This is a genomic window from Cupriavidus sp. GA3-3, assembly GCF_000389805.1.
Taxonomy (GTDB): domain Bacteria; phylum Pseudomonadota; class Gammaproteobacteria; order Burkholderiales; family Burkholderiaceae; genus Cupriavidus; species Cupriavidus necator_D.
This window is the reverse complement of the sequence record NZ_KB944462.1, coordinates 1-43,205: the sequence shown is the minus strand read 5'-3', so window position 1 is coordinate 43,205 and position 43,205 is coordinate 1. Positions and strand designations below refer to the sequence as shown.

General features: G+C 67.5%; 41 protein-coding genes. 19 read left to right on the top strand and 22 right to left on the bottom strand.

Annotated features, from left to right (window positions below):
- Window positions 1–32 precede the first annotated feature (32 nt).
- The 3 genes from C265_RS05760 to C265_RS05750 all read right to left on the bottom strand — a co-directional run bounded on the left by C265_RS05760 (window position 33) and on the right by C265_RS05750 (window position 1,835).
- Window positions 33–728, bottom strand: a complete 696-nt coding sequence (locus C265_RS05760) for an intradiol ring-cleavage dioxygenase (protein WP_010813517.1) — start codon at window positions 726–728, stop codon at window positions 33–35.
- A 66-nt stretch (window positions 729–794) separates the two neighbouring features.
- Window positions 795–1,004 carry a hypothetical protein gene (locus tag C265_RS05755; protein ID WP_010813516.1) on the bottom strand — a complete coding sequence of 70 codons (210 nt, stop codon included), beginning with the start codon at window positions 1,002–1,004 and terminating at the stop codon, window positions 795–797.
- Window positions 1,005–1,367: 363 nt separating this feature from the next.
- Window positions 1,368–1,835 carry a nucleoside deaminase gene (locus C265_RS05750; protein ID WP_010813515.1) on the bottom strand — a complete coding sequence of 156 codons (468 nt, stop codon included), beginning with the start codon at window positions 1,833–1,835 and terminating at the stop codon, window positions 1,368–1,370.
- 257 nt (window positions 1,836–2,092) lie between these two features.
- On the opposite strand from C265_RS05750, the gene C265_RS05745 reads away from it, so the two are divergent.
- A complete protein-coding gene (locus C265_RS05745) occupies window positions 2,093–2,767 on the top strand; it encodes an ankyrin repeat domain-containing protein (RefSeq protein ID WP_010813514.1) in 675 nt (224 codons plus the stop codon).
- A gap of 132 nt (window positions 2,768–2,899) precedes the next feature.
- Window positions 2,900–3,373 (top strand): MarR family winged helix-turn-helix transcriptional regulator, encoded by a 474-nt coding sequence (locus C265_RS05740; protein WP_010813513.1) that lies wholly within the window; start codon window positions 2,900–2,902, stop codon window positions 3,371–3,373.
- A gap of 42 nt (window positions 3,374–3,415) precedes the next feature.
- On the opposite strand, the gene C265_RS05735 is transcribed toward C265_RS05740, so the two are convergent.
- The 10 genes from C265_RS05735 to C265_RS05690 form a co-directional block, all read right to left on the bottom strand.
- Complete coding sequence (locus C265_RS05735; protein ID WP_010813512.1) at window positions 3,416–3,931, bottom strand: aromatic-ring-hydroxylating dioxygenase subunit beta; 516 nt, start codon at window positions 3,929–3,931, stop codon at window positions 3,416–3,418.
- A 35-nt stretch (window positions 3,932–3,966) separates the two neighbouring features.
- Entirely contained in the window at window positions 3,967–5,256 is a 1,290-nt protein-coding gene (locus tag C265_RS05730) for an aromatic ring-hydroxylating dioxygenase subunit alpha (RefSeq protein ID WP_010813511.1), read from the bottom strand.
- Between the two features lie 12 nt (window positions 5,257–5,268).
- Window positions 5,269–6,549 (bottom strand): NAD(P)/FAD-dependent oxidoreductase, encoded by a 1,281-nt coding sequence (locus C265_RS05725; RefSeq protein WP_010813510.1) that lies wholly within the window; start codon window positions 6,547–6,549, stop codon window positions 5,269–5,271.
- A gap of 11 nt (window positions 6,550–6,560) precedes the next feature.
- Window positions 6,561–6,866, bottom strand: coding sequence for a non-heme iron oxygenase ferredoxin subunit (locus C265_RS05720; RefSeq protein WP_010813509.1), 306 nt, complete (start codon window positions 6,864–6,866; stop codon window positions 6,561–6,563).
- Between the two features lie 82 nt (window positions 6,867–6,948).
- Window positions 6,949–7,995 (bottom strand): branched-chain amino acid ABC transporter permease, encoded by a 1,047-nt coding sequence (locus C265_RS05715; RefSeq protein ID WP_011616808.1) that lies wholly within the window; start codon window positions 7,993–7,995, stop codon window positions 6,949–6,951.
- Window positions 7,995–8,879: a branched-chain amino acid ABC transporter permease gene (locus C265_RS05710; RefSeq protein WP_010813507.1), complete on the bottom strand. Its 885-nt coding sequence runs from the start codon at window positions 8,877–8,879 to the stop codon at window positions 7,995–7,997. Before C265_RS05710 ends, C265_RS05715 begins: the two co-directional genes overlap by 1 nt.
- Before the next feature lie 11 nt (window positions 8,880–8,890).
- Window positions 8,891–9,628, bottom strand: a complete 738-nt coding sequence (locus C265_RS05705) for an ABC transporter ATP-binding protein (RefSeq protein ID WP_010813506.1) — start codon at window positions 9,626–9,628, stop codon at window positions 8,891–8,893.
- Window positions 9,625–10,431, bottom strand: coding sequence for an ABC transporter ATP-binding protein (locus C265_RS05700; RefSeq protein ID WP_010813505.1), 807 nt, complete (start codon window positions 10,429–10,431; stop codon window positions 9,625–9,627). Before C265_RS05700 ends, C265_RS05705 begins: the two co-directional genes overlap by 4 nt.
- Window positions 10,432–10,438: 7 nt before the next feature.
- The gene (locus tag C265_RS05695) at window positions 10,439–11,656 is read right to left on the bottom strand and encodes an ABC transporter substrate-binding protein (protein WP_010813504.1); all 1,218 of its coding nucleotides are present in this window, start codon (window positions 11,654–11,656) and stop codon (window positions 10,439–10,441) included.
- A gap of 165 nt (window positions 11,657–11,821) precedes the next feature.
- A complete protein-coding gene (locus tag C265_RS05690; RefSeq protein ID WP_010813503.1) occupies window positions 11,822–13,426 on the bottom strand; it encodes an MFS transporter in 1,605 nt (534 codons plus the stop codon).
- Window positions 13,427–13,850: 424 nt separating this feature from the next.
- On the opposite strand from C265_RS05690, the gene C265_RS05685 reads away from it, so the two are divergent.
- Genes C265_RS05685 through C265_RS05650 form a run of 8 tightly spaced genes read left to right on the top strand, consistent with a single transcriptional unit; the run spans window position 13,851 to window position 22,565 of the window.
- Complete coding sequence (locus C265_RS05685; RefSeq protein ID WP_010813502.1) at window positions 13,851–14,813, top strand: amidohydrolase family protein; 963 nt, start codon at window positions 13,851–13,853, stop codon at window positions 14,811–14,813.
- A 21-nt stretch (window positions 14,814–14,834) separates the two neighbouring features.
- Entirely contained in the window at window positions 14,835–15,587 is a 753-nt protein-coding gene (locus tag C265_RS05680) for a maleate cis-trans isomerase (RefSeq protein ID WP_010813501.1), read from the top strand.
- A 9-nt stretch (window positions 15,588–15,596) separates the two neighbouring features.
- Window positions 15,597–16,424, top strand: coding sequence for an alpha/beta fold hydrolase (locus tag C265_RS05675; RefSeq protein ID WP_010813500.1), 828 nt, complete (start codon window positions 15,597–15,599; stop codon window positions 16,422–16,424).
- A 16-nt stretch (window positions 16,425–16,440) separates the two neighbouring features.
- Window positions 16,441–17,496 carry a M29 family peptidase gene (locus C265_RS05670; protein WP_010813499.1) on the top strand — a complete coding sequence of 352 codons (1,056 nt, stop codon included), beginning with the start codon at window positions 16,441–16,443 and terminating at the stop codon, window positions 17,494–17,496.
- 2 nt (window positions 17,497–17,498) lie between these two features.
- Window positions 17,499–18,125, top strand: a complete 627-nt coding sequence (locus C265_RS05665; RefSeq protein ID WP_010813498.1) for an N-carbamoylsarcosine amidohydrolase — start codon at window positions 17,499–17,501, stop codon at window positions 18,123–18,125.
- Window positions 18,126–18,158: 33 nt separating this feature from the next.
- Window positions 18,159–20,555 carry a xanthine dehydrogenase family protein molybdopterin-binding subunit gene (locus tag C265_RS05660; RefSeq protein ID WP_081645106.1) on the top strand — a complete coding sequence of 799 codons (2,397 nt, stop codon included), beginning with the start codon at window positions 18,159–18,161 and terminating at the stop codon, window positions 20,553–20,555.
- A gap of 3 nt (window positions 20,556–20,558) precedes the next feature.
- Entirely contained in the window at window positions 20,559–21,386 is an 828-nt protein-coding gene (locus C265_RS05655; protein WP_010813496.1) for a xanthine dehydrogenase family protein subunit M, read from the top strand.
- A gap of 9 nt (window positions 21,387–21,395) precedes the next feature.
- Window positions 21,396–22,565, top strand: a complete 1,170-nt coding sequence (locus C265_RS05650; RefSeq protein ID WP_010813495.1) for a 2Fe-2S iron-sulfur cluster-binding protein — start codon at window positions 21,396–21,398, stop codon at window positions 22,563–22,565.
- Window positions 22,566–22,600: 35 nt separating this feature from the next.
- Here the strand turns inward: C265_RS05650 and C265_RS05645 are convergent, their stop codons facing one another.
- On the bottom strand, window positions 22,601–23,197 hold the full coding sequence (locus C265_RS05645) for a helix-turn-helix domain-containing protein (protein WP_010813494.1): 597 nt from the start codon (window positions 23,195–23,197) through the stop codon (window positions 22,601–22,603).
- A 104-nt stretch (window positions 23,198–23,301) separates the two neighbouring features.
- Between C265_RS05645 and kbl the strand changes: the two genes are divergently transcribed.
- Both kbl and C265_RS05635 read left to right on the top strand, forming a co-directional pair.
- Window positions 23,302–24,501, top strand: coding sequence for a glycine C-acetyltransferase (gene kbl, locus C265_RS05640; RefSeq protein ID WP_010813493.1), 1,200 nt, complete (start codon window positions 23,302–23,304; stop codon window positions 24,499–24,501).
- Entirely contained in the window at window positions 24,501–25,457 is a 957-nt protein-coding gene (locus tag C265_RS05635) for an L-threonine 3-dehydrogenase (protein ID WP_010813492.1), read from the top strand. Before kbl ends, C265_RS05635 begins: the two co-directional genes overlap by 1 nt.
- A 40-nt stretch (window positions 25,458–25,497) precedes the next feature.
- Here C265_RS05635 and C265_RS05630 read toward each other — a convergent pair whose 3' ends face one another.
- Window positions 25,498–28,203, bottom strand: a complete 2,706-nt coding sequence (locus tag C265_RS05630; RefSeq protein WP_010813491.1) for a LuxR C-terminal-related transcriptional regulator — start codon at window positions 28,201–28,203, stop codon at window positions 25,498–25,500.
- Window positions 28,204–28,535: 332 nt separating this feature from the next.
- On the opposite strand from C265_RS05630, the gene C265_RS05625 reads away from it, so the two are divergent.
- On the top strand, window positions 28,536–29,540 hold the full coding sequence (locus C265_RS05625; protein ID WP_010813490.1) for a tripartite tricarboxylate transporter substrate binding protein: 1,005 nt from the start codon (window positions 28,536–28,538) through the stop codon (window positions 29,538–29,540).
- A gap of 65 nt (window positions 29,541–29,605) precedes the next feature.
- Here the strand turns inward: C265_RS05625 and C265_RS05620 are convergent, their stop codons facing one another.
- The 6 genes from C265_RS05620 to C265_RS05595 form a co-directional block, all read right to left on the bottom strand.
- Window positions 29,606–29,953 carry a hypothetical protein gene (locus C265_RS05620; protein ID WP_010813489.1) on the bottom strand — a complete coding sequence of 116 codons (348 nt, stop codon included), beginning with the start codon at window positions 29,951–29,953 and terminating at the stop codon, window positions 29,606–29,608.
- 175 nt (window positions 29,954–30,128) lie between these two features.
- Complete coding sequence (gene serA / locus C265_RS05615) at window positions 30,129–31,346, bottom strand: phosphoglycerate dehydrogenase (RefSeq protein ID WP_011616822.1); 1,218 nt, start codon at window positions 31,344–31,346, stop codon at window positions 30,129–30,131.
- A 110-nt stretch (window positions 31,347–31,456) separates the two neighbouring features.
- Entirely contained in the window at window positions 31,457–31,990 is a 534-nt protein-coding gene (locus C265_RS05610) for a hypothetical protein (RefSeq protein WP_010813487.1), read from the bottom strand.
- 125 nt (window positions 31,991–32,115) lie between these two features.
- Window positions 32,116–32,310: a lipoprotein gene (locus tag C265_RS05605; protein ID WP_010813486.1), complete on the bottom strand. Its 195-nt coding sequence runs from the start codon at window positions 32,308–32,310 to the stop codon at window positions 32,116–32,118.
- Window positions 32,311–32,419: 109 nt separating this feature from the next.
- The gene (locus C265_RS05600) at window positions 32,420–33,088 is read right to left on the bottom strand and encodes a hypothetical protein (RefSeq protein WP_010813485.1); all 669 of its coding nucleotides are present in this window, start codon (window positions 33,086–33,088) and stop codon (window positions 32,420–32,422) included.
- Window positions 33,089–33,122: 34 nt separating this feature from the next.
- Window positions 33,123–34,343: a hypothetical protein gene (locus C265_RS05595; protein ID WP_010813484.1), complete on the bottom strand. Its 1,221-nt coding sequence runs from the start codon at window positions 34,341–34,343 to the stop codon at window positions 33,123–33,125.
- 98 nt (window positions 34,344–34,441) lie between these two features.
- Between C265_RS05595 and C265_RS05590 the strand changes: the two genes are divergently transcribed.
- On the top strand, window positions 34,442–35,218 hold the full coding sequence (locus C265_RS05590; protein ID WP_010813483.1) for a DUF899 domain-containing protein: 777 nt from the start codon (window positions 34,442–34,444) through the stop codon (window positions 35,216–35,218).
- A gap of 8 nt (window positions 35,219–35,226) precedes the next feature.
- Window positions 35,227–36,063, top strand: a complete 837-nt coding sequence (locus C265_RS05585; RefSeq protein ID WP_010813482.1) for a DUF2182 domain-containing protein — start codon at window positions 35,227–35,229, stop codon at window positions 36,061–36,063.
- A gap of 172 nt (window positions 36,064–36,235) precedes the next feature.
- On the opposite strand, the gene C265_RS05580 is transcribed toward C265_RS05585, so the two are convergent.
- On the bottom strand, window positions 36,236–37,102 hold the full coding sequence (locus tag C265_RS05580) for a LysR substrate-binding domain-containing protein (RefSeq protein ID WP_010813481.1): 867 nt from the start codon (window positions 37,100–37,102) through the stop codon (window positions 36,236–36,238).
- 244 nt (window positions 37,103–37,346) lie between these two features.
- Between C265_RS05580 and psrA the strand changes: the two genes are divergently transcribed.
- The 4 genes from psrA to acs form a co-directional block, all read left to right on the top strand.
- Window positions 37,347–38,438 carry an iron-containing alcohol dehydrogenase PsrA gene (gene psrA, locus C265_RS05575; protein ID WP_010813480.1) on the top strand — a complete coding sequence of 364 codons (1,092 nt, stop codon included), beginning with the start codon at window positions 37,347–37,349 and terminating at the stop codon, window positions 38,436–38,438.
- 79 nt (window positions 38,439–38,517) lie between these two features.
- Window positions 38,518–39,822 carry an MFS transporter gene (locus C265_RS05570; protein WP_010813479.1) on the top strand — a complete coding sequence of 435 codons (1,305 nt, stop codon included), beginning with the start codon at window positions 38,518–38,520 and terminating at the stop codon, window positions 39,820–39,822.
- 85 nt (window positions 39,823–39,907) lie between these two features.
- The gene (gene phnY, locus C265_RS05565) at window positions 39,908–41,353 is read left to right on the top strand and encodes a phosphonoacetaldehyde dehydrogenase (RefSeq protein WP_010813478.1); all 1,446 of its coding nucleotides are present in this window, start codon (window positions 39,908–39,910) and stop codon (window positions 41,351–41,353) included.
- Between the two features lie 204 nt (window positions 41,354–41,557).
- Window positions 41,558–43,205: acetate--CoA ligase (acs, locus tag C265_RS05560; protein WP_037023718.1), on the top strand; the 1,648-nt coding region annotated here is incomplete at its 3' end.

The window sequence follows — 43,205 nt, the reverse complement described above, 5'->3', positions numbered from 1 at the left end:
CCCGCCGATGCCGCGGATCCGGGGCTGGGCGCTCAGGTGCGGGTGATGCCGACCGTGAACTCGGCCTCCAGCAGCCCCGCTGCATCGGCAGCCTGGCGCACGCGCATCTGGTTCGGGTGGGGTCCCGCGATCGGGTCCTGCGTGGTGGCGCGCGACGGCACGCCGTGCGCGCGGTAGGCCGGGTGGCTGCCCAGCACCTCGCGGTTCAGGGTATCGCTGAAGTACAGCTGGCTGGTCAGGGCTTCCGACCGCCCCAGCAGCACCTTGAAGTGGATATGGATGGCGCGTGGCGCGTACCAGCCGGGATAGATCGACGTGAACGTGGCCACGCCGTCCTGGCTGGTGGGCTGGACGCCACGCAGGAAACGCGCCTGGCGGTTGCCGCGGCCCTCGCCGCTGTAGCTGCCGTCGGCATCGCAGTGCCAGATGCTGACCAGCGCACCCGGCACCGGCGCGCAGCCGCGCCCGGCATCCACCACCCGGATGCACAGCCGCAAGGGTTGGCCAGGGCGGTCGTCGCGGATGTCGGTGCGCACCAGGGCGTCGTCGAGGTAGAAGGGGCCTTCGGTGGCGGCGGGCGTCAGCAGGCAGGCGGCGGGGGTGGCTGCTGCCGCCGCGGGCGCGATGCCGGCAGCGGCAAGCAGGCCGCCCAACTCATGCAGGAAGCGGCGGCGCGCCGCGTCGGTGGCTGCCGCGCTGTCGGCGCCAATTGCCGGGCGCACTGTCATGGTGGGCTCCGAGGTGATCCGGGTGCGCCTTGCGGCGCGTGGTGCTGCCGCGCCGGCGCCGAGACGTCAGCGTCCCATCGCCTTGAGCATCGAGTAGCCGTGGCTGGTAATGCGCGGCTCCTGCCGGCGGCCGTGCAGGATCTCAAGTTGTACGAGTTGCTTTTCGACCAGTGCCTTCAGGTCGATGGGGTCGATCTGGCGGGAATCGCTGGAATCGAGAGAATCGGGGCCGTCGCTCAGCAATAGCAGCGTGGCAAATTCATGCGGGCTCAGCACGTTCGTCTCCTTGGCTAGAGGGGGGCGTTTGCTGGGAGTCTGCGCGGCGCAGCAGCGCCAAACGCGGGAAGATTGTCAGAAGTCCTGGAGACGATGCGGCACATGCCGCCCATGCGTGCTGCGCCGCGGTGAAATGCTGCGGCGCGGCATCCTGTCTCCGGCGACTAATTGGTTTGACGAGGCCGGCAGCACGCGGTTCCGTGCAACCGCTCGCGGTTACATGTGACCGGGCGTCGCACGCCGTGATCGTCATCCGCCGCTCATTATCAGCCTGTCACGATGACAATGTGATGGCCATGCCGGTACTGTGGAATTGGGCGGCAGCCTACCGCCCATTGCACCGCTTGCGCCGCATCGCGGCGTCTATCGGTCCTGCTGCTCGCGCCACGCCTCGTACAGGTCGATGCCCTCGTCGCGCGCCGGTACATAGGCCAGCGTCATCTCCCGTTGCTCCAGCGGCCGGGCCAGCTCGATATAACCGCGCTCCGCGGACAGGTCGTAGGGTTCGCCGTCTTCATTGGAGTAGGCGTAGTAGACCGCCTTCACGCCGGCCAGATACATTGCCGACAGGCACATCGAGCAGGGGTAGCCGCTGGCGTACACCGTGCAGCCGCTCAGGTCCGGCTTGCCCAGTGCCCGGCTGGCGGCGCGCACGGCCTGCATTTCGGCGTGTGCACTCGGGTCGCAGGTGGCGTCTACCTGGTTGACCGCGCGGGCCAGCACCTCGCCGTCCCTGACGACCACGGCGCCAAAGGGCCAGGTATTGCGTTCGCGCACGTTCTCCATGGCGAGGCGGATGGAATCAAGCAGATAGGCTTCTGTCGTGGACACGCGTTGTCTCCCTTGAGGCCTGGCCCGTGCAGGCGGACGATGGTTCGGGCCTCGGGACTATAGGCCAGCGTGCGCGGGCATGGTGGCGTGGGTTGTTATAGGGCGTATTTGGGCCTTGCGCGTGCAGCACCGGTTATTGGCGATGGCACTGGCGTGCATTCGAATCCATAACTTCGCGCGGCGTGGCCGGCATGACAGAATGCACCGGACCGCATCGACACCCCTTACACCCGAGGCATCCGCACGGAGGAAAGAACATGCTGGCGGCGCGCCTGTCCATCTGCCTTGCCCTGGTCATTGCCATGCTGATATCCACCCCAGCCGCCGCCGCCGGCGGCACGCCCGAACAACAGTTGCGCGAGGCCGCGGCCAGCGGCAACGCCGCGCAGGTCACCGCACTGCTTGGCCAGGGCGCCAGCATCGATGACCGCGATGCGCAGGGACGCACGGCGCTGCTGCTGGCCACGCACCACAACCGCGTGCAGGCGGCCAGGGTCCTGGTCGATGCCGGCGCCGACGTGAACGCGAAAGATGCCATCCACGACAGCCCCTACCTGTACGCCGGCGCGCGCGGCTACAACGAGATCCTGCGCCTGACGCTGGCCCATGGCGCGGACCTGCGCAGCACCAACCGCTACGGCGGCACCGCGCTGATTCCCGCCGCCGAGCGCGGCCATGTCGAGACCGTGCGCACGCTGATCGCGGCCGGCGTGGCGGTGAACCATGTCAACAAGCTCAAGTGGACGGCCCTGCTGGAGGCCATCATCCTTGGCAACGGCGGGCAGGCCCATACCGAGATCGTGCGCCTGCTGGTCAAGGCGGGCGCCGACGTGAACCTGGCCGACGGCGACGGCGTGTCGCCGCTGCAGCATGCGCGCCAGCGCGGCTATACGCAGATCGAACAGATTCTCAGCGCCGCCGGCGCACGCTGAACCCTGCGCCGCAAGGCGGCTCGCTCTCGCCTGCCTCATATATACTGTCAGTGTGCATACAAAATGGTGAGAGCGATGTCTGCGAGAGCAAAACGCAACGCAACGAGTGGCAGTCATGAGGTGGCGGATGCCATGCCGGAAGCCGATCCGGCAAAGGAATTGCTCTGGGCCCGCCCGGGGTTCCTGGTGCGGCGCTTGCACCAGATCCACGTCGCGATGTTCTTCGAGGAGTGCAAGTCGCCCAATATCACGCCCGTGCAATATGCCATCCTGACGGTGCTGTCGGTGCTGCCGGGATTGGACCAGACTTCGCTCGGGCAAGAGGTCGGCCTGGACCGGACCACGACCGCCGACGTCGTGCGCCGGCTCGAGGAGCGCGGGCTGGTAGAGCGCCGCGACAACCCCGCCGACCGGCGCACCCGCCACGTCCACCTGACGCGGGAAGGCAAGAGCGTGGTCACGGCGCTGCGTGGCGACATGGCGCGTGCGCAGGAGCGCATGCTGGCGCCGCTGAAGCCCGCCCAGCGCGAAGTGTTCATGGACCTGCTGGCGACGCTGGTGGAAGCCAACAACCAGTACAGCCGCACCGTGCTGCGCAGCATGTGAGCCCGGCGGCGGGCGCAAGGCCCGCCGCGCCCCCAACGCGCGCTAGACCGGGTAGACCAGGTCGTTGGCGATGATGGTGGTGTCGTAGACAACCTGCCGCTCGCGCAGCAGCAGGCCGCCACCCTGGCGGCGGAAGCGGTCGTAGTAGGTCCCCGCCAGGTGGATCGTGGTGGGGCCCTCCACCAGTGTCTGCAGCAGCATGTAGTTGGCCTGTGCCACGATATCGCCGTCCGCGGTTTCGTCGCTGACCCGCGTGTTGGTCACCAGGTGCAGGTTGTAGCGCGGCGCGAACATCTGGGTATTGGCAATCGCAGCGGCGCGGTCGCGCATCATGCCCACCCCTTCGGCGTAGACCAGCCCCACCGGCAGGTTGCGCTCGGCATTCTCGCGCGCGGTGATCCGGTAGAGCGCATCCTCGGTGAAGAAGCGGGGCCATTGCTCCACCAGGCCGGCGTCGAGCACCGCGCAGTATTCCGCGTGGAAGGCCTCGATCTCCAGTCGCAGTTCAATGGCGCGCGCGGTGCCGAGGGCGCTCTCGCGATAGAGGGAATAGTTCATCGGTTTCATATTCTGGGAATCCCGTTAGCCGCCGTTCAGAACCCCATCACGCCGCGGTAGTACTGGTACATCGCACGGATGGCGGATTCGGAGATCAGGGAGTTGGAGGTGCCGACCTGGTCCGGGTCCAGCTTGAGCACATTGAGGTCGCTGCTGGAGCGGCGCACGCCTTCCTGCACGAACTTCATCGCCTCGTTGTCTTCCAGCCCCAGGAAGCCAGCGGGGCCCATCAGGTTGCCTTGGCGCAGGCGGTGCTGCGTCATCTCCTCGGTATCATCCTCGTAGCCGAACATGGTCCACAGCATCAGCATGCTGTCCGGCCCGTTGGGCACGATCTGGCGCACGCCGAGGGTGTTCATTTCGCGCTGCACGATCAGGTTCGGCCAGATCGTCTGCATCGTCACCGACCAAGGCGAATCGAACTCTTTCACATATTCCAGGAAGCGTTCGTCCTCCAGACGCATGCCTTCATGGTATGAGCGCATCTCCTTCTTGTTCTCGTCGCTGACGGCCGCGTACTTGTCTTCCTTCTTCGCCGACGCCATGGTGCCGTGCCGCCCGTGCACGGGATCGGCGATCATGGCGCTTTCGTTGCCCGCCACCAGCAGTCCGAACACCACCAGGAAGGAGTGCAGCAACGTGGCGTGGTACGGGTCCTTGAGGTTCTCGTGGTACATCTTCCAGTTGCACGGAAGTTCGTTCTTGTAGTACCCGAGCACCTTGAGCGGCTTGCCGTTGAAGACGATGTCGAAGTCCTTGAGGATCTCCGGCGTCAGGTAGTCTTCCAGGCTTTCCATGTCCGCCGCGTACGAGGCGAAGATCACGCCGTTGCGCGTGGCCACGTTCAGCTTGACCAGGCCGTGGTCCTCGTTGCGGAAGTCCCTGGGCATGCCACCCGCGCGATTGACGCCGCGCTTGAACGGAACGCCCTGCAGGTTGCCCTTGAGGTCGTAGGACCACTGGTGATAGGGGCAGACGAATTCCTTTGCATTGCCCTGGCTGTGGCGGCAGAACTCGGCGCCGCGGTGCGCGCAGCGATTTTCGAAGACGTTGACCGAGCCGTCTTCGGCGCGCGACACCACCACCGGCGTCGCGCCGACATAGGAGCGCTTGTAGTCGCCGGCGTTGGGGATCTCCGCTTCGAGCGCGACGTAGTTCCAGGAGCGTCCGCGAAAGATCTTCTGCAGCTCGAGGTCATGCACCTCCTTGCTGGTGTAGACCCAGTCCGGGATATAGTGCAGGCTGTCTTCGGGCCAACGGCAGTCGGCCAGGCCGGCGTCTTTCTTGCCCAGCGTGTGCTGGATCACAGCTTGTGTCTGGTACATGTGGGAGTCCTTTCAGAGTGTAGCGGGGCTGGCCGCTGCCGTAGGGAGGTCGCGCACCAGCTGTCGCAGCGGCATGGCGTCATCGCACAGCCGTGGCAGCAGGTCTTCGACGGCATGGCCGAAGAGCGCGCGCAGCGGCCGCAGGTCGCCGCCGGCATTGATGGCGATGGCGTGGCTGAGCCGGCCGTGCCGGGTGCCGAGTAGCATGAACCTGGGGCAGGGCGCGTCGCTGGCGGCGATGCCGCGCCAGGCATAGCGGGTATCGGGAGTGGCCGCGCCGAGCATCTGCACGTTGCAGCCGAACTGGTCGGTCCAGAACCACGGCATCGCCGCGGGTTCGGCCTGCACGCCCAGCATGGCGGCGGCGGCGATGCGCGCCTGCTCGTTGGCGCTTTGCCAGGACTCCAGCCGCATGTGGGCGCCGAGCCGGGGCTGGTACTGGCTGCAGCAGTCGCCCGCGGCATAGATGCCGGCCGCGCTGGTGCGGCCCTGCTGGTCGACCTGGATGCCGCCGTTGGCGGGGTCCAGCGCCAGGCCGGCGGCGGCGCCGAGCGCCACCTCGGGCGTCAGCCCGATCGCGACCACCACCAGCGGCGCCTGCAACGCCGCGCCGTCCGCAAGCCTGACCTGCACGCCATCGGCCTGCGGCACCAGGGCCGCGATGCCGCAGCCGAGCCGCAGCTCGACGCCTTGCGCAAGCACGCGCTGCGCCAGCCAGCTGCCAAGCTCAGGCGGCAGCGCGCGGCCGAGCAGCCGGTCGGCGCTTTCGATCAGCGTGACCCGGAGGCCGAGGCCGGCCGCGGTCGAGGCCGTTTCCAGGCCAAGGAAGCCGCCGCCGATCACGATCACTTCGCGCGCGCGCTGCATGGCATCGCGCAGGCGGGCGGCGTCGTCGAGCGTGCGCAGGTAGTGCACGCGGGGCGTGCCCGGGGGAAGCGTAGGCAGGACGCGCGCATTGCCGCCTGTGGCGAGCAGGCAGGCGGCGTAGCGAATGGCCTCGCCATCGGCGCAGTGCGCCACGCTGTGCGCGGGGTCCAGCGCGGTGACCGTGGTGCCAAGCCGCAGCTCGATCTCCTGCCCGGCATAGAAGCCGGCGGGGTGCACGCCGATCTTGCCGTCCTGCGCGGCATCGGCGAGCACGGACTTGGACAGCGGCGGGCGTTCGTACGGTGCATGGCGTTCGCCGCCGGCCATGACGATGCGGCCGCGATGGCCGAGCCTGCGCAGTTCGGCAGCGGCCATCGCGCCTGCCTGGCCGGCGCCGACAATCAGGATGGGCGTGTCTTGTGGCATGCTCGGCTCCTTCAAAGCTCGACCCACACCCGGCTGTCTTCGAACTTGACCGGGTAGGTGCGGATGTCGCTGGTGGCAGGCGCGCACATCGCCTTGCCGGAGCGGATGTCGAAGCGGGCCTGGTGCAGCGGGCACTCGATGCAGCCGTCTTCCAGGTAGCCGTCGGACAGCAGCGCGTACTGGTGCGTGCAGACGTTGTCGGTGACGAAGTACTGGTCGTCGCTGCGATAGACGGCGAGCTGGCGGTCCCCCAGCGTGAGCGGCATTACCTCGTCGTTCCGCAGGCCGTGGACGGCGTCGATTTCAATCCATGCCATGGCGATCTCCGTGAATTTGATTTGTCAGTATGCTGAATATATAAGATCAGTGTACTGATGTTTTATGCTCGCAGTATTCTGGTTAACCCTGGCCCGGGTTGGCCGCGCCGGATCCGGCTGGCCCCACCGCGGGCGCGCCGGCCTGCAGCGACGGGCGGGCCTGCCAGCGCGCCAGGATCTCGCCCATGATGCCGCGGCGGAACGTCAGCACGCACACCACGAAGATCAGCCCCGTCACCATGCTGACCGATTCGCCCAGCGTTTCGAACCAGCCGATGCCGGTCATGGCCGCGAGCGCATTGCCGGCGTCGCCCAGCTTGTTTTCCAGCGCCACGATCACCAGCGCGCCGACCAGCGGGCCCGACAACGTGCCCATGCCGCCGACCAGCGTCATCAGGATGACCGTGCCCGACATCATCCAGTGCACGTCGGTGAGCGTGGCAAAGCCCAGCACCAGGGTCTTGAGCGCGCCCGCCAGCCCGGCCAGCGCCGACGACAGCACGAACGCCAGCAGCTTGAAGCGGTCCGCGTCATAGCCCAGCGAGATGGCACGCGGCTCGTTCTCCTTGATCGCACGCAGGATCTGCCCGAACGGCGAGTTGACGATGCGCATGATGCCGAGGAAGGCCGCGGCGGTGATCAGCAGCACGACGTAGTACATGGTGTGGTCCGACGCCAGCGGCAGCACGCCGAACAGGTCGCCCCGCGGCACCGCCTGGAGGCCGTCTTCGCCACCGGTCGCGGGCGCCTGCAGGCAGAAGAAATAGAACATCTGCGCCAGCGCCAGCGTGATCATGGCGAAGTAAATGCCCTGCCTGCGTATTGCCAGTGCACCAAACACCAGGCCGAGCAGGGCACCGAACGCGGTGCCTGCGAGCAGGCCAAGCTCCGGCGTCAGCTGCAGGAACTTCATCGCATAGCCGCAGGCATAGGCGGCGCCGCCGAAGAAGGCCGCATGGCCGAACGACACCAGCCCGGTGTAGCCCAGCAGCAGGTTGAAGGCGCAGGCAAAGAGCGCGAAGCACAGCAGCTTCATCACCAGCACCGGGTAGGCGCCCAGCCAGGGCGCGAGCAGCAGGACCGCCAGCAGCAGTCCGTAGGCGAAGGTCGCACGCTTTCCGCTTGCCATCATTTTTCCTTTCCAAAGAGCCCGGCGGGGCGCACCAGCAGCACGCACACCATGGCGACGAAGACCACCGTCGCGGAGGCTTCGGGGTAGTAGACCTTGGTAATACCCTCGAAGACACCCAGGCCAAGTCCGGTGAAGATCGAGCCCAGGATCGACCCCATGCCGCCGATCACCACCACGGCGAAGACCGTGATGATCAGATTCTGGCCCATCAGCGGCGAGACCTGCATCACCGGCGCGGCCAGCACGCCCGCCAGCGCGGCCAGGCCCACGCCGAACGCGTAGGTCAGCGTCACCAGCAGCGGCACGTTGACGCCGAAGGCCTCGACCATGCGCGGATTCTCGGTGCCGGCGCGCAGGTAGGCGCCCAGTCGCGTCTTCTCGATCATGAACCAGGTGGCAAAGCACACCGCCAGCGACGCCAGCACCACCCATGCGCGGTAGTTGGGAAGCACCATGAAGCCCAGCTGGCTCACGCCAGACAAGCCTTCAGGCGTGGGATAGGGCAGGCCTGAGACGCCATAGATCGAGCGCAGCGCGCCTTCGATCAGCAGGCAGATGCCCAGCGTCAGCAGCAGCCCGTACAGGTGGTCGAAGCGGTAGAGGTGGCGCAGCATGGTGCGCTCAAGCACCACGCCGAGCGCCCCGGCCAGCACCGGTGCCAGCACCAGCATCAGCCAGTAGTTGAGCCCGAGATAGTTCAGGCCCATCCAGGCCAGCACCGCGCCGAGCATGAACAGCGCGCCGTGCGCAAAGTTGATCACGTTGAGCAGGCCGAAGATCACGGCCAGGCCCAGGCTCAGGATCGCGTAGAACGAGCCGTTGACCAGCCCCAGCAGTAACTGGCTCAGCAGCGCGGGCAGGGGCACTCCAAACAATTCCATGAAAAGTCTCCTTAAACGCCCAGCAAGGCGCTGAGCGTGGGCATCTTTCGTTCGAGCTCATCGGCGCCGAAGGCCTCGACGATGCGGCCGTGCTCCATCACGAAGAAGCGGTCCGCCAGCGGCGCGGCAAAGCGGAAGTTCTGCTCCACCATGACGATGGTGTAGCCGCGGCCGCGCAGCATGGCGATCATCTTCGCCAGCTTTTGCACGATCACGGGCGCCAGGCCTTCCGAGATCTCGTCGAGCAGCAGCACGCTGGCGCCAGTGCGCAGGATGCGGGCCACCGCCAGCATCTGCTGCTCGCCGCCCGACATGCGCGTGCCCTGGCTCTTGCGCCGCTCGTGCAGGTTGGGGAACATCTCGTAGATCTCGCCCAGCGTCATGGGCTCGCGCAGTCCGACCGCCCCCGGGGTGCAGGCGAATTGCGGCGGCAGCAGCAGGTTCTCCTCGCAGGACAGGCTGGCGAAGATGGCGCGCTCTTCCGGGCAGTAGCCCAGGCCCAGCGGTGCGATGCGGTGCGTCTTCATGCCGATGGTTTCCTGGCCGTGCACACGCACCGAACCCTTGCGCATGCCGACCAGGCCCATGATGGCGCGCAGCGTGGTGGTGCGTCCGGCGCCGTTGCGGCCGAGCAGCGTCACCACCTCGCCCGGGTTGACGGTCAGGTCCACGCCGTGAAGGATGTGCGACTCGCCATACCAGGCGTGCAGGCCGCGGAGTTCGAGGGCAGGGGAGGCCGTCCTTGTCATGATGCCTCCGCGTTCAGCGCCGCCGCGGCTGCGTGGCGGTCTTCGGGTTCGTCGGTGGTTCCCATATAGGCTTCCCTTACCTGCGGATTGCGTGAGATCTCGTCATAGGTCCCTTCTGCCAGCACCGCGCCGCGCTGCAGCACCGTGATGCGGTCCACGACGGACGACACCACGCTCATGTTGTGTTCCACCATCAGCACCGTCCGCCCCGCCGAAACGCGCTTGATCAGGGCGGTGACGGTCTCCACGTCTTCATGCCCCATGCCTTGCGTCGGTTCGTCCAGCAGCATCAGCTCCGGGTCGGTCGCGAGCGTGGTGGCGAGTTCCAGCGCGCGCTTGCGCCCGTAGGCCAGCTCCGCCGTGCCCAGGTGTGCGAAGCCGGCCAGGCCGACCGCATCCAGCAGTTCCATGGCGCGGCCGTCCAGCCGCGACAGGGAGCGCCTGCCACGCCAGAAATGCCAGGCGGTCCCGAGCCGGCGCTGCAGCGCGATGCGCACGTTCTCCAGCGCCGTCAGTTGCGGAAACACCGCCGAGATCTGGAACGAGCGGATCACCCCCATGCGGGCGATCTGGGCCGGCCGCAGCGCGGTGATGTCGGTGCCGTTGAAGTGGATCGAGCCTGACGAGGGCGCATGGAACTTCGTCAGCAGGTTGAAGCAGGTGGTCTTGCCGGCGCCGTTGGGGCCGATCAGCGCGTGGATCGAGCCCCGCCGCACGGACAGGCTGACATCGCTGACTGCGGTAAAGCCCTTGAACGCCTTGGTCAGTCCCTGCGTCTGCAGGATTACATCAGTGTCAGGCATGGCGCGCTCACTTCTTCACCAGGGGACATTCGCTGGCGGACAGCGGCCGGAAGGCTTCGTCGCCGGGGATCGTGCCGATGTACCTGACCAGGTCCCACGGGCCCTTGGACTCGGCCGGGGTCTTGGCCTGGGCCAGGTACATGTCATGCACCATGCGGCCGTCGACACGCACCTTGCCATTGCGCACGAAGGCATCGCTGACGGGCAGCGCGCGCATCTTCTCCGCCACGGCCGGGCCTTCCACGGTCTTGGCGGCTTCCACCGCCTTCAGGTAATGCAGCACGCCTGAATAGACGCCGATCTGGCCATGCGTGGGATAGGCCTTGTGGCGCTTGTAGTAGCGCTCGACGAAGTCCTTCGACTTGCCATCCAGGTCGAGCTTGAACGGGTCGACATAGGTCAGCCCTTGCGCAGCGTTCAGGCCCAGGCTCTTGATATCGGTGATGAAGGTGGAGGGCGTGATCACCGTCTGGCCCGCCTTGATCAGGCCGAACTCGCCGGCTGCCTTGACCCCGTTGATCATGTCGTTGCCGGCGTTGGCCAGCACCACCACCTTGGCCTTGGAAGCCGAGGCGGCCACCACCGGGCTGCTGAAATCGCTGGCGTTGAGCGGATGCCGGGTGGCGCCCACGTTCTTGCCGCCGCCTGCGTCCACGGCCTTGCGGAAATCTGCCTCCAGCGACTGGCCGAAGGCGTAGTCCACGGTGATGTAGTACCAGCTGTTGCGGCCCTGTTCGATCATGCGCCGCACCAGCGGGTAAGACACCGAATACGTGTCCCAGGCCCAGTGGAAGCCGGTGGGCGAGCAGTTCTGGTTGGTCAGCGCCATGGCGCCGCCGGTCGAGACGATGTCGATCTTCTGCTTCTGCCGCGCCACCTCCTGCACCGCCAGCGCGGTCGACGAGTTGGGAAAGTCGATCACCATGTCGACGCCATCGGTATCGAACCAGCGGCGCGCCAGCGACGAGGCGATATCGGCCTTGTTCTGGTGATCGGCGGAAAGCACCGTCACAGGTTTGCCGAGGGCCTTGCCGCCGAACTCTTCCACGGCCATCTGCGCGGCAAGCACGGAGCCCTTGCCGGAGAGGTCGGCATAGGAGCCGGACATGTCGGTGATGACGCCGATCTTCACGCCATTGGCGTCGGCCAGTGCGGGCGTGGCGGCGGCCAGGCCCAGCAGGGCGGAGGACGCAGCGAGGGTGCGGAGGATGCGAGAGGTGGACATCAGGGGCTCCAGGTTGTCTACGCGAAAGATTGGAATGGTTGCTGCGTCGGCAGACCGCGGCGCCATCGCTGCGCCGCGGGTAGCGCGGATAAACTCAGTATGCTGAATAGTTTGCCGGAAGAAAGGGCGGAGAGATCCGCCCTTCAGCTTCACCCGTAGTGCCGCTCAGGTGGCCAGATCGCGGCCGCGCGTCTCCGGCACGAACAGCATGCCGATGACAAAGGCCAGACCGGCGATGATCACCGGGTACCACAGGCCGAAGTAGACGTCGCCGCTGGCCACGTTCATGGCCGTGACCACGAAGGACAGCATGCCGCCGACCCAGCCCGCGCCGAGGTGGAAGGGCAGCGACAGCGAGGTGTAGCGCACCCGGGCCGGGAACAGTTCCACCATGAAGGCCGCCATCGGCCCGTACACCATGGCCAGGAACAGGATCGGGACCAGCAGCAGCACGAATACCATCGGCGTGTTGATCTTGGCGGGGTCCGCGCGCTCGGGCCAGCCGGCCGCCACCAGCGCGCTCTTGATGGCGTCGCGGTCAAAGCCCTGCAGCGTGCGATCCGCGATGCGTACTTCAGCCTGCGCCGGATTGCTGGCCGGCACGAAGGTGTAGCCCACGCCCAGGTCGGTCAGGTAGCCGCGGATCTTGTCGCAGGCGGACACCGGCTCGCCGAACAGGCGCGCCTTGCAGTCGCCGGCCGTCACCTGCACGGCGCCTTGCTGCTGGAACTGTTCGAGCGCCGGATTGGCATAGTGCGTCAGGCCCTTGAACACCGGCTGGATGCACACCGCCGCCAGCAGGCAGGCGGCCATCATGATGTACTTGCGGCCGATGCGGTCGGACAGCCAGCCGAACAGCAGGTAGCAGGGGGTGGCCACCACCAGCGCGATCCCGATCAGCATGTGGACCGTTTCGAGCGGCACGTGCAGCGTCTTGTTGAGGAAGAACATCGAATAGAAGTGGCCGGTGCCGAAGATGGCGCCCAGGCCCGCCGCCACTACGAACAGCAGCAGCACCGACCTGAGGTTCTTCCAGTTGGTGAAACTCTCGCGGATCGGCGCCCTCGAGGTGGTGTTGGCAGCCTTCATCCGGGCAAAGACCGGCGATTCATGCAGCTTGCCGCGGATGTAGACCGAGATCACCAGCATCACAAGCGACACGATGAAGGGAATGCGCCAGCCCCAGTCACGGAACTCGGCCTCGGTCAGGAAGGTCTTGAGCAGGTAGACGACCAGCAACGAGGACAGCAGGCCCAGCGTTGCCGTGGTCTGCAGCGAACTGGTGTACAGCCCGCGCTTGTGCACAGGGGAGTGCTCGGCCACGTAGGTGACCGCGCCGCCGACCTCGCCGCCCAGCGCCAGGCCTTGCAGCAGCCGCAGCAACACCAGCAGCACCGTGGCGGTGATGCCGATCTGCTCATACGTGGGCAGCACGCCGACGCCGACGGTGGCAACACCCATCAGCAGGATGGTGACCAGGAAGGTGTACTTGCGCCCGATCAGGTCGCCCAGGCGGCCGAACAGCAGCGCGCCCACCGGCCGTATCAGGAAGCCTGCGCCGAAGGTGGCCAGGCTGGCCAGGAAGGCGGCAGTCTCATTGCCCTTGGGGAAGAACAGTGCGCCGAAATACACCGCCAGTGCGGCGTAGATGTAAAAGTCGTACCACTCCATCAGGGCGCCGAAGGAAGAGGCAAGGATGACCTTGCGCTCCTCGGCTGTCATGCCGGATGCGGGGGCGCGTGTCTCGCTGCGAGTCAGGCTGATCGTCATGGCGGGGGTCCTTTGGTCTAGCTATTGTCTCTATATGTCTGCTCGTCCCGGCGGTGCCGGCGCCGCTGGCCAGGGCCTGTCGGTCCCTCGCGCAGTGCAGCGCCGCATCCTTCCGGTGCATCAGTCAGTATGCTGATGAGAAACGCAGTATGCTGAGCAAAATGCGGGCCAGTCCACAATGTGCCGGAATGCCCGAAATCGCCTATTTAAATGGCCTTTTAATATCGTCAGCATACTGAGCATCTGGGCTCAGTGTACTGAGCACCTATGGTCATCGTTATAGGTGTTAACCCTCCGCGCCGTTTCTAGACTTTTGGAAATTCGCTGACTAGAATCCGAAACTAATCAGTGTACTGATCAATCGCATGCCATGCAGCACACGCCCGCAGCGAAGCGATTTCACCAATCAGGAGCCCCCACCAGCATGACCAAAGTGAAGAAGATCGCCCTCGAAGAGCATTTCATGACGCCGGGATTTCAGGCCTATTCCAAGGCGTTCACGCAGCATATTGATCCGGCGGTGTTTGCCGAGCTGGGCCGCCGCCTCGCCGATTTCGACGAGGACCGCCTTGCCGAGATGGACCGCGCCGGCATCGACATCACGGTGCTGTCGCAGACGGGTCCGGGCGTGCAGGGCGAGCCCGATGCCGGCCTCGCCGTGGCGCGGGCGCGCGAGAGCAATGACTTCCTGGCCGCGCAGATCGCGCGCCACCCCACGCGCTTTGCCGGCTTTGCCGCGCTGCCCATGCACGACCCGGAACAGGCCGCGCGCGAGCTGGAACGCGCCGTGCGCGAGCTTGGCTTCAAGGGCTCGCTGGTGAACGGCCATACCCACGGGCGCTACTACGACGACCCGGCATACGATGCTTTCTGGGAACGCATGCAGGCGCTGGACGTGCCCATGTACCTGCACCCGACCGACGCGCTGGTTCAGCCGCAGGTCCTGGCGGGCCACCCCGAGCTGACCGGCGCGGCGTGGGGCTGGGGCGTCGAGACCGCATCGCATGCGCTGCGGCTGCTGTTCGGCGGCGTGTTCGACCGCTTCCCGCGCCTGAAGCTCATCCTCGGCCATATGGGCGAGGGCCTGCCGTACCAGCGCTGGCGCTTCGACAGCCGCTTTGCGGTCTATTCGCACGGCGTCCGGCTGGAGCGCTCACCTTCGGAATACATCGGCACCAATATCGTCATCACCACTTCGGGGGTGTGTTCGCACGGTGCGCTGGCCGGTGCCATTGCCGAGCTCGGCGCTGAGGCCGTGATGTTCTCGGTCGACTATCCCTACGAATCCACCGAAGTCGCGGCGAAGTTCATCGAGGACGCGCCGCTCGACGACACCATGCGCGCGCTGGTCTGCCACGGCAACGCGCAACGCCTGCTCAAGCTGTAACCGTACAACCCGAGGACCCTCATGCAAAAAGTCTTTCGCATCGGCCAGATCGTTCCCAGCTCGAACACGACCATGGAAACCGAGATTCCCGGGATGCTGCTGGCGCGCCAGCAGATCCGTCCGGAGCGCTTCACCTTCCACTCCAGCCGCATGCGCATGAAGAAGGTGGTCAAGGAAGAGCTGGCCGCCATGGATGCCGAATCCGACCGCTGCGCGGTGGAACTTAGCGACGCCCGCGTCGACGTGCTCGGCTACGCCTGCCTGGTCGCCATCATGGCCATGGGCCACGGCTATCACCGCAAGTCGGAGCAGCGCCTGAAGGTCCACACCATCGAGAATGGCGGCGACGCGCCGGTGATCACCAGCGCCGGTGCGCTGGTGGATGCGCTGCGCGTGATCGGCGCGCGCCGCATCGCCGTGGTCGCGCCATACTTGAAGCCGTTGACCGAGCTTGTGGTGGATTACATCCGCAACGAAGGCTATGAGGTGGTGGACTACCGTGCGCTGGAGATTCCGGACAACCTTGAGGTCGGCCGCCACGATCCGGCGCGGCTGCCGGGCATCGTGTCGCAGATGAACCTGGCGGATGTCGATGCCATCGTGCTGTCGGCCTGCGTGCAGATGCCGTCGCTGCCGGCAGTGGCAAAGGTAGAGGCGATGACGGGCAAGCCGGTCATCACCGCGGCCATTGCCACGACCTACGCCATGCTCAAGGCGCTGGACCTGGAGCCGGTCGTGCCGGGCGCCGGCGCGCTGCTGTCGGGCGCCTACTGAGGGCTTGCCATGACCACCTTCCTTTATGGCGGGCATGTCCATGCCAACGGCATTCGCCAGCACTTCCTGCGCTATGGTGGAAACGACGGTGAACGCGCCGCGCGCGATCCCGTGATCATCGTGCCGGGCATCACCAGCCCGGCAATCACCTGGGGCTTCGTCGGCGAGCGCTTTGGCGCCAGCTTCGATACCTATGTGCTGGATGTGCGCGGGCGTGGCCTGTCGTCGGCCGAGGCCGGGATGGACTACAGCCTCGACGCCCAGGCCCGCGACGTGGTGGCCTTTGCCGAGGCACTTGGCCTGCGCCGCCACAGCGTGGTTGGCCATTCGATGGGCGCGCGCATCGGCGTGCGCGCCGCGGCGGGCCGGCCTGGCGGCCTGGCCAGACTGGTGCTGGTCGACCCGCCGGTGTCGGGGCCCGGGCGCCGCGCGTATCCTGCGCAACTGCCGTGGTATGTGGATTCCATCCGCCTGTCGCACCAGGGCACCGACGTGGAAGGCATGCGCCGCTTCTGCCCGACCTGGACCGACGAGCAGCTGCGCCTGCGCGCCGAATGGCTGCATACCTGCAACGAAGACGCCGTGGTGCGCAGCTTTGAGGATTTCCATCGCGACGACATCCATGCGGATCTGCCCCGGGTCAAGGTGCCGACGCTGCTGATGACCGCCGGGCGTGGCGACGTGGTGCGCGCTGAAGACGTGGCGGAGATCCGCACGCTGCTGCCGGGGGTGCTGGTCAGCCACGTTGCCGGGGCCGGCCACATGATCCCGTGGGATGACGAAGCGGGCTTTTACGCGGCGTTTGGGGATTTCCTCGGCGCGCCGCTGACGCAATGACAAGCAAGGAGGCGACATGCCGGTAAGTGACCACCAGATGATCGAGGCCTGGCGCAAGGTGCTGAAGCTGTCGCGGCTGGAGCCGGGGCAGACCGTCACCATCCTGACCAGCGCCGCGACCCACCCGCAGACGCTCTCCACCGCGCTGATCGCCACGCAGGCGATGGGTGCCATCGTCAACCGGCTCGACCTGCCGCCCGTCAACGGCGAAAAGGCGCTGAGCCGCGACGCGCTGGCCTACCTGGGCACGACCCCGCTCACGGGCAACCGGGCCGCGATTGCCGCGCTCAGGGAAAGCGACCTGGTGCTGGACCTGATGACGCTGCTGTTCTCCCCCGAACAGCACGACATCCTGAAGGGCGGCACCAAAATCCTGCTGGCCGCCGAGCCGCCCGAGGTGCTGACGCGCCTGGTGCCTTGCGAGGCCGACCGCGAGCGCGTCAAGGCCGCCTCCGAGCGGCTGGCCCGCGCCAAGGAGATGCATGTGGTGTCGCCGGCCGGCACCGACCTGCGCTGCCCGCTGGGCGAGTTCCCGGCCATCAGCGAGTATGGCTTTGTCGACGAGCCCGGGCGCTGGGACCACTGGCCCAGCGGCTTCGCGCTGACCTGGCCCAACGAGGGCGCTGCCAATGGCACCATCGTGCTGGAGCGCGGCGACATCCTGCTGCCGCAGAAGACCTACGTCACCGAGCCGGTCATGCTGACGGTGGAGGGCGGCTTCGCCACGCGCATCGAAGGCGGCCTGCACGCCGAACTGCTGAGCGAGTACATGGCCTCCTTCAACGACCCGCAGGCCTATGCCATCTCGCATATCGGCTGGGGGCTGCAGCCGCGCGCGCACTGGTCCACGCTGGGGCTGTACGATCGCGAGGCCACCATCGGCATGGACGCGCGCGCGTTCGAGGGCAACTTCCTGTTCTCGCTCGGCCCCAATAACGAAGCCGGCGGCAGCCGCACCACGGCCTGCCATATCGATATTCCCGTGCGCAACTGCACCGTGCGCCTGGACGGCGTGGATGTGGTGAGCCGCGGCAAGGTCATGGACGGGTTCCGCTACCCGGAGGAGAAGTAGCCATGCACAAGGAGATCGGCGCGTACCAGCGCCAGGGCTTCGGCAACGACCTGGAACTGGCGGGCCCGTTCGGGCTGCTGGTGGTCGATTTCGTCAACGGCTTTGCCGACCCGGAGGTGTTCGGCGGCGGCAATATCCGCGAGGCCATCGCCAACACCGTGCCGCTGCTGGCCGTGGCACGGCGCGAAGGCTGGGCGATTGCGCACAGCCGCATCGTCTTTGCGGACGATGGTTCGGACCACAACATCTTTTCCATGAAGGTGCCGAACATGCTGTCGCTGAAGGAGCGCGAACGCAACAGCGCCATCGTCGAAGAACTGGCGCCGCGGGTGGGCGAGCTGGTGGTGCGCAAGACCGTGCCGTCGGCGTTCTTCGGTACGTCGCTGGCCGCCTGGCTGACGCAGCGCGGCGTGCGCACGCTGGTGGTGGCCGGCGCGGTGACCAGCGGCTGCGTGCGCGCCAGCGTGGTGGACGCCATGCAGTACGGCTTGCGGCCGCTGGTGCTGTCGGATTGCGTCGGCGACCGCGCGCTTGGACCGCACCAGGCCAACCTGTTCGACATGGAGCAGAAATATGCGACGGTCACCACGCGCGCGGAAGGGCTGGCGGCCATCGGGGTGCGCGAATGAGCCCTTGCATGAATCATCGGGACGGATAAAACAATGACATCGTCGATGGAACCGGATCATTCGGAAGGAGGGTGCGGCCAGGGCGTGGGAGCCCGGGTGGCGCGCAAGGAAGACGCCAGGCACCTGCACGGCAAGGGCCGCTTTGTCGCGGACATCGCCATGCCGGACCTGCAGGAGGTGGCCTTCCTGCGCAGCCCCGTGGCGCATGCCAGGCTGTTGTCCGTGACCAAGCCCGCGCGCCACGCGCAAGCGGTGATCGTGCGCGAGGACATGGCGGCGGCGCGGGACATCGTCGCGGATTCGGCGTTCCCGTCCTACCAGCCGTCGGCTCAGGCGCCGCTGGCCAGCGGCAAGGTGCGCTTTGTCGGCGAGCCCGTTGCCATGGCCTTTGCCCCCACGCGCGCCGAAGCCGAGGACATCGCCGAGCAGGTGGTGGCCGAGTTCGACGAGCTGCCCGCGCTGACCGACGTGGCGCAGGCCCGCCAGCTCGCTGGCGAGGTGCGCGTGCACGAACACTGGCGCGATAACACCTTCCTGACGCTGAATATCGACAAGAACTTCGAGGCGCGCCAGCGCGAGGCCTCCGTCGTCGTTCACCGCAAGGTCAACCTGGCGCGCCAGTGCATGGTGCCGATGGAGGGCAAGGCGGTGCTGGCCTACTGGGACCACCAGTTCGACCAGCTGGTGGTGTACAGCGCCACCCAGGTGCCGCATATGATCCGGACCATCCTGAGCCATTGCCTGGACCTGGACCAGGCGCGCGTGCGCGTGATCTCGCCGGACGTTGGCGGCGCCTTTGGCTACAAATGCGTGCTGCAGCAGGAAGAGCTCTGTATCGCCTGGCTGGCGCTGACCTACAAGCGGCCGTTCCGCTTTATCGAGGATCGGCGCGAGCACCTGACCGCCGGCGCCAACTCGCGCGAGCATCACTACGAGCTTACCGCCTATGCCGACAAGCGCGGCCGCCTGCTGGCGCTGGACGCGAACATTGCCATCGACGGCGGTGCCTATTCGGTCTGGCCATTCACCATCGGGCTGGAGCCGGGGCAGGCGATCGGCAACCTGCCCGGTCCCTATGCCTTCGACGGATACCGCTGCGAGACTACCTGCGTGGCCACCAACAAGCCGGGTTTCGTGCCGTATCGCGGTGTGGCCCGGACCGGCGTCTGTTTCGCCATGGAGCTGATGATCGACGCGATCGCGCGCGAGGTGGGACGCGAGCCGTGGGAAGTGCGCGTTGAAACCCTGGTGCCGCCGCAGTCCATGCCTTACGTCAACGTGACCAACAAGCACTTCGACGGCGGCGACTACCCGGCCAGCGTGCGCCAGGCGATGGAGATGATCGACCTGCCCGCGATCCGCGCGCGGCAGCAGGCGGGTCCGCAGGGCAGCCGCTATGTCGGCGTGGGCTTTGGCACCTACACCGAGCAGTCGGCGCACGGCACTTCCGTGTTCGCGGCCTGGGGCACGCCGGTGATCCCCGGCTTCGACTCGGCGACGGTGCGCATCACGCCGGACGGCGGGCTGGAGGTGCGCGTCGGCGTGCACTCGCACGGGCAGGGCATGGAGACTACCTTCGCGCAGATTGCCCACGAGATCCTGGGCATCGACATCGGACGGATCAAGCTGGTGCACGGCGATACCGGACTCACGCCGTTCTCCACCGGTACCTATGCCTCGCGCTCGCTGGTGATGTCGGGCGGCGCGGTGTCGCGGGCGTGCAAGGCGCTGCTGCCGCGGCTGCAGAAGATTGGCGCGCATATGCTGGGGCAGCGGGTGGAGGCGGTAACGTTTGCAGCCGGCGCGGTTCGTGCGGGCGATGCCGACGCCATCGACATCGGCCGTATTGCCGACGCCTGGTACATCAATCCCCACCTGCTGCCGCCCGATGTGGATGCGCAAGGGCTGGAGGTCACCATGGGCTTCAAGCCCGCGGTCGACACCGGCAGCTTCACCTACGCCACGCATGCGGTCGCGGTGGAAGTCGACACCGATTCCGGCCATGTCGAGATCCTGGACTACGTGGTGGTGGAGGACTGCGGCACCATGATCAATCCGATGGTGGTCGAGGGCCAGACCTATGGCGGCGTGGCACAGGGCATCGGCACCGCGATGTTCGAAGAGATGCGCTATGACGGCAACGGGCAGCCGCTGGCTTCCACGCTGGCGGACTACATGCTGCCCGGGCCGACCGAGATTCCGTCGATCCGCATCCATCATTTCGAGACGCCGTCGCCGCATACGGAATTCGGCGCCAAGGGCATGGGCGAGGGCGGTGCCATCGCACCGCCGGCGGCGATCTTCAACGCGGTGAACGACGCCTTGCGCGGCTTCGGCGTCGAACTTCAGGAGACGCCGCTGACCCCGAGAAAGATCCTTGAAGCGCTGGATGCGGCAGTGGCCGGCGCACAGAGCAAGAAGGCAGCCTGACCGATGAAAGCCGTCGCTTTTTCCTATCATGCGCCCGGCTCGCTGCCGGACGCGCTGGCCCGCCTTGGCGCGGGCACCGACGTGGCCAAGACCATGGGCGGAGGCCAGTCGCTCGGCCCGATGCTGAACCTGCGGCTGACCCGTCCCGACACGGTGGTCGATGTGTCGGGGCTGGCCGAACTGCGGCAAGTCGCGTCCACCCCCGATGGCATCCGCATCGGCGCCTGCGTGACCCATGCGCAGATCGAGGACGGCGTGTTCGCACCGCTGCAGGGCACCATGCTGCAGGCCGTGGCGGGCGGCATTGCCTACCGCGCGATCCGCAACCGCGGCACCGTTGGCGGCAGCCTGGCCCATGCGGACCCGGCCGCGGACTGGGTCGTGGTGATGACCGCGCTGGGTGCGCGCATCGAGATTGCATCAGGCACCGGCACGCGCGAGGTGCCCATGGAAGCCTTCATGATCGGCGCCTACACCACGGTGCTGGCCGATGGCGAGCTGATCGCCGCCGTGCGCGTGCCGCACGCCACCGCGCACAGCCGCTGGGGCTACCAGAAGCTGTGCCGCAAGACCGGCGAGTTTGCCGAAGCCAGCTGCGCCGCGTACTTCGATGCCAGCCGCCGCTTCGCACGCATCGTGCTCGGCGCGCTGGACGGACCGCCGGTGGTGCTGCCCGGCCTCACGCGCGCGGTCGCCGCGCAAGGCGCCGCGGCGCTCACCGCCGGTGCCGTGGACGAAGCGGTGGCGCAGGCCGCGCCCGGCAAGGACGCCATCGACCGCAAGCTTTACCGTACCGTCGTGATGCGCTGCGTCACGCAAATGCTGAACTGAGGAGCGCCCGTGCAGACCATCGAATTCAATGTCAACGGCCGCCGGGTTTCCGGCGCGTGCGCAGACCGGACGCACCTGGGCGACTTCCTGCGCGACACGCACCGGCTGACCGGCACCCACCTCGGCTGCGAGCACGGCGTGTGCGGCGCCTGCACCGTGCTGCTCGACGACAAGCCGGTGCGTTCGTGCATCACCTTCGCGGCTGCCTGCCAGGGCGCCGACATCGTCACCGTCGAAGGCTACCAGGACGATGCCGTGATGGCCGGCCTGCGCGCGGCGTTCAACCAGCACCACGCGCTGCAGTGCGGCTTCTGCACGCCGGGCATGCTGGCGACCGCGCGCGACATCGTGCTGCGCCTGCCCGACGCCGACGACGCCACCATCCGTCACGAGCTGTCGGGCAACCTGTGTCGCTGCACCGGCTATATGGGAATCGTCGCCGCCATCCGCTCGGTGCTGGACGCACGCCGCGCCACAGCCGGCGTGATTGCGCGGCACGCCGCGGGCGCGGCGCCGGCCGAAGCGCCGTTCACCGGTTTTGCCGTTGCGGACGAAGCGCTCGGCACGCTGCCTCACCTGGCCGCGGGCACCGGCGCCGAGGCGGAACGGTCAGCCGACCGCAAGGGCTGGTCGCGCATCGAAGGCGGCTTCACCGTCCCCTATACGCTCGACGCGGTATGGGCCTTCATGGCCGACCTGCCGGCCGTGGCAGGCTGCCTGCCGGGTGCGGTGCTCACTGAAATGGAGGGGGAGAAGGTCAAGGGCCATATCGCCATCAAGTTCGGCCCGATGTCCGCCAGGTTCGAAGGCGCCGCGCGCCTGCAGCGCGACGACGCGAACAAGCGCGGCGTGCTGAAGGGGGCGGGGCAGGACTCGCTCAGCAATTCCAAGGCCGCGGGCGACATCGCCTACCAGCTGAAGGCGCTTGCCGCGCACGAGACCGAGGTTGCGGTCGACCTGCAGTATTCGCTGCAGGGGCCGCTGGCGCAGTTCTCGCGGTCGGGGCTGGTGCGCGATTTCGTGCGGCGCATGATTGCGGATTTCGGCAAGTCGGTGGCGCGCCGGATGGACCCGACGCTGAGCGATGCCGAACGCAGCCAGGCGGTACGCCTCAATCCCGCGGCGATGTTCTTCGGCGTGCTGTGGGAGCGGGTCAAACGGTGGTTCGGCGCCCGCTGAACCCGCCCTCCGGGCTGTCGCAACCCTTGCCCGCGTCAGCCCGGATGCACTACAACCAGTAGTGCGGTGGCAGTGGTCTTGCCGCCATTGGAGATCGCATGTGCGACATCGGCCGCATAGCGCGCGGTCTCGCCGTGCCTCAGCTTCTTTTCATCGGCACCCGCGCGCACTGTCATCGATCCGCTCAGCACAGACAGGTGTTCCTGGGTGCCGGCCTCGTGTGGCTCGGAGGCCAGCACGCCGCCGGCCTGGATGGTCAGCTCATACCACTCGAAGCGCCCGGCCAGGTCGATCGGGCCCAGGATGCGCAGGTCGCAGCGGGTATCAGGGCTTTTCAGCGACGGGATCGCGTGCGGCTGGACCACGGTGATGCCGCCGGCGGGGCGCTCAGCGGCGCCTCCGGCGAGGAAGTCCGTCAGGTTCACCCCAAGCGCATTGGCCAGGCGCCACAGCACCGCCACAGTGGGGTTGGCCAGGTTGCGTTCGATCTGCGACAGCATCGACTTGGAAACCCCGGCACGGCGCGACAGTTCATCGAGCGACAGCCGTTGCTGCTGGCGCAGCGCCTGCAGCGCCATGCCGACGGCGGGCGGGCCATCGGCCTGCGGGGTCTGGGCGAGGGCTTGCGTCATGGATTAATGTTCGTTATATTGCGCAAAATGTTCGATATACAGAACGTGTTCGATTTATCGATCGAATCCTAGCATATCCCTCGCACACCAACGGGAGCCAAGCCATGTCGAATGCCGAGGCATTCTATGCATCCATCCGTACCGAACTCGAAAGCATCCGCGCGGCGGGGCTGTTCAAGAACGAGCGCGTGATCGCCACGCCGCAGGGTGCGCGGGTGCGCACCACCGACGGCCGCGAGGTCATCAACCTGTGCGCCAACAACTACCTTGGCTTGTCGTCGCACCCGCAGGTGATCGAGGCCGCGCATGAAGCGCTGCGCACGCATGGCTTCGGGCTGAGCTCGGTGCGCTTTATCTGCGGCACGCAAGACCTGCACAAGACGCTGGAGGCGCGGCTGTCGGCCTTCCTCGGCACCGAGGACACCATCCTCTATGGCTCGGCCTTCGATGCCAATGGCGGTTTGTTCGAAACGCTGCTGGGCGCGGAAGACGCGGTCATCAGCGATGCGCTCAACCATGCCTCGATCATCGACGGCATCCGCCTGTCCAAGGCGCGCCGCTACCGCTACCAGCACAACGACATGGACGACCTGCGCGTGCAACTGGAGCAGGCGCGGGCCGACGGCGCGCGCTACACGCTGGTGTTTTCCGACGGCGTGTTCTCGATGGACGGCACCGTGGCGCGGCTCGACGAGATGCGCGCGATCTGCGACGAGTACGGCGCGCTGCTGGGCATAGATGAATGCCATGCCACCGGTTTCATGGGCCAGCGCGGGCGCGGCACGCATGAGGCGCGCGGCGTGTTCGGCAAGATCGACATCATTACCGGCACGCTGGGCAAGGCGCTGGGTGGCGCCTCCGGCGGCTTCACCAGCGCGCGCAAGGAAGTGGTGGCACTGCTGCGCCAGCGTTCGCGGCCGTATTTGTTCTCCAACACCGTGGCGCCGGCCATCGTGGGCGCGTCGATCGCGGTGCTCGATATCCTGGAAGCCAGCACCGAGCTGCGCGACCGGCTGGAGGGCAATACCAGGTTCTTCCGCGCGGGACTGGACCGGTTGGGCTTCGACGTCAAGGCGGGCGACCACCCGATCATCCCGATCATGGTCTACGACGCCGACAAGGCGCAGCAACTGGCGCAGCGCCTGCTGGAGCTGGGCGTGTACGTGGTCGGCTTCTTCTACCCGGTGGTACCCAAGGGCCAGGCGCGCATCCGCGTGCAGATGAGCGCGCTGCATGACGAGGCCGCGCTGCAGGCGGCGCTGGATGCCTTCGGCCAGGCTGGCCGTGAACTGGGGCTGATCTGATGGAAGCTGGCAAACCGAAGATCCTGATTGTCGGCGCCAACGGCCAGATCGGGTCTGAACTGGCACTGGCGCTGGCCGAGCGCTACGGGCGCACCAACGTGATCACCTCCGACGTGGTGCCCACCGGCCGCCATGTGCACCTGACGCACGAGATGCTCAACGCCACCGACCGCGGCGAGCTGGCCACCGTGGTCGAGCGCCATGGCATCACCCAGGTCTACCTGCTGGCCGCCGCGCTGTCCGCCACCGGCGAAAAGGCGCCACAGTGGGCCTGGAACCTCAATATGACCAGCCTGCTCAATGTGCTGGAGCTGGCGCGGCAGACCGGGCTGGAGCGGGTGTTCTGGCCAAGCTCGATTGCAGCCTTCGGCCCGACCACGCCTGCCGGACAGACACCGCAGAAGACCGTGATGGAGCCCACCACGGTCTACGGCATCTCCAAGCAGGCGGGCGAGGGTTGGTGCCGCTGGTATCACGCCAACCACGGCGTGGATGTGCGCAGCGTGCGCTATCCGGGCCTGATCTCGCACAAGACGCCACCCGGCGGCGGCACCACCGACTATGCGGTCGACATCTTCCATGCGGCGGTGACGGGCGAGCCCTACACCTGCTTCCTGAAGGAAGACGAAGCCCTGCCGATGATGTATATGCCCGATGCGATCCGCGCCACCATCGAACTGATGGAAGCCCCGGCGGACAAGCTGAGCGAGCGCGGCAGCTACAACATCGCCGGCATGAGCTTCACGCCCGCGCAGATCGCCGCGGCCATCCGCGAGCAGGTGCCGGGCTTCCAGATCCGCTATGAACCCGACTATCGCCAGGCGATTGCGCAGGGCTGGCCGGATTCGATCGATGATTCGGTCGCGCGCGCGGACTGGGGGTGGAAGGCCCAGTATGGACTGAAGGAGATGGTCGCGGACATGCTTGCCAACCTGAAGGCCACGCTGGCGGGCTGAAGCGCTATGGCCCCAATGGGAAGCGCGTGCGCGCAGTGGCTCACGGGATCAGGCCGCGCGCGCGCCCCAGAGCCACCGCTTCCGTACGGCTTTGCGCGCCCAGCTTGGCATGGATGCGGCGCAGGTGCGACTTGACGGTCAGCTCGGACAGGAACAGCTTCTGCGCGATCACCCGATTGCGGTAACCCGCGGACAGCATGCGCAGCACTTCCAGTTCGCGCCCGGTCAGCGGGTCGGGCTGGTGCGCCGGTTCCGCCGGCGGTTCTGCGGCCGGCTTGGTCGAGCCTGCGTCGGTACGCCGCTCGAGCAGGCTGGCGACAAAGGGCTCGGCCACGCCAAGCGCTGCTGCCTGTGCCAGATGGACACCTGCCCAGGCCCGCAGCAGCACGGCAACGCGTTCGCCTTCTTCCAGGAAGGAGCGCAGGAAGCCTTCATGGCTGGCCAGGCGCAGGGCTTCGGTCATTTCCTGCAGGGCGGCATCGCGCTGCTGCATGCCGTCGAGCGCGGTGGCGCGCAGGACGCGCAGCCGGATCAGGCGCCAGTAGCGCTGGCGTGCCAGTGCGGCGTCGATGGCGGCATCCAGTGCGGACAGCGCCGGCGCGATATTGCCGCGCGCTATGTCGAGCCGGCAGCGCGCGATGGAAGGCCGGTCGATGTCGTTGGCATGGCCGGTGGCGTCCAGCGCTTCCCAGCCGCCGTACAGGTCGGCCGCCTGCAACGCCTGCGATGCGGTTTCCAGCTTGCCTTCCAGCGTGGCGACGCGGGCCCGCTCCAGCCAGGCCGAGCACACGATGCGCGCGGTGCCGGACTGCTGTCCCAGTTGCTCCAGTTCAGCCAGGCGCTGCAGCCACTGGCCGCGGTCGCCGCGCGCCAGCGCAAGCCGCGCGCTCAGCACGTGACAGGCGATCAGCGAATCGGGCGGGCCGTTGCCCTTGCTGTAGGGCAGCGCATTGGCCAGCAGGCGCCCGGCCTCTTCCAGCGCATCGTGCTCATACAGCGCCAGTGCCCAGAACACGTCGCTGCCCGGGCTGTCGCCGGACGCGGCGCGCAGGCGCGCCAGCGCGTTGCCCAGGCGTCCCTGCACCAGGTCGATCACGCCCTCCAGCGTGTCGCTGAGGCTGCGTACCGGCTGGGGCTGCTGCGCGCGCAGCGTCGCCCGCGACAGCACGCTGCGCGCTTCGTCGTAGCGGTGCGTGCAGATCAGCGCGTAGGCCAGCGAATTGGCCAGGATGCGGTACTGGAAGGGCTCGTCGGGCGCCAGGCGGCGCAGGTGCGCGCCGGCGGCATCGCGGCAGGCCTCGACCTGGTCGGTCATGGCCAGCAGCACGCAGTGGATGGTCTGTGCTTCCACCCCCAGGCGCGCACGCTGGCTGTCGTCGCCGGGTTGCTCAAGTTCGGGCTGGAATGACGCCAGCGCGGCCATGGCTTCGGCGTGGCGCCGGTTGAGCAGCAGCACCCACGCGCGCGTCAGCGCCAGCGCCGGTTGCCGCGCCAGCGTTGCGGGATGGATCTGCTCGAACCAGCGCAACAGCAGGCGCACCCGGCCCGTGCCCAGCAGCGAGTCGGACTGGCTGGCAATGGCGCTGAGCGCCTCGTCATGACGGCCCGCCTGCAGCAGGTGGTCCACTGCGGGGATCGGGTAGCCGTGCTCCAGGTACCAGTGCGCGGCGGCCAGGTGCAGCGGCGCGACCCGATCCGGCGCCTGCACGGCCAGCCGGTGCTGCAGGAAGCTGGCAAAGAGCCGATGGTAGCGGTACCACGTGCGTTCGGCATCGAGCGGGAACAGCAGCAGGTTGGCGCGTTCGAGGTGATCCAGCATCGCGCGCGCGTCGGCGCGGCCGGTGAGGGCGTCGCATAGCGGCGCGCTCAGCTGCCCCAGCACGCTGGTTTCCAGCAGGAAGGCGCGGCACGCGTCGGACTGCCGCGCCAGGATGTCCTCGGCGAGGAATTCGCCCAGCTCCAGGTGAGTGCCGGAAAACACCGCGACGAAGGCGGCGTGGTCGCTGCACTGTTGCAGCGACAGCGCGGCCAGGTATATCGCGGTGGCCCAGCCTTCGGTGCGGCGATGCAGCGTGGCGATGTCGCTGTCGCGCAGCGGCAGGCCGCAGCGGCTGCGCAGCAGCTGCGCGGCCTCGTCGACGGAAAAATGCAGGGCGGCGGGCGGGATCTCCAGCAACTGCCCGCGCGCGCGCAGCCGGCCCAGGCCGATTTCCGGCGCGGTGCGCGAGCCGATCACCAGTATGCCGCAGGGCGGCATCGCCTCGATCAGCTGCTGCACCAGGTCCAGCGCCGGCAGGCTCTGCAAGGTCTCGAAATCATCCAGCATGATCGCGAACGGCTGCGCCGTGGCGCCCACCAGCCCCAGGATGCGCTGCGCCAGGCGCGGTCCGCTGGCCGGCTCCGGCGCTGCCGCGCCGCGCCGCTTGCCGCCGCGCAGCGCGTCCAGGCCGGCGTCCAGGTGGACCAGCAGCCGTTGCAGGTCATTGTCGCCCGCATCCAGGCGCAGCCACACCGTGGCTTGCTGCTGCGCTGCGCAATGCTCCGCGTATTGCTGCATCAGCGTGGTCTTGCCAAAGCCGGCCGCGGCCCGCACCAGGATCACGCGCGCAGCGCGGTCCTGCGCCATGCGCGCGACCAGGTGCGGCCGGCCGATCGTGGCGGGGTGCGCCACGGGGGGCGCGAGCTTGGAGGCGAGCACCGTCGGCAGCGGGCCGCCGCTCACGGCGTGGTTGGCAAAGGGATGCAATGCACTCTCCTGGGGGCGATGCCCGTCACCGCCACCCTGGCCCGCCTGTGGCAGACAAGATCATAAGTGCTGTATCGGGAATATTTTGGCGGGAGGGCATCAGGTCCGGGCGATTGTTCCACGGCCCTGAGGGTTGCGTCCTAGTTCGTTTGGACGATTCTGCCGGCTTGCCGAATTTCCTCCCTTCGATGGACGACAGCGGTGCCCGAGCCTCCTACATTGACCCGCACGCGCTTCCGGCAGCAGCCCGCAGAGGCTGGCCGGGTATGACACGGCGGGATGCCGGCACGGCAAGAGGCCGGCTGCCGGAGACGAGACACAGGAGACAAGGTATGCAGCAAGGCAGGCGCAGGGTTCTGCAGCAAATGGGTCTGGGCGTCGCGGGTGCGGCGCTGGCAGGGGTTGGGCTGGGTGCGCGCGCGCAGGGTGGTGCGGGGGTGGATTTCCCGGCACGCACGGTGCGCGTCGTGATGCCATACGCCGCGGGCGGGACCGGCGACGTGGTCGCGCGCATGGTCGCGGACGGCCTGGCCAAGGCATGGGGCAAGGCCGTGGTGGTGGACAACCGGCCGGGTGCCGGCGGCATGATCGGCGCGGACATGGTGGCCAAGGCAGAGCCGGACGGCTATACGCTGTTGTTCGCGCTGACCGGCCTGGTCCAGGCGCCGCTGCTGTACAGCAAGGCAAACTACAACGCAGTGCGTGACTTCGCGCCGATCTCTGAGCTGGCGACCTCCAACCTGGCGCTGGTGGTGCAGCCCGACGTGCCGGCGGCCAACGTGAAGCAACTGATCGACTACATCCGCAAGCTGGGCAAGCCGCTGCCGTATGGCAGCTACGGGCTGGGTTCCAGCGGGCATCTGCAGATGGAGGTCTTCGGCCGCAACGCCAGGGTTGAACTGACCCACGTGCCCTACAAGGGCGAGGGCCCGCTGGTCAACGACCTGCTTGGCGGACAACTGCCCGCCGGCATCGTGGCCGCGGTCACCGCGCGCACGCATGCGCGCGCCGGCAAGCTCAAGGTGGTCGCCGTGGCCGGGCAGTCGCGCTCGCCGCTGCTGCCGGAGGTGCCGACCTTCCAGGAGGCGGGCGTGCCCGGGCTGGAGCGCCAGGGCTGGCTGGGCCTGTTCGCGCCGGCGGCGACGCCGCGCGCCGTGGTCGACAAGGTGTCCGCCGACGTCAACCGCGTGCTGGCCAACCCCGAGCTGCACACACGGCTGGTCGATCTCGGCATCATCGTCAAGGGAAGCTCGCCCGCGGCGTTTGCCGATGTCGTGAAGGTGGAGCAGACCTACTGGGCTGAAGCGATCCGGGCGTCCAATATCCGCCTGGACTGACGCGGCCCCGGCAGGGCATGGCGGCAGGCAGGGCCGGCTGGTGCGGGCGCCTGCCTGCCGCGCGTTTACTGGTAGGTCACTACCACCACGTACGTGTCCGGCGTGCCGCGTTGCCCGGCACGGGCGGGCTCGACGTCCAGCCTTGCCACGCCGATGCGGGCTTGCCCGGTCATCCGGGCAGGCGACAACGGCAACGGCGCCGAGACGATCTGCCCCGACGGCTGCTGGCAGCTCGCCTGCAACTGTCCGGCGGACGGACGGAAGCCGCAGGACGGGTACGAGATTCCCCCAAGGAACGTAATGGTGCCGGTATGCGCGGCAGCGGTGCCGATACCCGCGGCTGCCAGAACGCCCACTGCGACCAGCCGGCCGGCAACGCCGGCGGCCTTCCTGCTGAGTTCGACCGTTTTCATGACTACCCCTCTCTCTTATTGTTAGCGTGGCGCCGAGACAGGGCGCCTCTGAGAACCGGCACAGTGCAGGCCCACGGATCCGCGCGTGGGCCATATTCATCATAGCGACGGTTTCAGAACATTCTTAAGAGTTATGACACTTCTGCGACAATTGAGCCTGGGGACGGCCGCTGCCCTATCGCAGGATCAGCCGCGAGCGGGCAAAGCCTGCATGGGTGCGCAGCGCCTGCATCAGCTGGTCTGACGGCACGCGGTCGAGGTCGGTGACCACATAGCCGGTGTGGCCGCGCGTCTGCAGGTGCTGGCCGGTGATATTCACGCCTTCCTGCGCCAGCAGCGTGTTCAGTGCCGCCAGGGCGCCCGGCGCGTTGCCGTGCACATTGAGCAGCCGCGCCGGCGCGTGCAGCGGGCCGGGATCGACCTCGGGGAAGTTGACGGCGCCGATGGTGCCGCCGGTGGCCAGGAAGTGCGCCAGCTTGGCCGCCACTTCGGTGCCGATATTCTCCTGCGCCTCTTCGGTGCTGCCGCCCACGTGCGGGGTCAGCAGTACGTTGGGCATGTTCTGCAGTTCGCTGACGAAAGGATCGTTGTTGGTCTTCGGCTCCTCCGGGAACACGTCGATGGCGGCGCCGCCCAGGCGCTTCTCGCGCAGCGCCGCGGCCAGCGCGGCGATGTCCACCACGCTGCCGCGCGAGGCATTGATCAGGATCGCGCCCGGCTTGCAGGCGGCCAGGATGCGCGCATCGATCATATTGCGCGTGCGCGGCGTGGCTGGCACATGCAGGGTCACCACTTCGGCCTGCGACACCGCCTCTTCCAGCGATCCCGCGGCGCGCGCGGAACCGTGCGAGAGCCGCGCCAGCACGTCGTAGTAGACCACGCGCATGCCCATCGATTCGGCCAGCACGCCCACCTGCGAGCCGATATTGCCGTAGCCGACGATGGCGATGGTCTTGCCGCGCGCCTCGAACGCGCCGGCGGCGCCCTTGGCCCACTTGCCGGCGTGTGCCAGGGTGTTCTTCTCCGGAATCCGGCGCAGCAGCATCACCGCTTCCGACACCACCAGCTCGGCCACCGAGCGGGTGTTGGAGAAGGGCGCGTTGAACACCGGGATCCCGGCCGTGGTGGCGGCTTCCAGGTCCACCTGCGAGGTGCCGATGCAGAAGCAGCCAATCGAGAGCAGCTCGGGCGCGCTGCGGATGTCGTCGGCGCGCAGGTGGGTGGCAGAGCGGATGCCGACAACGTCGTGGCTGGCCAGCACCTGGCGCAGTTCGGCACCGGCCAGGGCGCCGGTGCGGCGCTCGACCTGCAGGCCGGCTTCAGCCAGCCGGGCATTGGCGCTCTGGTGGATGTTCTCGAGCAGGATCGCAGTGGTCACGTTTGTTTTCCGCATGGAGGGTTGGCGGCGCTTGCCGCATCGCCACCATTCTGCGCGCAAAAGAGCCCGTGGACCGGGGAGTCCCTGCTGCCGGCAATGGCACCGGCTGCCTCGCTGGCGTCGCTTCAGCGCGAGTGGCGCGCGTCGCCGCCGAGCGGGTCGACGATGATCATGGTCTGGCGCAGCACGCCGGCATCATCGAAGTAGCAGCTGAAATGCGCGGTCTGCAAGCCATCCTTGTACATGCGCCAGGACCAGGCTTCACGCTTCATCAGGGGGTAGTACTGGATGGGCTCGCGCGGCAGGCCAAAGTGCTCCTGCACGTCCTTCTTGGTCCAGGTCCCGACCTGGGCGCGGTAGATCTCCGTCTCGGTCAGCATCTGGCGATAGTTGGTGAGCTTGCCGCCGGCGTCGAAATCGGCGGCATAGACCTGATGGCCAAGGGGCTGGCGCGACCAGATCCAGCGGCTGGTGCCGTCGGCGAGGCGGTAGGTCTCGGTGGGGGATCCGAATGTACTGCGTACGGCACTTTCCGGGCTGCCGATCATTTGCTTGCCGGTCTGTTCCGGCTGCAAGGTCGCACAGGCTCCGAGCGAGCCGAGCACGACAGCGGCGACGCACAGTTCGCCGATACACCGGGATGGCGTGCGTGATTGCATGGCGCTCTCCTGCGGACGAGATGCCCGCATCCGGCCATTCTCCGTCCGCCAGGCCGGCCCGTGCAACACCGGCTGGTGCCGGGGGCAGGCGGGGCCGGCCGGTCAGTGCGGCGCCGGGCGCTGGCTCAGCAGCGGCCTTTCTTGGCTTGTCCCGGCGGGCAGAAGGACTCGTTGCCGTACGGGTCGACGCGGCAGTTGCCCTTCTTTGCCTGCCCCGGCGGGCAGCCTTGGGGGCCGCTGCCGTAGGTGTCATAAGGGGCTACCACGCAGCCACCCAGCAGTGCGCTGCAGGCGACCAGAAGGGCCAGAGCGGATTTCATCGCATTCTCCTTGTTGTGGGGGATTCCGTTTGCGACAGGAGAATAGATGGTGGCAGCGCCTTTGTCTGTAAGGAATAGTGAAAACGAGTCCGCTCAGGGTGAATGCCGGCTACTTGCCCGCGCCGCCGGCGGGGCGCTTCCCGGCTGGCCGGGGCCGGCGCACCGCACGGATTTTGCCGCTGTTGCCGCCGCCGCAGAAGAACTGGTCGCCGCCATCGGACTCCAGCCCCGACACGCTCGCGCCGGCCGGCATGGTGACCGATTCCAGCACCGCGCCCGATTGCGGGTCGATGTGCCGCAGCTCGCTCTGGTCACCTTCCCAGGTGCCGTGCCAGAGCTCGGCATCGACCCAGGTGACGCCGGTGACAAAGCGGTCGGACGTGATGGTGCGCAGGATCGCACCGGTCTGCGGATCGACCTGGTGGATCTTCCGCTCCCGGTACTGGCCCACCCACAACGTGCCTTCGGCCCAGGCAAGCCCCGAGTCGCCGCCGCCGCCCGGCGCGGGGATCGTCGCCAGCACGCGGCCGCTTTGCGGATCGATCTTCTGGATCCGGTCCTCGGCAATCTGGTACAGGTGCTGGCCGTCGAAAGCAGTACCGGCATGGGCGGCGACATCGAGCGAGCGCAGCGTCCTGCCGGTGACCGGGTCCAGGGCATTGAGCTTGTCTCCGCTGGCAAACCAGACCCGCTGGCCGTCATAGCTGACACCGTGGACGTTCTCGACGCCGGGGAAGGGACCATACTCGCGAAGCACTTCGGCTTGTGATCGTTTCATGCTGTCATCCTTTTGGTTTGGGGATGGCTACATGCTAGTCAACCGGCAGCGGCGAGGGGAGTAACAAGGTCGTCGTGAATCCCGGCACCGGCGGCGTCATCCAGCGGCGCGCACGCCCGTGGCCAAGGGACTGGATCTTGCCGGCTGCCGCCAGCGTTTCCAGTGCCCGCTGCACCGAGCGCTGGCTGGCACCCAGCGCCAGCGCGAGAGCGGAGCTGGACCATGACTCGCCATCGGCCAGCAAGGCGAGCACTGCCGCGTGCTTCTCTTCCACCGGCCGCGCCAGCACCACCACCTCGCGCGCGCGGTGCGGCACCAGCGCGAAGCCGCGCCCGCTTGCCGTGACGCCGGCAAATGCGCCAAGCACCGCGCGCAGCCGCCCGATCTCGACACGCAGCCGCGCGCGGTGCGATGCATCGGCGTGCCTGGTGCGGAAGGCGTGCGCGATCAGCGTGTCCCGGGGCACGTCGGCGGGCCAGGCCTCGGCCAGCGCGCGCGCCAGCGTGAACAACACCGGCCGCCTGGCGAGCGGGACCGTGGTGCCTGCGCAGCGCACGGCATAGCGGCACGCGTCCACGACCAGCGCTTTCGATGCCAGCAGCGCTTCGACTTCCTCAAGCAGCAGCGGCCGTTCCTCGCCGCGCGCGATGCGGCGTGCCGCGGGGCTGTGCAGCGCCTGGGCCGCGCTTTCGACCTCGGCGCGCAAGGATGGAATGCCGGCGCGCTGCGCCGCGTGCGCGGCCTGTGCCAGCGCGGTGCGCGCCGGCCGGGTCTGCACGCGCCGCATCGCGATGCCCGCCACGATCAGGGCATGGGTTGTGCGCAATGCGGGCGGGAAGGGAGTGGGGTCAAGCCCGGCAAGCGCCTGCTCGGCGTCGTCGATGCGGCCGATCAGCAGCAGCCGCCGGATCGCGAGATACCGCGCATGGGCGGCGTTGACCCAGTCGCCGTGCGCTTCAAGGGTGGCGCGCGCACGGTCCAGCGTCTTTGCCGGCCAGCCCAGGTCGCGCGAGGCAAAGGCGATTTCCGTTTCGGCCACCACGCACCTGGCGCGCGCTACGGCTTCGCGCGGACCGAAGGCGCGCGCCGCGCTGCGCAACAGTGCCCGGGCGCGGATAAAGTCGCCCAGTTGCGCCATGGCGATGCCGCGCAACGCCAGCGCCGGCGGATCGTCGCGCAGGGCAACCCGGTTCAGCGCGCCAAGCGGATCACCCGCGGCAAGCGCGAGCGCCGCGGCGGCAATGCGTGAGTCCATCCGAATCCCGCCAGAAATCCCGCCACACTTGTCACTCCCACCGTTGGAAGCCGGCGCCTAATCTAGCACACGAACACCAACCAACGGAGGGATGCACGATGACCACACACAGCACCGGAACCCGTGAAGCATGGCTGGCCGCGCGGCGTGAACTGCTCGAGGCCGAGAAGGATCTCACCCGACGCAGCGATGAACTGGCACGGCAGCGCCAGGCCTTGCCGTGGGTTCGAATCGACAAGCCCTACCGGTTCGAGACCGCGGCGGGCAGCGCCTCGCTGGCAGACTTGTTCCAGGGACGTTCGCAACTGCTGGTCTACCACTTCATGTTCGGCCCGGACTACCAGGCAGGGTGCCCGTCCTGCTCCGCGATTGCGGACGGGTTTGACGGCTTTGCCGTCCACCTGGCGCATCACGACGTCACGCTGGCCGCGGTGTCGCGGGCACCGTTGGCGAAATTGCAGGCGTACCAGCGGCGCATGGGCTGGACCTTCCCGTGGGCATCGTCGCAGGGCAGCGACTTCAACACGGACTTCAACGTCTGGTTCAGCGAAGCGCAACAACGCCAGGGCGATATCGACTACAACTACCGGCGCGAGGCGGCATTCGCCTGGCGACCTGAACTGGAGGCCGGCGGCGCAGCGGCCGAGGCCCAGTTTGCTGCCATGTGCGGCACCGATGCCGCAACGTACCAGCGCGACCGGCCGGGCATGAGCGCCTTCGCGCTGGAAGATGGCGTTGTGTACCACACCTATTCCACCTATGCGCGCGGGCTGGATGGCCTGTGGGGCATGTACCAGTGGCTGGATCGCGCACCGCGCGGACGCAACGAGGCCGGGGTCTGGTGGCGCCGGCACGATGAATACGAGCAGGGCTGAGGCATTCCATGTCCATCGTACTCACCACGCACAGGCTGGCGCGCTCACGCGGCGCCGGCCCGCGCCTTGCCTTCTTTGGCATCGTGGCCGTGCTATTCATCGCCGGCGGGGCGGCGACACTCGCCTGGCATGCATCCATGCCGGCGATGAGCGCGATGCCGATGCCCGGCGGCTGGACCATGTCGATGGCGTGGATGCGGATGTGCGGCCAGACCTGGGCCCGCACGGCAATGGCCTTCCTCGGCATGTGGATCGCCATGATGGTGCCGATGATGCTGCCCTCACTGGCACCGATGCTGTGGCGCTACCGCCAGGCCCTGGCGACGGCAGGGCAGGTGCGCCCGGGCATGTCGACAGTATTGGCGGGCGCCGGCTACTTCTTCGTGTGGGGCATGGTGGGCCTCGCCGTTTTCCCGGTTGGCGCTGCGCTGGCGGCGATAGCCGTGCAGGCGCAGGGCCTGGCGCGCGCGGTTCCGCTCGCCACGGCGGTGGTCTTGGTGATGGCAGGCGTGCTGCAGTTCACCCCGTGGAAAGCACGGCAGCTTGCCTGCTGCACCAACGCAGCGGGCCGCACGCGCGCACTGCCGGCGGATGCCGGCTTGGCGTGGCGCCATGGCCTGCGGCTGGGCCTGCACTGCACCCGGTGCTGTGCGGGCCTGACCGCGGCATTGCTCGTCATGGGCGTGATGGACCTGCGCGTGATGGCAGCGGTGATGTTGGCGATGACGCTCGAACGATGGATGCCGGCAGGTGCGCGCGTGGCCAGGCTTGCGGTACGGCTTACCGGGGCCGTCCTGGTCGGCGTGGGCGTGGCTACGCTTGTGCAGGCAGGTTGGGGCGGATGACGGCGGGGTACTAGTGTCCTGTTCCGCAGATACCTTGCCATGAAATCGCCCAGTTGGCCGCCATGCGTCGCTGCTCGTCGTTGCCATAGCTACGGCTATGGCGCCTCCTCGCGCCTAGCCTGACGACCAACTGGACGATTTCACGTTGGCAAGCTATCCGCGGAACAGGACACTAGCCCAGCGCGACCGCGAACAGCGCCGCAATCAGCGGCCGCTCCTTGCGCACCTCCAGGCAGCACAGCGAGTAATCGATCGACAGCAGCGGCTCGTCGACCGGCACCACCTGCAGGCCCGGCAGCGGGATGCATTCGATCTGCGTGACGAAGCTGATGCCCATGCCATTGGCCACTGCATGCAGGATGGCCTCGCGGCTGTTGATCTCCATCACGCAGTTCAGCGCCACGCCATGCTGTGCGCACGCGCGTTCAACCCGGAGCCGGGTCTTCGAGCCCGGCTCGCGCAGGATCACGGCTTCGCCGGCGACCTCCTGCACCGTGATCGAAGCGCGCGCGGCCAGCGGATGGCCGGCCGGCATCACGGCAACGATGCGCTCTCTCCGATACGGCGCGATATGCAGGCCATCGACCGGATCGGGCTCGGCCAGGATGCCGACGTCGATATCGAAATCCTGCAGGCCGCGCAGCACCGAGGCTTCCGAGCCGATGGTGACCGTCAGTTCCAGCGAAGCATGGGTGGAACGGAAACTACGCGCCAGCCCCAGCGCGATCGGCGGCGACACCGCGCCCACGCGCACCAGCCCGGTCTTGAGCTTGTGCGCGCTCTGCAGGAACTGCATGGCCTCTGCTTCCTGCCCGAACAAGCCCTGGGTGATGGCGTAGAGCCGCTCGCCGGTGTCGGTCAGGCGCACGGTGCGGCCTGCGCGCAGGAACAGCTCCACGCCGAAGCGCGTCTCCAGCGCCTTGACCTGGTCGGTCACGGTCGGCTGCCCGATATGCAGGTATTGCGCCGCGGCAGTGAAGCCGCCCGTCCGGGCGACCGCATGGAAGCAGCGGATCGACTTGTAGTACTGGTGGAACATGGGGTCTCGATGGGAGCTGGCCGCCGTTCTGCGCGGCGTGTGCGGCGAGTCTCCCACAGACGCGTGCCGTTGCGTACAGGGTTTCCCCGAGGCCGGCAGCGTGCCGGCGATCCATCGGTTTTGGCGCACCTCGCCGTCAAAGATGCGATTGGACCGGGGGTTTGGCGTCTCCCAAACTTCAGCCACCAGGAAACGCGGCTCAAGCCGCCGCCCAGGCTACCCAGAAAAGAAGTGAGGAGACCCCATGAACCATGCCTACCACAACCCCGTGTCGATCCATTGCGGGGCTGGCAGCCTTGACCGGCTCCCGGCCCTGCTGCACGGCCGGCGCGTCGTCGTCGTGACCTTTCCCGAAGCGCGTGCGCTGGGACTGGTGGCGCGGCTTGAAGCCCTGCTGGGCGCAGACCTTGCCGGGCTGATCGAAGACGTGCAGCCGAACCCGGATGTCGCCCAGTTGTCCGGCCTGTACAACCGCTTCTGGGAAGACGCCGACGCCTGCGACGCCATCGTTGCGGTCGGTGGCGGCAGCGCGATCGATACCGCCAAGGCGTTGATGGTAGGGACCAGGTCGGGCCGGTTCGATTCGCTGATCAGCCTGCTGGCGACCGGCAAGGCGTTCACGCCGGCGCAGGTCAAGCCGCTGATCGCGGTGCCGACGACTGCCGGCACCGGCAGCGAAGTGACGCCCTGGGCCACCATCTGGGACGCCGCGAACCAGAAGAAGTACTCGCTTCACCTGCAGGCAACCTGGCCCGAAGCGGCCATCGTGGATGCGGAGCTGATGATGTCGGTGCCGCGGGGCACCACGATCTCCACCGGGCTCGATGCCCTGTCCCATGCGCTGGAATCGATCTGGAACGTCAACGCCAACCCGGTTTCCGACACCTTCGCGATTTCGGCGGTGGAGGACATCTTCGACACCTTGCCGGATCTGGTGCGCAACCTGGACGACATTGGCCTGCGTGAGCGCATGGCGCTGGCCGCCCTCAAGGCCGGACTGGCGTTCTCCAATACCAAGACGGCACTTGCGCACTCCATCTCCTACGAAATGACGCTGCGCCATGGCCTTCCGCACGGCATCGCGTGCTCGTTCACGCTGCCGATGGTGCTTGAAAAGGCGTGGGCACGCCGGCCCGACCGCGACCGCACGCTGCAGCGGCTGTTCGGGCCGGTGCTGGGCGACGGGCAGCAGCGGCTGCGCGCCTTCCTGCAGGACCTGGGCGTGAAGACCGAGTTTGCCGACTACGGCGTCTCCGACGACGAGGCCGGCGCCATGATCGCGCGTGCGCTGGACGGCGCCCGGGGCAAGAACTTCATCGGCGCTGTGCCGGCCTAGTAGCACGACCCCCGGCCGACGGGTGCAGCCGGCCAACACGAGCCCGCAATACGGGCCGACAATACAAGAGGAGACAAAAATGGAAACTGCCGATCGCATCCAGGCAGGGGCGTTCGTCGCTCCGGCCGAGCATTCGTTCCGGCGCGCCCAGTGGCGCATGCTGCTGGCCGCGATGTTCTGCTACTTCTTCTTCTACACGGGGCGGCAGACCTTTGGCTTCGCCATTCCCGGCATCCAGCAGGAATTCGGGTTTTCCAAGGAAGCGCTGGGCTGGGCCTCCACCTGCCTGCTGTGGTGCTACGCCATCGGGCAGGCCATCAACGGCAACCTGGGTGACAAGTTCGGCGGCCGCCGCGTGATGACCGCCGGCGCGATCCTGTCGTGCGCGGCCAACTGGGTGGTCAGCTTCGCCGTCGGCTTCAAGAGCCTGGCGATTCCCTGGGGCATCAACGGCTACTTCCAGGCCCTTGGCTGGGCGCCCGGCAGCCGGCTGCTGTCGAACTGGTGGGGCGCCGAAGAGCGCGGCAAAGTCTACGGCTTCTACGTGTTCGCGGCCGGCTGCGCCTCGGTGCTGTCGTTCGTCACCTCGATCGTGGTCGTGAATATCCTGCACCTGGACTGGCGCTGGATCTTCCGCCTGCCGGTGCTGCTGATGCTGGTGGGCGGCATCACCTTCTTCCTGATCGTGCGCGAGCGGCCGGAAGACCTTGGCTTCAAGTCGCCCGATACCGGCGTTGCCAAGGCCGAGGGTGCGGAGAAGGCCACCGCAGTCGAGACCGATGCCGGCGAAAGCTCCTGGTCGCGCTACAAGGCCGTGCTGCGCAACCCGCGGCTTCTGATCGCGGGCCTGTCGATCGGTTTCCAGAATGCCGCGCGCTATGGCCTGATCGTCTGGGTGCCGGTCCACTTCCTGGGCAAGAACTGGAAGAGCGCCGAGACCCTGATCGACCCGGCCTGGATCTCGGTGGCGCTGCCGGTGGGCATGGCCTTCGGCGCGCTGTCCAACGGCTGGATTTCCGACCGCCTGTTCGGCTCCAGCCGCAGCAAGGCCATCATGCTCTACATGGTGCTGGGTGCGATTGCCTCGATGATCATGTACCAGCTGCCCACGGGCATGGGCGCGATCGTCGCGCTGTTCCTTGCCGGCTTCTTCGTGTACGGCCCCGCCTCGTCCTTCTGGGCGCTGTGCCCGGACCTGGTCGGCGCCAAGCGGGCCGGCACCGCCACCGGTATCCTGAACTTCTTCTCGTACCTGCTCGCAGGCCTGGGCGAACCCCTGATCGGCCGCATCCTGGACCAGTCCGGCAATACCTCGCTGGTGTTCCCGATCGTGGCAACCAGCTGCATCATCAGCGCCGTGATCGCGGCCTTCATCCGCCGCTGAGCGCGCCGGGCCGGCGCCTTGCCGGCCCGCCCGCGACGGCTGCATCTCCTTCCACACACTGCTCAAGACCCGAGAGGGCAAGCTCATGACCGCATTGCAAGCCATTGCCGAAATCCGCCACGAAGCGCTGCGCATCGCCGGCGAGAAGATCTACCGCGAAGACGTGATCGAGGTGACCTATCCGTACACCGGCGAAGTCATCGCCACCGTGCCGAAGGCCACGCTCGACGAAGTGCGCCGCGCCTACCGCATCGCGCGCGACTACCAGCCCACGCTGACGCGCTATGAACGCTACAAGATCCTGATGCGCGCCGGCGAGATCATCGCCTCGCGCCTGGACGAGATCTCGCGCACCATCACGCTGGAATCCGGCCTGTGCCGCAAGGATTCGCTGTACGAGGTGGGCCGCGCCTCCGACGTGCTGCTGTTTGCCGCCAACCAGGCGCTGGTCGACGACGGCCAGGTGTTCTCGTGCGACCTGACCCACCACGGCAAGAGCCGCAAGGTCTATACGCTGCGCGAGCCGCTGCTGGGCGTGATCACCGCGATCACGCCGTTCAACCACCCGTTGAACCAGGTGATCCACAAGGTGGCGCCGGCGGTGGCCACCAACAATCGCATGGTGCTCAAGCCCAGCGAGAAGACGCCGCTGGCGGCCTACCTGCTGGCCGATATCCTGTATGAGGCCGGGCTGCCGCCGCAGATGCTGTCGGTCATCACCGGCGACCCGCGCGAGATCGCCGACGAGATGCTGACGCACCCGGACGTGGACCTGGTGACCTTCACCGGCGGCGTGCCGATCGGCAAGTACATCGCCGCCACGGCCACCTACAAGCGCCAGGTGCTGGAGCTGGGCGGCAATGACCCGATCATCGTGATGGAAGACGCCGACCTGGAAGAGGCCGCCACGCTGGCCGCCAGCGGCTCGTACAAGAACTCCGGGCAGCGTTGCACGGCGATCAAGCGCATGCTGGTGCATGAGTCGGTGGCGGACCGCTTTGTCGACCTGCTGGTGGCGAAGACCGAAGCGCTCAACTATGGCGACCCCATGGACCCGAAGGTGGACATGGGCACGGTCATCGACGAAGCCGCGGCGATCCAGTTCGAGGCGGTGGTCAATGAAGCGATTGCCGCCGGGGCCACGCTGCGCTACGGCAATATCCGCCGCGGTGCGCTGTACTCGCCGACGGTGCTCGATCATGTCGATCCCGAAATGACCGTGGCCAGGCATGAGACCTTCGGGCCGGTGTCGCCGGTGATCCGCTTCAGGGACATTGAAGATGCGATCCGCATCTCGAATGGCACTGCGTACGGGCTGTCGTCGTCGGTCTGCACCAACCGGCTCGACTACATCACGCGCTTCGTGCGGGAGCTGAAGGTCGGCAGCGTCAATGTGCGCGAGGTGCCGGGCTATCGCCTGGAGCTGACGCCGTTCGGCGGCATCAAGGATTCCGGACTGGGCTACAAGGAAGGCGTGCTGGAGGCGATGAAGAGCTTTACCAATACCAAGACGTATTCGCTGCCGTGGTAAGCGGCGGTGGCCCGTGCGCCGGGGGCGGCAGCGCAGTTCGTCCCTGCGCTGCCTGCCCCGGCGCGTAGTTTCTGCTGGTGTCTCCGGTAGCCGGGGCCAGGTGGGGTCTCCGGCACCGCCACCCCGGATTTGGCCGCCTGAGCAGGCGGCTGCTTTGTTTTCAGGCGGCGCTGTCCTGCGCCGCATCCCTGTTTCCGAGCTTTCATGACAAGCATTCAATCCGTTGTGCACGAAGGGCGGATGTTCCCGCCATCCCGCCACGCCAGCGCCAAGGCCGCGATCCCCGGCATGGACGTCTACCAGGCGCTGTGCGACGAAGCCGAGCGTGACTATGAAGGTTTCTGGGCGCGCCACGCGCGCGAGCTGCTGCACTGGACCAAGCCCTTCACCAAGGTGCTGGACCAAAGCAACGCACCGTTCTACAAGTGGTTCGAAGACGGCGAGCTCAACGCCTCTTACAACTGCCTGGACCGCAATCTGCAGAACGGCAATGCGGACAAGGTCGCGATCGTGTTCGAGGCCGACGACGGCAGCGTGACGCGCGTCACCTACCGCGAGCTGCATGGCAAGGTGTGCCGCTTTGCCAACGGCCTGAAGGCGCTCGGCATCAGGAAGGGCGACCGCGTGGTGATCTACATGCCGATGTCGGTCGAAGGCGTGGTCGCGATGCAGGCCTGCGCACGCCTGGGCGCCACGCACTCGGTGGTGTTCGGCGGCTTCTCGGCCAAGTCGCTGCAGGAGCGGCTGGTGGACGTGGGCGCGGTGGCGCTGATCACCGCCGACGAGCAGATGCGCGGCGGCAAGGCGCTGCCGCTCAAGGCCATCGCCGATGACGCGCTGGCGCTGGGCGGCTGCGAGGCCGTCAGGAACGTGATCGTCTACCGCCGCACCGGCGGCAAGGTTGCCTGGACCGAAGGCCGCGACCGCTGGATGGAAGATGTCAGCGCCGGCCAGCCGGATACCTGCGAAGCCGAGCCGGTGAGCGCCGAGCACCCGCTGTTCGTGCTCTACACCTCCGGCTCCACCGGCAAGCCCAAGGGCGTGCAGCACAGCACCGGCGGCTACCTGCTGTGGGCGCTGATGACAATGAAGTGGACCTTCGACATCAAGCCCGACGACCTGTTCTGGTGTACCGCGGACATCGGCTGGGTCACCGGCCACACCTATATTGCCTACGGCCCGCTGGCCGCGGGCGCCACCCAGGTGGTGTTCGAAGGCGTGCCGACCTACCCCAACGCCGGCCGCTTCTGGGACATGATCGCGCGCCACAAGGTCAGCATCTTCTACACCGCGCCGACCGCGATCCGCTCGCTGATCAAGGCCGCCGAGGCCGACGAGAAGATCCACCCGAAACAGTACGACCTGTCCAGCCTGCGCCTGCTCGGCACCGTGGGCGAGCCGATCAACCCCGAAGCCTGGATGTGGTACTACAAGAACATCGGCAACGAGCGCTGCCCGATCGTCGACACCTTCTGGCAGACCGAGACCGGCGGCCACATGATCACGCCGCTGCCGGGCGCGACGCCGCTGGTGCCGGGTTCGTGCACGCTGCCGCTGCCGGGCATCATGGCCGCCATCGTCGACGAGACCGGCCATGACGTGCCCAACGGCAACGGCGGCATCCTGGTGGTCAAGCGTCCGTGGCCGGCCATGATCCGCACCATCTGGGGCGATCCGGAGCGCTTCAGGAAGAGCTACTTCCCCGAAGAGCTCGGCGGCAAGCTCTACCTGGCCGGCGACGGCTCGATCCGCGACAAGGACACCGGCTACTTCACCATCATGGGCCGCATCGACGACGTGCTGAACGTGTCGGGCCACCGCATGGGGACGATGGAGATCGAGTCCGCGCTGG

What these genes read in the sequence shown, in the direction of transcription:
- C265_RS05760 (WP_010813517.1), bottom strand. Translation starts at nt 728, where the DNA reads ATGACAGTGCGCCCGGCAATTGGCGCCGACAGCGCGGCAGCCACCGAC.
- C265_RS05570 (WP_010813479.1), top strand. Translation starts at nt 38,518, where the DNA reads ATGGAAACTGCCGATCGCATCCAGGCAGGGGCGTTCGTCGCTCCGGCC.
- C265_RS05685 (WP_010813502.1), top strand. Translation starts at nt 13,851, where the DNA reads ATGACCAAAGTGAAGAAGATCGCCCTCGAAGAGCATTTCATGACGCCG.
- C265_RS05655 (WP_010813496.1), top strand. Translation starts at nt 20,559, where the DNA reads ATGAAAGCCGTCGCTTTTTCCTATCATGCGCCCGGCTCGCTGCCGGAC.
- kbl (WP_010813493.1), top strand. Translation starts at nt 23,302, where the DNA reads ATGTCGAATGCCGAGGCATTCTATGCATCCATCCGTACCGAACTCGAA.
- psrA (WP_010813480.1), top strand. Translation starts at nt 37,347, where the DNA reads ATGAACCATGCCTACCACAACCCCGTGTCGATCCATTGCGGGGCTGGC.
- C265_RS05665 (WP_010813498.1), top strand. Translation starts at nt 17,499, where the DNA reads ATGCACAAGGAGATCGGCGCGTACCAGCGCCAGGGCTTCGGCAACGAC.
- C265_RS05690 (WP_010813503.1), bottom strand. Translation starts at nt 13,426, where the DNA reads ATGACGATCAGCCTGACTCGCAGCGAGACACGCGCCCCCGCATCCGGC.
- phnY (WP_010813478.1), top strand. Translation starts at nt 39,908, where the DNA reads ATGACCGCATTGCAAGCCATTGCCGAAATCCGCCACGAAGCGCTGCGC.
- C265_RS05670 (WP_010813499.1), top strand. Translation starts at nt 16,441, where the DNA reads ATGCCGGTAAGTGACCACCAGATGATCGAGGCCTGGCGCAAGGTGCTG.
- serA (WP_011616822.1), bottom strand. Translation starts at nt 31,346, where the DNA reads ATGCGGAAAACAAACGTGACCACTGCGATCCTGCTCGAGAACATCCAC.
- C265_RS05585 (WP_010813482.1), top strand. Translation starts at nt 35,227, where the DNA reads ATGTCCATCGTACTCACCACGCACAGGCTGGCGCGCTCACGCGGCGCC.
- C265_RS05705 (WP_010813506.1), bottom strand. Translation starts at nt 9,628, where the DNA reads ATGACAAGGACGGCCTCCCCTGCCCTCGAACTCCGCGGCCTGCACGCC.
- C265_RS05720 (WP_010813509.1), bottom strand. Translation starts at nt 6,866, where the DNA reads ATGGCATGGATTGAAATCGACGCCGTCCACGGCCTGCGGAACGACGAG.
- C265_RS05735 (WP_010813512.1), bottom strand. Translation starts at nt 3,931, where the DNA reads ATGAACTATTCCCTCTATCGCGAGAGCGCCCTCGGCACCGCGCGCGCC.
- C265_RS05620 (WP_010813489.1), bottom strand. Translation starts at nt 29,953, where the DNA reads ATGAAAACGGTCGAACTCAGCAGGAAGGCCGCCGGCGTTGCCGGCCGG.
- C265_RS05590 (WP_010813483.1), top strand. Translation starts at nt 34,442, where the DNA reads ATGACCACACACAGCACCGGAACCCGTGAAGCATGGCTGGCCGCGCGG.
- C265_RS05595 (WP_010813484.1), bottom strand. Translation starts at nt 34,343, where the DNA reads ATGGACTCACGCATTGCCGCCGCGGCGCTCGCGCTTGCCGCGGGTGAT.
- C265_RS05580 (WP_010813481.1), bottom strand. Translation starts at nt 37,102, where the DNA reads ATGTTCCACCAGTACTACAAGTCGATCCGCTGCTTCCATGCGGTCGCC.
- C265_RS05745 (WP_010813514.1), top strand. Translation starts at nt 2,093, where the DNA reads ATGCTGGCGGCGCGCCTGTCCATCTGCCTTGCCCTGGTCATTGCCATG.
- C265_RS05680 (WP_010813501.1), top strand. Translation starts at nt 14,835, where the DNA reads ATGCAAAAAGTCTTTCGCATCGGCCAGATCGTTCCCAGCTCGAACACG.
- C265_RS05625 (WP_010813490.1), top strand. Translation starts at nt 28,536, where the DNA reads ATGCAGCAAGGCAGGCGCAGGGTTCTGCAGCAAATGGGTCTGGGCGTC.
- C265_RS05740 (WP_010813513.1), top strand. Translation starts at nt 2,900, where the DNA reads ATGCCGGAAGCCGATCCGGCAAAGGAATTGCTCTGGGCCCGCCCGGGG.
- C265_RS05710 (WP_010813507.1), bottom strand. Translation starts at nt 8,879, where the DNA reads ATGGAATTGTTTGGAGTGCCCCTGCCCGCGCTGCTGAGCCAGTTACTG.
- C265_RS05600 (WP_010813485.1), bottom strand. Translation starts at nt 33,088, where the DNA reads ATGAAACGATCACAAGCCGAAGTGCTTCGCGAGTATGGTCCCTTCCCC.
- C265_RS05660 (WP_081645106.1), top strand. Translation starts at nt 18,159, where the DNA reads ATGACATCGTCGATGGAACCGGATCATTCGGAAGGAGGGTGCGGCCAG.
- C265_RS05715 (WP_011616808.1), bottom strand. Translation starts at nt 7,995, where the DNA reads ATGGCAAGCGGAAAGCGTGCGACCTTCGCCTACGGACTGCTGCTGGCG.
- C265_RS05695 (WP_010813504.1), bottom strand. Translation starts at nt 11,656, where the DNA reads ATGTCCACCTCTCGCATCCTCCGCACCCTCGCTGCGTCCTCCGCCCTG.
- C265_RS05725 (WP_010813510.1), bottom strand. Translation starts at nt 6,549, where the DNA reads ATGCCACAAGACACGCCCATCCTGATTGTCGGCGCCGGCCAGGCAGGC.
- C265_RS05675 (WP_010813500.1), top strand. Translation starts at nt 15,597, where the DNA reads ATGACCACCTTCCTTTATGGCGGGCATGTCCATGCCAACGGCATTCGC.
- C265_RS05645 (WP_010813494.1), bottom strand. Translation starts at nt 23,197, where the DNA reads ATGACGCAAGCCCTCGCCCAGACCCCGCAGGCCGATGGCCCGCCCGCC.
- C265_RS05700 (WP_010813505.1), bottom strand. Translation starts at nt 10,431, where the DNA reads ATGCCTGACACTGATGTAATCCTGCAGACGCAGGGACTGACCAAGGCG.
- C265_RS05605 (WP_010813486.1), bottom strand. Translation starts at nt 32,310, where the DNA reads ATGAAATCCGCTCTGGCCCTTCTGGTCGCCTGCAGCGCACTGCTGGGT.
- C265_RS05610 (WP_010813487.1), bottom strand. Translation starts at nt 31,990, where the DNA reads ATGCAATCACGCACGCCATCCCGGTGTATCGGCGAACTGTGCGTCGCC.
- C265_RS05730 (WP_010813511.1), bottom strand. Translation starts at nt 5,256, where the DNA reads ATGTACCAGACACAAGCTGTGATCCAGCACACGCTGGGCAAGAAAGAC.
- C265_RS05635 (WP_010813492.1), top strand. Translation starts at nt 24,501, where the DNA reads ATGGAAGCTGGCAAACCGAAGATCCTGATTGTCGGCGCCAACGGCCAG.